43 protein-coding genes and 1 pseudogene (1 of these 44 running past the window's edge) are annotated in these 57,671 nt (G+C 58.5%); 12 read left to right on the top strand and 32 right to left on the bottom strand.

Annotated features, from left to right (window positions below):
• The 5 genes from M3P21_RS11655 to M3P21_RS11635 all read right to left on the bottom strand — a co-directional run.
• Nucleotides 1-231, bottom strand: the beginning of a protein-coding gene (locus M3P21_RS11655; RefSeq protein WP_249710167.1) for a CaiB/BaiF CoA transferase family protein. 999 nt of this gene lie to the left of the window's left edge; only the first 231 of its 1,230 coding nucleotides appear in the window; the start codon lies at nt 229-231; the stop codon falls past the left edge of the window.
• A 22-nt stretch (nt 232-253) separates the two neighbouring features.
• A complete protein-coding gene (locus tag M3P21_RS11650) occupies nt 254-1,261 on the bottom strand; it encodes an ABC transporter ATP-binding protein (protein WP_249710166.1) in 1,008 nt (335 codons plus the stop codon).
• Nucleotides 1,258-2,169, bottom strand: coding sequence for an ABC transporter ATP-binding protein (locus tag M3P21_RS11645; protein ID WP_249710239.1), 912 nt, complete (start codon nt 2,167-2,169; stop codon nt 1,258-1,260). The genes M3P21_RS11650 and M3P21_RS11645 overlap by 4 nt, the downstream gene beginning before the upstream one ends.
• Before the next feature lie 84 nt (nt 2,170-2,253).
• A complete protein-coding gene (locus tag M3P21_RS11640) occupies nt 2,254-3,099 on the bottom strand; it encodes an ABC transporter permease (protein WP_249710165.1) in 846 nt (281 codons plus the stop codon).
• Nucleotides 3,100-3,103: 4 nt separating this feature from the next.
• Entirely contained in the window at nt 3,104-4,159 is a 1,056-nt protein-coding gene (locus M3P21_RS11635; protein ID WP_283780939.1) for an ABC transporter permease, read from the bottom strand.
• Nucleotides 4,160-4,320: 161 nt separating this feature from the next.
• On the opposite strand from M3P21_RS11635, the gene M3P21_RS11630 reads away from it, so the two are divergent.
• The 6 genes from M3P21_RS11630 to M3P21_RS11605 all read left to right on the top strand — a co-directional run bounded on the left by M3P21_RS11630 (nt 4,321) and on the right by M3P21_RS11605 (nt 11,653).
• Nucleotides 4,321-5,133: an IclR family transcriptional regulator gene (locus M3P21_RS11630; protein ID WP_249710162.1), complete on the top strand. Its 813-nt coding sequence runs from the start codon at nt 4,321-4,323 to the stop codon at nt 5,131-5,133.
• Nucleotides 5,134-5,196: 63 nt separating this feature from the next.
• Nucleotides 5,197-6,513 carry an acetoin dehydrogenase dihydrolipoyllysine-residue acetyltransferase subunit gene (locus M3P21_RS11625; protein WP_249710161.1) on the top strand — a complete coding sequence of 439 codons (1,317 nt, stop codon included), beginning with the start codon at nt 5,197-5,199 and terminating at the stop codon, nt 6,511-6,513.
• Nucleotides 6,514-6,970: 457 nt separating this feature from the next.
• Nucleotides 6,971-7,747, top strand: a complete 777-nt coding sequence (locus tag M3P21_RS11620) for a GntR family transcriptional regulator (protein WP_249710160.1) — start codon at nt 6,971-6,973, stop codon at nt 7,745-7,747.
• A 216-nt stretch (nt 7,748-7,963) separates the two neighbouring features.
• A complete protein-coding gene (locus M3P21_RS11615; protein ID WP_249710159.1) occupies nt 7,964-8,908 on the top strand; it encodes an aminotransferase class IV in 945 nt (314 codons plus the stop codon).
• 2 nt (nt 8,909-8,910) lie between these two features.
• Nucleotides 8,911-11,106 carry an alpha-ketoacid dehydrogenase subunit alpha/beta gene (locus M3P21_RS11610; RefSeq protein WP_249710158.1) on the top strand — a complete coding sequence of 732 codons (2,196 nt, stop codon included), beginning with the start codon at nt 8,911-8,913 and terminating at the stop codon, nt 11,104-11,106.
• 10 nt (nt 11,107-11,116) lie between these two features.
• Entirely contained in the window at nt 11,117-11,653 is a 537-nt protein-coding gene (locus M3P21_RS11605; protein ID WP_249710157.1) for a VOC family protein, read from the top strand.
• Between the two features lie 296 nt (nt 11,654-11,949).
• Here the strand turns inward: M3P21_RS11605 and M3P21_RS11600 are convergent, their stop codons facing one another.
• Entirely contained in the window at nt 11,950-13,410 is a 1,461-nt protein-coding gene (locus M3P21_RS11600; protein WP_249710156.1) for a metallophosphoesterase family protein, read from the bottom strand.
• Between the two features lie 170 nt (nt 13,411-13,580).
• Between M3P21_RS11600 and M3P21_RS11595 the strand changes: the two genes are divergently transcribed.
• Together M3P21_RS11595 and M3P21_RS11590 are read left to right on the top strand one after the other, a co-directional pair.
• The gene (locus M3P21_RS11595) at nt 13,581-16,718 is read left to right on the top strand and encodes an ATP-binding protein (RefSeq protein ID WP_249710154.1); all 3,138 of its coding nucleotides are present in this window, start codon (nt 13,581-13,583) and stop codon (nt 16,716-16,718) included.
• Nucleotides 16,715-17,419 (top strand): TIR domain-containing protein, encoded by a 705-nt coding sequence (locus M3P21_RS11590; RefSeq protein ID WP_249710153.1) that lies wholly within the window; start codon nt 16,715-16,717, stop codon nt 17,417-17,419. Before M3P21_RS11595 ends, M3P21_RS11590 begins: the two co-directional genes overlap by 4 nt.
• Before the next feature lie 82 nt (nt 17,420-17,501).
• Here the strand turns inward: M3P21_RS11590 and M3P21_RS11585 are convergent, their stop codons facing one another.
• The 11 genes from M3P21_RS11585 to torT form a co-directional block, all read right to left on the bottom strand.
• Nucleotides 17,502-18,593: an ABC transporter ATP-binding protein gene (locus tag M3P21_RS11585; RefSeq protein ID WP_249710152.1), complete on the bottom strand. Its 1,092-nt coding sequence runs from the start codon at nt 18,591-18,593 to the stop codon at nt 17,502-17,504.
• Nucleotides 18,594-18,610: 17 nt separating this feature from the next.
• Entirely contained in the window at nt 18,611-19,429 is an 819-nt protein-coding gene (locus tag M3P21_RS11580; protein ID WP_249710151.1) for an ABC transporter permease, read from the bottom strand.
• Entirely contained in the window at nt 19,422-20,567 is a 1,146-nt protein-coding gene (locus M3P21_RS11575; protein WP_249710150.1) for an ABC transporter permease, read from the bottom strand. The genes M3P21_RS11580 and M3P21_RS11575 overlap by 8 nt, the downstream gene beginning before the upstream one ends.
• 186 nt (nt 20,568-20,753) lie before the next feature.
• Entirely contained in the window at nt 20,754-21,806 is a 1,053-nt protein-coding gene (locus tag M3P21_RS11570; RefSeq protein WP_249710149.1) for an ABC transporter substrate-binding protein, read from the bottom strand.
• A gap of 197 nt (nt 21,807-22,003) precedes the next feature.
• Complete coding sequence (locus M3P21_RS11565; RefSeq protein WP_249710148.1) at nt 22,004-22,933, bottom strand: aminotransferase class IV; 930 nt, start codon at nt 22,931-22,933, stop codon at nt 22,004-22,006.
• Complete coding sequence (locus M3P21_RS11560) at nt 22,930-24,744, bottom strand: hydantoinase B/oxoprolinase family protein (RefSeq protein WP_249710147.1); 1,815 nt, start codon at nt 24,742-24,744, stop codon at nt 22,930-22,932. Before M3P21_RS11560 ends, M3P21_RS11565 begins: the two co-directional genes overlap by 4 nt.
• Nucleotides 24,741-26,828 carry a hydantoinase/oxoprolinase family protein gene (locus M3P21_RS11555; RefSeq protein ID WP_249710146.1) on the bottom strand — a complete coding sequence of 696 codons (2,088 nt, stop codon included), beginning with the start codon at nt 26,826-26,828 and terminating at the stop codon, nt 24,741-24,743. The genes M3P21_RS11560 and M3P21_RS11555 overlap by 4 nt, the downstream gene beginning before the upstream one ends.
• 27 nt (nt 26,829-26,855) lie before the next feature.
• Entirely contained in the window at nt 26,856-27,863 is a 1,008-nt protein-coding gene (locus tag M3P21_RS11550; protein WP_249710143.1) for an ABC transporter permease, read from the bottom strand.
• On the bottom strand, nt 27,860-28,792 hold the full coding sequence (locus tag M3P21_RS11545; RefSeq protein ID WP_249710141.1) for an ABC transporter permease: 933 nt from the start codon (nt 28,790-28,792) through the stop codon (nt 27,860-27,862). Before M3P21_RS11545 ends, M3P21_RS11550 begins: the two co-directional genes overlap by 4 nt.
• A 65-nt stretch (nt 28,793-28,857) precedes the next feature.
• A complete protein-coding gene (locus M3P21_RS11540) occupies nt 28,858-30,399 on the bottom strand; it encodes a sugar ABC transporter ATP-binding protein (RefSeq protein ID WP_249710140.1) in 1,542 nt (513 codons plus the stop codon).
• Nucleotides 30,400-30,499: 100 nt separating this feature from the next.
• On the bottom strand, nt 30,500-31,555 hold the full coding sequence (gene torT / locus M3P21_RS11535) for a TMAO reductase system periplasmic protein TorT (RefSeq protein WP_249710138.1): 1,056 nt from the start codon (nt 31,553-31,555) through the stop codon (nt 30,500-30,502).
• Nucleotides 31,556-31,689: 134 nt separating this feature from the next.
• Here torT and M3P21_RS11530 point away from each other — a divergent pair, with 134 nt between their 5' ends.
• Nucleotides 31,690-33,441: a basic amino acid/polyamine antiporter gene (locus M3P21_RS11530; protein ID WP_308445949.1), complete on the top strand. Its 1,752-nt coding sequence runs from the start codon at nt 31,690-31,692 to the stop codon at nt 33,439-33,441.
• A gap of 22 nt (nt 33,442-33,463) precedes the next feature.
• Here the strand turns inward: M3P21_RS11530 and M3P21_RS11525 are convergent, their stop codons facing one another.
• The 4 genes from M3P21_RS11525 to M3P21_RS11510 all read right to left on the bottom strand — a co-directional run bounded on the left by M3P21_RS11525 (nt 33,464) and on the right by M3P21_RS11510 (nt 39,239).
• On the bottom strand, nt 33,464-34,738 hold the full coding sequence (locus tag M3P21_RS11525) for a phosphatidylserine decarboxylase family protein (protein WP_249710136.1): 1,275 nt from the start codon (nt 34,736-34,738) through the stop codon (nt 33,464-33,466).
• A 289-nt stretch (nt 34,739-35,027) separates the two neighbouring features.
• Entirely contained in the window at nt 35,028-36,884 is a 1,857-nt protein-coding gene (locus tag M3P21_RS11520) for a CHASE2 domain-containing protein (RefSeq protein WP_249710135.1), read from the bottom strand.
• Entirely contained in the window at nt 36,878-37,339 is a 462-nt protein-coding gene (locus M3P21_RS11515) for a FecR domain-containing protein (protein ID WP_249710134.1), read from the bottom strand. Before M3P21_RS11515 ends, M3P21_RS11520 begins: the two co-directional genes overlap by 7 nt.
• 367 nt (nt 37,340-37,706) lie before the next feature.
• Nucleotides 37,707-39,239, bottom strand: coding sequence for a tetratricopeptide repeat protein (locus tag M3P21_RS11510; protein ID WP_249710133.1), 1,533 nt, complete (start codon nt 39,237-39,239; stop codon nt 37,707-37,709).
• A gap of 378 nt (nt 39,240-39,617) precedes the next feature.
• On the opposite strand from M3P21_RS11510, the gene M3P21_RS11505 reads away from it, so the two are divergent.
• The gene (locus tag M3P21_RS11505; RefSeq protein WP_283780943.1) at nt 39,618-40,223 is read left to right on the top strand and encodes an adenylate/guanylate cyclase domain-containing protein; all 606 of its coding nucleotides are present in this window, start codon (nt 39,618-39,620) and stop codon (nt 40,221-40,223) included.
• 82 nt (nt 40,224-40,305) lie between these two features.
• On the opposite strand, the gene M3P21_RS11500 is transcribed toward M3P21_RS11505, so the two are convergent.
• A complete protein-coding gene (locus M3P21_RS11500) occupies nt 40,306-41,811 on the bottom strand; it encodes a trimethylamine methyltransferase family protein (RefSeq protein WP_249710131.1) in 1,506 nt (501 codons plus the stop codon).
• 9 nt (nt 41,812-41,820) lie between these two features.
• The gene (locus M3P21_RS11495) at nt 41,821-44,262 is read right to left on the bottom strand and encodes a GcvT family protein (protein ID WP_249710130.1); all 2,442 of its coding nucleotides are present in this window, start codon (nt 44,260-44,262) and stop codon (nt 41,821-41,823) included.
• Nucleotides 44,263-44,392: 130 nt separating this feature from the next.
• On the opposite strand from M3P21_RS11495, the gene M3P21_RS11490 reads away from it, so the two are divergent.
• Nucleotides 44,393-45,289 carry a LysR substrate-binding domain-containing protein gene (locus M3P21_RS11490; RefSeq protein ID WP_249710128.1) on the top strand — a complete coding sequence of 299 codons (897 nt, stop codon included), beginning with the start codon at nt 44,393-44,395 and terminating at the stop codon, nt 45,287-45,289.
• A 619-nt stretch (nt 45,290-45,908) separates the two neighbouring features.
• Here the strand turns inward: M3P21_RS11490 and M3P21_RS11485 are convergent.
• The 4 genes from M3P21_RS11485 to M3P21_RS11470 all read right to left on the bottom strand — a co-directional run bounded on the left by M3P21_RS11485 (nt 45,909) and on the right by M3P21_RS11470 (nt 51,222).
• A complete protein-coding gene (locus M3P21_RS11485; RefSeq protein WP_249710127.1) occupies nt 45,909-46,628 on the bottom strand; it encodes an aspartate/glutamate racemase family protein in 720 nt (239 codons plus the stop codon).
• Nucleotides 46,621-47,895, bottom strand: coding sequence for an NAD(P)/FAD-dependent oxidoreductase (locus M3P21_RS11480; RefSeq protein ID WP_249710126.1), 1,275 nt, complete (start codon nt 47,893-47,895; stop codon nt 46,621-46,623). Before M3P21_RS11480 ends, M3P21_RS11485 begins: the two co-directional genes overlap by 8 nt.
• Before the next feature lie 5 nt (nt 47,896-47,900).
• A complete protein-coding gene (locus M3P21_RS11475) occupies nt 47,901-50,114 on the bottom strand; it encodes a TRAP transporter permease (RefSeq protein WP_249710125.1) in 2,214 nt (737 codons plus the stop codon).
• A 97-nt stretch (nt 50,115-50,211) separates the two neighbouring features.
• Nucleotides 50,212-51,222: a TAXI family TRAP transporter solute-binding subunit gene (locus M3P21_RS11470; RefSeq protein ID WP_373319997.1), complete on the bottom strand. Its 1,011-nt coding sequence runs from the start codon at nt 51,220-51,222 to the stop codon at nt 50,212-50,214.
• A gap of 127 nt (nt 51,223-51,349) precedes the next feature.
• Here M3P21_RS11470 and M3P21_RS11465 point away from each other — a divergent pair, with 127 nt between their 5' ends.
• Nucleotides 51,350-52,312: a LysR family transcriptional regulator gene (locus tag M3P21_RS11465; protein WP_283780936.1), complete on the top strand. Its 963-nt coding sequence runs from the start codon at nt 51,350-51,352 to the stop codon at nt 52,310-52,312.
• A 3-nt stretch (nt 52,313-52,315) separates the two neighbouring features.
• Here M3P21_RS11465 and M3P21_RS11460 read toward each other — a convergent pair whose 3' ends face one another.
• The 5 genes and pseudogenes from M3P21_RS11460 to M3P21_RS11440 form a co-directional block, all read right to left on the bottom strand.
• A complete protein-coding gene (locus tag M3P21_RS11460; protein WP_249710123.1) occupies nt 52,316-53,323 on the bottom strand; it encodes a D-cysteine desulfhydrase family protein in 1,008 nt (335 codons plus the stop codon).
• A gap of 78 nt (nt 53,324-53,401) precedes the next feature.
• Nucleotides 53,402-54,462 (bottom strand): annotated as a pseudogene (locus tag M3P21_RS11455) (transposase family protein).
• Nucleotides 54,463-54,554: 92 nt separating this feature from the next.
• Nucleotides 54,555-54,962 (bottom strand): GtrA family protein, encoded by a 408-nt coding sequence (locus M3P21_RS11450; protein ID WP_249710122.1) that lies wholly within the window; start codon nt 54,960-54,962, stop codon nt 54,555-54,557.
• Complete coding sequence (locus tag M3P21_RS11445) at nt 54,934-55,944, bottom strand: glycosyltransferase family 2 protein (protein WP_249710121.1); 1,011 nt, start codon at nt 55,942-55,944, stop codon at nt 54,934-54,936. The genes M3P21_RS11450 and M3P21_RS11445 overlap by 29 nt, the downstream gene beginning before the upstream one ends.
• Nucleotides 55,931-57,595, bottom strand: coding sequence for a glycosyltransferase family protein (locus M3P21_RS11440; protein ID WP_249710120.1), 1,665 nt, complete (start codon nt 57,593-57,595; stop codon nt 55,931-55,933). The genes M3P21_RS11445 and M3P21_RS11440 overlap by 14 nt, the downstream gene beginning before the upstream one ends.
• Nucleotides 57,596-57,671 lie beyond the last annotated feature (76 nt).

Here is a 57,671-nt window from a genome sequence, read left to right as displayed (position 1 = left end):
CAGATCGACGGCCAGACTGTGCTTGCCGCGATTGGCGCACAGGTAGTAGGTCGATACGCCTTTGTAGTTGGGCACCGACCAGGCTCTGGTGTCGTCCCCGCCTTTGACATTCTCTATCTTCCAGACATGCGCGCCAAGATCGGCGAGGCTCATGGTGGCCCATGGTCCTGCCAGTACCCGGGTCAGATCCAGAACTTTGATGCCGTCCAGTGGCAGGTCTTTATTGCACATGATTTGCTCCAACGCCGCTTGGTCAGACGGCCAGTAATCCGGTTTCCATTTCAGACGGGAAGTGACAGGCGACGGAATGGCCCTTTTGGGTTTCATCCAGCCTGGGTGGGTCCGAGGCGCAAATCTCGCGTGCCTTCGGGCAGCGGGTTCGGAACGGGCATCCAGAGGGCGGGTTCAATGGGCTAGGCACATCTCCGGTCAGCACGATATGCTTGCGCGCGCGTTCCAGTTTGGGGTCGGCCAGCGGAACCGCGGACATCAGCGCCTGGGTATAGGGGTGCGCCGGGGCGCTGTAGAGCTTCTTTTTGTCCGCTATCTCAACGATTTTCCCCAGGTACATCACGGCCACGCGATCGCTGATGTGTTGCACCACGGACAGATCATGCGCGATGAAAACATAAGCCGTCCCGATCTCTCGCTGGAGGTCCTTGAGCAGATTGAGCACGCCCGCCTGAACCGACACATCCAGTGCCGAGACGGGCTCATCCAGCACCAGCAACTCGGGCCGCAGCGCCAGTGCGCGGGCAATCACCACCCGTTGGCGCTGGCCTCCGGACAATTCGTGGGGATACCGGTCGCCGTGTTCGCGCGTCAGCTGAACAAGGTCGATCATTTCGGCGACACGCGCCTTGCGCTCGGATTTCGACAAATCGCTGATCCGCAACGGCTCGGCAATGTTCTGAGCGATGCTCATCCGGGGATGCAGCGAGGCATAGGGGTCCTGAAAGACCAATTGCACCTTGCGCCGCATGGCCCGCATCTCGGTCGCGCTGATCTGGTTTATGTCCGTACCATTGAAAAGTGTCTGACCGCCCGTGGCGTCGATCAAACGCAAGATGCAGCGGCCGAGGGTGGACTTGCCGCAGCCCGATTCACCAACAAGCCCAAGGGTTTCCCCGCGCCGGACATCAAAGGACACACCTGCCACCGCCTTGATCTGCCCGATCTCATGCTCGATCAGAAGGCCGCCCTTGACCGGGAATGACTTGCTCAGATTGCGGACGGACAGGACTATATCCGGGGTGCTCATGCGCAGGCTCCCTCTTTGTCGTCGGCAAAGTGGCACGCCACACTATGCGCGCCGTCTGTGGTGGTTTGCGGGTCAAGATTGCGGCAGACGTCCTGCGCCATCGTGCAACGCGGGTTGAAGGCGCAGCCGGACGGCAACCGCCCAAGCGGCGGTGGGGCGCCTTCAATCGAAAAGAGCCGCTCTTTTTCTTCCGAAATGTTCGGGATCGAGGCGATCAACCCACGTGTGTAGGGGTGTTTGGGATTGGCAAAGAGGTCGTCGATCGAGGCCTGCTCCACGACCTGACCGGCATAGACAACCGCGACGCGGTCCGCATGACCGGCCAGCACGCCAAGATCATGGGTGATCAGGATCAATCCCAGATTCAGCCGTTTTTGCAGAGTGGCGAGGACCTCCATGATCTGGGCCTGCACCGTCACATCCAGCGCGGTTGTCGGTTCATCCGCAATGAGCAGGTCGGGATCGTTCGCCACCGCCATCGCAATCATGACGCGCTGCCGCATCCCTCCGGAAAATTCATGTGGATACTGATGCACCCGGCGATTAGGTTCGGGTATAGCGACCAGTTCCAGCAGTTCGATCGCTCTCTCCATCGCGTCGCGTTTGGAGATTTTGCGATCGTGCAGCCGGATCGCCTCGACAATCTGGGTGCCCACTTTCGTTACCGGATTGAGAGATGACAGCGGGTCCTGAAAGATCATGGCAATGCGCGATCCGCGCAACTTCTGAAGCGAACGGCGGTCCAGACCCACCAGTTCCTGCCCCTGAAACCGGGCCGAACCCGTGACATAGGCCGAAGGCGGCAAAAGGCTGACAGAGCCAAGCATGCCAACGGATTTGCCCGACCCGGATTCTCCGACGATACCCAGAACTTCGCCGTGATCGACATGCAGATCAATGCCACGCACAGCCTCCAAAGGGAGGCTCCGGCTTAAGAAGCCAACGCGAAGGTCACGTACGGAAAAGAGCGGAGTATTCATGTTCTAACTCACTTATTCCGACCGTGGATCAAGATAATCATGCAGACCGTCACCAATGAAGTTGAACCCAAGGACGACTGTCAGGATGGCAACGCCGGGGCCAAACGCGACCCACCACGAATAAAATTGCTGCGCCCCGTCCGAGATCATCGATCCCCACTCCGGGGTTGGTGGCGTTGCCCCCAGCCCGATGAAAGACAGCGAGGCCGCCAGCAGGATGACCTGACCCAGATCCATGGTGGCGCTGATCAATATGGGGGTCCAGCAGAGTGGCAGAATGTGTTTGAACAGGATGCGCGGGCGGCTTGCACCAGCGGCGATGGCGGCCTCGACATGTTCGCGTTCGCGCACTTCCAGCACCTGCGCGCGCATCAGCCGGGCATAGACGGGCCACCAGACGATGACCATCGCAATCGCGGCATTTTCCAGCCCCGGCCCCAACGACGCCGCCACAGCCATGGCCAGCAGCATCGGCGGAAACGACAGGGTGACATCCACCAGCCGCATGATGGCGGACCCAAAGAGGCCTCCGATGTAGCCAGACAAAGCGCCCAACAGAGCCCCGAAGGACACCGCCAGGACCACCACGATCACCGCGATTGGAATGGAATGCAGCGCTCCAAAAAGTGTCCGGCTCAGAACATCGCGCCCCAGCGCATCTGTTCCCAGCCAATGCTGCCAACTGGGAGGTTGCAGCCGACGCCCCACCAGTTCCAGCGGGTCATAGGGGGCCACAACGGGTGCGAGCACCACCATCAGCAACCAAAACAGGACGATGGCCAGACCGATGGCCATCGGCAAAGTCAGCCAATACGGCACGAGCAAGCGGCGAGCGAGAGGAAGGGATTGATCGGTCATGTGGTTACCCCAGACGAACGCGCGGGTTGGCGATGACATACGCAATATCGGTGATCAGATTGGTCAGAAGGAATATGATACCCCCCACCAACGTCACCCCGATGATGGCAGGAAAATCCAATGCGCGGGCGGCGCCCACAGCATAAGATCCCAGACCCGGCCAGGAAAAGATGGTCTCGGTCAGAACGGCGCCCGTCAGCAGGTAGGCAAAGGAATAGCTGATCACCGTCAGGGTCGGCACCAGCGTGTTGCGAAGCGCATGCCGGATGACCACGCGCAGCTCGCCTGCCCCCTTGGCGCGCGCCGTCAGGATGAACTCGCGCCCCAGCACTTCCAGCATATTGGCCCGCACCAGCCTTGAGATCGTCCCGGAAACCGCCCAGCCAAGCACAAACGCGGGCAAAAGTAGATGCCACAATGCGTTTGCAAACAGCTTGAACTCACCTGCAAGCAACGTATCGATTGTCATGAAGCCGGTGACGGTTGGCGGCAGGCTGGCTCGGGGATCAAGACGCCCGGGACCGGGAACAACCCCCAGTTTCACCGAGAGCACATAGAGCAGCGCAAGCCCCATCCAGAAAACCGGAACCGATGATCCGACCAACGCAAACAGCCGCGCGAGGTGGTCGATCCAGGAATTCTTGAAATAGGCGGCCAGCACGCCAAGCGAAATTCCGATTGTTGAGCCAATGACCATTGCCGCACCAACCAGCTCAAGCGTGGCCGGCAACCTGAAGAGAACATCCGTTAGAACAGGTCGCCGCGTCACAAATGATGTGCCCAGATCGCCGCTCAGCAGATTGCGAACATAGATGAAGTAGCGCTCTGGCAAGCTCCGGTCCAAGCCCCATCGCGCCATTGCCGCCTTGACAGCTTCGGGGTCGTTAAGCTGCCGATCCGACAAAATGGCGGTGAGCGGGTCGCCCTTTGTTACCGTGGTGAGCAAAAACGCCAACGTCACGATGCCAAGTACAAGAAAAGGCATGGCAAATAACCGTTTGAGAATAAAGCGCGTCAAGGGCTGCCCTTTTTCTAGCTTGGCCCCTTCGCAAGGGTGCATGGAACCAAAGATCGAAGTTTGACCGGATGAAACGGTGCGATGATTATTGACAAACACCCAACCCGAAGTCAACATTATTGAAATTTAATTCCAGTTTTGAGACTCACATGCCTGACGCCGGCTCCGACAGACCTCGTGACGCTGGAATAGGAGAGCAAAGAATGCGCAAGAGAACGAACCCCGTTGACCATATTCGGGACGATCAGCCGATAAAAACCGCCACATCGTTGCAGCGCGGGCTGGAGATATTGCGTGTATTCACCGCAGACGATCAGACTCTTGGGAATCAGGATCTGCTGGACCGGACCGGCCTACCCAAGGCCACTGTCTCAAGGCTCACACAGACGTTGGTTATTCTGGGCTACCTCCACTACGACGAAACCCTTGGTCGGTATTCCATCGGACCTGCGACGGTTTCCCTGGGCTACTCCGCCTTGTCGTCCAGTGCAGTTGTTCGTATGGCGGTTCCATTGATGCAGGAGATGGCAGATAAAACCGGAGCCGCTGTTGCACTTGGGACCCGGGATGGATCGGACATGGTCTACCTTGCGAATAGCAGGTCGATGAATCCGGTCTCTCTGCAGCTATATGTCGGCTCCCGGCTGCCGATCTGGCGGACCTCCATGGGCTTGGCCTATCTGGCCGATCTGGAACCGGAACAAAGGGGGCAGGTTCTAGAACAGATGATATCCGCCGACCCCGATCAGGAGGCCGCGATCCGGGAGGCTGTCTTACAGGGCGTTGACAGCGTGAAGTCCCATGGTTTCGTCAGTTCTTTTGGGCAGTGGTACAGCTATATCAACGCGGTTGGCGTCGCCTTTCGCCCGACAGACGGATCGCCGTTGGTTGCGCTGACCTGCGGTGGAATCGTCGACATCGTCCCGCAGGAAAAATGCCTTTCCGAGATTGGCCCTGATCTGGTCGATTTGGTCCACGACCTCAGGAAGCGTCTGAACGGAGCGTCAGACGACTGATCGGCTGACGCTCCGAACCGCCTTCCCGACAGCTATAGAATGATCAAGATGTAAGGAACGACGATGCCAACAAATGTAGCGTATCCCAAGGCCAGCATGGAGGTGTCCAGTGGCAGCATTTCACGATGGCTGGTTGCAGATGGCGAAGAGGTGTCCGAGGGGCAGATCATATTCGAAGTCGAGAATGACAAAGCCGTGATCGAAATAGAGGCAAGCGCAAATGGCATTATTCGAGAACTCGTTCCCGAGGGCGTAGAGGTCGAAGTGGGTGACAAGGTCGCCGCGATCTTCGCCGAAGACGACGTATCCGCGTCGGCAAAAACTCCCGAGATGGCCGTGTCCACGGGTACCGCCGCTCAGGAACCCGCGCCCCCAAAACCCGTCGTTGAAAAGCCTGCACTGTCCCGGCCACGCCGTGGGCCGAACCCAACTCCGCTGGCCCGCAGGCTTGCCTCGATCGAGGGGCTGGTCCTGGACGGCGTTCAGGGGACCGGGCCACGCGGTCGGGTGCAAAAGGTTGATGTGTTGTCAATGATTGCCAAACAAACGGCACCAGCGATCAGGCCAAGCCCCCCGGCCCAGAGCATCGTGGAGCAGGCGAAACCCACCACCCCTGCGGCTGAGTTGCACGCAAGATGGCTGCACCGTGGCGACGGCTGTCCCGTTGTCCTTCTGCACGGCTTCTCTGGGGATCTGGGAAATTGGCGCGGTTTCCTGGCCGGTACCCGGCAACGCTGGCCCGTTCTCGCCCTGGATTTACCCGGCCACGGAAAATCGCCCCTCGTGTCCCCACCCACGCTGGATGCAATTGCCGCAATGGTTGAAGAAACGCTCTATGCCAATGGCGTCGATGATTGTGTTCTGGCCGGGCACTCCTTTGGCGCGGCAGTGGCGGCCCGGATGGCCGCACGCAGACAAGTTGGTGTTCGCGGTTTGTGCCTTTTTGCCCCTGCAGGCCTGACACCCACGGTCAATTCCAGTTTCACGCAAGGCATTCTGCAGGCGCGCAGCGCATCAAGCCTCCGGCCCTGGCTTGAAACCCTGGTTCATGATGCATCGAAGATCTCGGAGACTTTCGTGCGGGTTACCGAAGAACAGCGCCAGAATCAGGCGCTTACGCAGTCGATGCAAGCGATCGGTGAGACGTTCTTTGCGGATGGTACTCAATGCTTCTCGATCCGTCAGGATCTTGCGGATGTCAGGCACCCTATACGCGTTGTCTTTGGCCGGCAGGATGAGGTGCTGCCCTTTTCATCGACCATAGCGCTCCCGGGCCATGCGGCGCTGCACGCGTTGGACCGATGCGGACATATGCCCCATCTCGAACACCCAGATCTGTCGTTCCGCATTCTCGACGAGCTTTGGCATTCGGTACGGTAAGAATTGCAAAACCCAACGGGACGGTTGGGCAAACTTCGACTTCCACAATTTTAAGTCTTGCACTGCCCGCCGTCCCCGCAAAGCGATGTTACGGTCGCGCCAAAAACTCGCAAAACTTCGGCTCAAGACATTGTCCTTGCCGGTCCGACAAAGTCGCGCTTGAGCAACTGAATCTCAATACAGGAACAGCTAAAGTTGTCGATGGAGGATGGTATTGCGGTTGCGACGTCGGACAACCCAACGGCAAACGCCCTGTCCTTCGGGGTACGAAGCGGGGTGCTGGCCTGTCAACGGGACACGCTGAGCCGCGAACAAAACGAGATGATGGCACGCGCTTTACGATTGTTACTGTAAAAGCCGAACAGGTCAGTATGGTAATTTACAAATTATGAATTATACTCCAATTGGGTAGATTGCCTTTGCCATTCTGAACGCGTGCTGAAAATTGCTCTCGTTTATGTCGGGCATCGGCCCCAATCACGACAAGCAGTTCGGACATTCAATGCAAAAAACCAATTTGGATCAATCTTCAGTATTTGGCGTTCCAGAGCAAGATGCTGCTGCGCCGTTCGGTAGGGTTTCCAAGGGCAGTCTTTCCCTGCGAACATATCGGGTTATTCGTGACGGGCTGGCTGCGGGTTCCTTCGAACCCGAGCAAAGGCTGATCCTTCAGGAAATAGCGGACCAGATCGGAACGTCGATCACCCCCGTCCGCGAAGCCTGTCTCCGCCTCGTAAGTGAGGGCGCGTTGGAATACCGGTCCGGTCGATTTGCGCAAGTGCCCGCGTTTACCAAGGAAAGATACCTCTCCGTAAGGCTGGTCCGGATGCCACTCGAAGGGTTGGCCGCGAAGCTGGCAGCGGAAAGGGCCACAGTGGATGAGTTGCAAAGGATCAAGGAAATACAGGAAGCCTATCGGTCTCTGCATCTCCCGGAAGACCGTCTTTTGGCGCGTCAGAAGAACATTGAATTTCATTTCATGGTCTACCGTGCGTCGCGTGAGGACGTTCTCGTTTCACATATCGAACGGCTGTGGGTCATGATGGGGCCAATGCTTGGTCGCTATTTCCAGGACGCGATCCAGTCGTATCGGGGGGATGACGCGCATGACAACGTCATTGACGCCATCGCCGATCGAAATGGGAAGAATGCCGAAAAAGCCATAGTTTCCGACCTCATGCGCGGTGGGGACGAGCTTCTGCGGTTGCTGGATGCTCAGGAATCCACACATTGAACCTGTAAGCAAGGGCTTCAGCGGGACTGCGCGGGATGTCTTTTGTTTTGCTCATAGGTATTTTATAAGATGTAATATATGAGTTGATATGTGGATCTCCGCCAGAGAGTCGATTCGGTAGGTGAAGAAAGGTTCGCGCATGAAGCAGGGCATCATTGTTAGCGTCAGGCGAGGCATCGCTTTGCGAATATCTTCCATTATTGAAGGGGTTCTGTGATGATGTTGCCGGCAGCACGATTGTCTGCGCCTGAAAGCCCCGAAGCTACGGGTGTCGCTTATGACGGTCGGGAGTTTGTGGCCCTGAACCGCGCGACCGTTTCGATGCTGGACCGGGGATTTGTCCGATCCGACGCGACCTATGACGTTGTCCATGTCTGGAATGGCAGCTTCTTTCGCCTCGACGACTATGTCACCCGCTTCTTCGTGTCGATGGGGGCACTCGGGATGGGCATCGACGAGAGCCCGGAGCAGGTCAAGGATGTCTTGCACCAATGCGTCGTCCGGAGCGGGCTGCGCAATGCCTATGTCCAGATGACCTGCACCCGCGGCGTTCCGCCAAAGGGCTCGCGCAATCCCAGGGAGTGCAAGAACCTGTTCACCTCATTTGCGCAGCCCTTTGTCTGGATCGCGACGCCTGAGCAACAGGAAACCGGTGTTCACATGATCGTGGCGTCAAACGAACGGATTTCGTCCAAAGCCATCGACCTCCGGATCAAGAACTTTCACTGGCTGGACCTCACCACCGGCATTTTTGAGGCCTATGAACGCGGGGCGTCAATTGCGGTGCATCCGGGACCCGACGGGAAGCTCACGGAAGGGGCCGGTTTCAACCTGTTCGTGGCAAAGGGCAACACGCTGGCGACACCCGACACCAATGTCTTTGAGGGCATGACCCGCCGGACCGTGCTTGAAGCGGTGGGCCGATTGCAGTTGAAAACGGAAGTGCGCCCGATTGATCCCCAGGAGTTGTCCGCCGCTGACGAAGTGTTCGTGACCAGCACAGCGGGTGGCATCATACCCGTGACGCAGATCGACGGGCAAGATGTAGGCTCGGGTTCGCCCGGGCAGCTGACCCGCGCAGTGAGGGATCTCTACTGGTCTCTGCACGAGGCACCGGACTTCGCCACAGCGGTCAATTATTCTTCTGATCCGGAAAACTGAAAATGCCAAGAACGCAGAAACTTGAGCCCATGGCCGAATGGCAGGACATCTTTGTCACCGAGGCCGATTGGGCAAAGCTCGGAAGAGATGAAGCAGTGAAGATGCACAACCATCTGCATCTGGTCCGCGCCTTTGAGGAAATGGTGCTGGAGATGGATGGACAGGGCCTGATCCACGGGCCTGCGCACAGCTCGATCGGCCAAGAGGGCGGCGCCATCGGGTCGATCGCCCCCCTGAAGCCGGGGGATCAGGTCACCGGCTCGCATCGTGGTCACCATCAGTTCATTGCCAAAGCCCTGACATATCTGGATCACAGCCACGCCGACCCCCTTACAACCCAATTGTCCGGTGACATCCTGACATTGCTACAGAAATCACTGGCAGAGATCATGGGGCTCGCGCAGGGCTATTGCAAAGGCCGTGGCGGGTCGATGCATCTGCGATGGGCCGAAGCCGGGGCGCTTGGCACCAACGCCATCGTTGGTGGCGGTGTGCCCTTTGCAACCGGGGCGGCGTGGTCCAAGAAACGCTCGGGAACCGATGAGGCGGTGTTTTCCTACTTCGGTGAAGGGGCCGCCCATATCGGGTCTGTGCCCGAAGCGATGAATCTGGCGGCCCTCTGGGACCTGCCGGTGTGCTTTTTCATAGAAAACAACGGCTTCGCGGTGTCGACAAGTGTCGAGGAAGAGACCCGCGAAACCCGGGTGTCCTCGCGCGGGTTGGCGTTTGGCATCCCGTCGTTCCGGGTGGACGGAATGGACCCGGTCGCGGTGCGGGCCACAACCGAGCGGGCGCTCGAAATCATGCGCTCGGGCAAGGGGCCAGCGGTGATCGAAGCCGTGCTTTACCGGTTCTTCCATCACGGCGGTGGCATGTCCGCCAGCGCCTTCGGCTACCGCAATAAGGAAGACGAGATAAAATGGCGCGAACGCGATCCGCTGATCGTGATGCTGGACGGCCTGAAACAGCAGGGCTGGCTGGATGACGATGGCGACGCGGCACTGGCGGCCAGAGCGCGTGTAGCCATGCAGCAGGCGGCATCCGCTTTGACCATAGATGATGGCAACAAGCGGACCATAATCGACAGCCACTGGCCTGACCCGGCGCAGCGCGATGCGGGCCTGCGCGGGCAATTGTCCGAACTCAACGGCAAGCGGTTCGAAGAGCAGGAGACCTTCTCTGGCGCCCAGACCGAGATGAGATACGTCGAGGCAGCAGCAGAGGTGATGAACCGGCGCATGGCGGATGATGCGCGTATTTTCTGCATGGGAGAAGACATTCACCGTCTGAAAGGCGGCACCAATGGGGTCACCAAGGGTCTGGCCGAGAAATACCCCGACCGGATCATTCCCACGCCTATCGCAGAGGCCGGGTTCAGTGGATTGGCGGGGGGCGTTGCCATGTCTGGCACCTATCGCCCGGTGGTGGAGCTGATGTATCCCGACTTTTCTCTGGTAGCTGCGGATCAGCTGTTCAACCAGATTGGCAAGGCCCGGCTCATGTTTGGTGGCGATGCGGCAATGCCCCTGGTGTTTCGCACCAAGATCGCTATCGGCGCTGGCTATGGGTCGCAGCATTCGATGGACCCGGCGGGGCTGTTTGCGCAATGGCCCGGCTGGCGCATTGTCGCGCCTTCGACCGCGTTTGACTATGTCGGGCTGATGAATGCGGCGTTGACGTGCGAGGATCCGGTTCTGGTGATCGAACATGTCGATCTCTACACGCGCAAGATGCAGGGCCCGGAAACGGATTACGACTACTTTATTCCTTTGGGTAAGGCGAAAGTCGTGAAGGAGGGTATCGCGCTGACCATCCTGACCTATTCGGCCATGGTCACGCAATCGTGCCAGGCGGCGGCGTCACTGGGGCTGGACGCCGAAATCATCGACCTGCGCTCGCTCGACCGGGCGGGCCTGGACTGGGAGACAATCGGCGACAGCATCAAGAAAACCAACAATGTTGTGGTGGTCGAACAAGGCCCTCTGACGGTCTCTTATGGTGCGATGCTGACGGACGAGATCCAGCGCCGCTATTTTGATTATCTCGACCAGCCGGTGCAGCGTGTGCATGGCGGGGAAAGTTCGCCGTCGGTGTCGAAAGTGCTGGAACGCGCGGCCTTTGCCATGGCACCCGAGATTGAGGCGCAACTGCGTCAGATGATGATCGATACCGGCCGGGGCGACCTGATTGTGATGTGAGGAGATCAATGTGGAAAAAAAAGGAATGCCCGGGCTGCGGGGGGTCGAGCATATCGGCTTTACCGTGCCCGATCTGGAGGAAGCGACACGCTTCTTTGTTGATGTTCTGGGGTGCGAGCAATTCTACGATATCGGTCCGTTCCAGGTCGAAGGTGACTGGATGGCGCGCCAGCTGAATGTTCATCACCAAACAGAGATGAAGAAGCTTCGGTTCTTCCGCTGCGGCCATGGGTCGAATTTTGAAGTGTTCGAATATGACGCCCCTGATCAACGCGCCGATCTGCTGAAGAACAGCGATATCGGCGGGCATCACCTGGCGTTTTATACCGACGATTTCGACGATGCGGTAGCTTGGCTGCGGTCGCATGGGGTCGAGATCCTGGGCGACCCGGTGTCGCGCAATACGGGACCCTCTGCTGGACAGAGCTGGGTCTACTTCCTTGCGCCATGGGGCATGCAACTGGAACTGGTCAGCTATCCGGAAGGCAAAGGCTATGAGCAATTCACTGACCGCCGCCTATGGAATCCGACCGCGCCCTCAGAGTAAGCAAAGCAGCATATCTGTTGAATTCACCATGCCCGCGCTTTTGCCAACTATAGAAGACGCCAGCCGAAGTGTTCCGGGAAAAGATGATGGCTGAGATGGACCATCGCCCCTACCCTGATCGCCAATAGGAGCCGAAGATCAGATATCGATCGCACGTAAAAAGATATCTGGTCGGTTAAAGTCACACCGGCAGGCGCAGAGAATTCTTTCTTCGCCCGACCCTTTCAACCTGATCTCCCACCAACACACGTTCCACCACAAAAAGACAACAACTTGGCAAAACCCTTGAGTAGTATTCAGCGCTCAGCCGCGACGGTGGACGCGGCCTTGCTGCCGGAGCCGGGCGGGGCGTGCTGTGCCAGAAACGCCTTCAGCCGATCATTATGGGTTTTTACCGCCAAACACGCCACTTCCGAGAACTGCGCCCAGGGCCATTGATCGGCGGTCACGAGCGGCGACAACCGGTCGAAGAGAGGGTTATCGGCCTCTGCCGGGCCCGCTTTGTGCAGGGCCACGCGATAATCGCCCGGCGCATCGGCCTCGTTATACATACGCAGCGACGCGAGGTTCAAATCCGCATCCATCAGAACCGCCGCCCCGCCGATCAGCGGCTGCGGCGCAGGGCTGTCCACCACCCAGCCTCCGCTGTTAACCGCAGTAAAGCGTGGCGTTGGAAAGTCGCTGATCTCCATCACCTTCTCGAAAGGCTTGTGGGTATGGCCAAAGACGACTGCAATGTCGTTTGGTACCGGCCTGTCGCTATAACCTGCCCGAATCTGTCCCTGCACCGGGACTTGCATAAACCGGCGCAGGCCGGCGCCTCCGTCGTTGAGCAGATGTTGCGGCGCGCCCCGCTCAAAGGCCTTGCCCACCACATCACTCACCAGCTCTCCAGCCCCGACACCCAGCGATTTGCCAACCGGCCCGGCCTTGGCTTCAAGCAGGCGACGCACCGCCGCCCCGGCCAGCGCCCCAAGTTCCGCAGGGCTGTTGCCGAGGTTGTAGACCACCTCTTCATCGGGGCCGATGCGGCCCGACCGCCCCACCACCGACCAGACGAAGTCGATCCAGGCGAAATTCTGCGCCTCCCATTGTTCCATCGTAACGGGGGGCTTGGTGTCCGGGAACAGACTGTCGGCAAAGCTGCTGGCCAGCAGATAGACATCCTCGATGAAATGCCCATGGGTATAGATCACCAGTTTGTCGTCGGTAGCAAAGGCGAGGTTGGGATAAACCGTCTCGACCGAGAAATCGGACAGCCAGGGCAGTCGCCGTCCGATCGCTTCGAGTAGAAAGTTGGGCAGCGGATCGGGATTCAGAAGCGGAGTGGTATGGGGCACCGGTGGTGCGCGATCCCGCCAGTCCGAGGTTGCGAGCTGGTCGGCAAAGCGGCGTTCGCGGCAGGTCTGCCACAGGTTGTGATCATGATTGCCCGGCAGATAGATCATCCGCGTCGAGAACAGCCGCCCGTCGGGGTCCTCAGGCATCGCAAGCTCCAGAAATTGCTGGAAAGCCATCGCCGAGACCGTCTTGGTGCTGAAGGCCAGGTCCAGAATATCTCCGTTCAGGATCAGGGTGGGCAAGGCGGCATCGTGGTTGGAATTGATCAGATGGCGCAGACAGCCGACCAGTTGCACCAGCAGATCGCTGGGATGGTTCGAGTCCACCGCACCATCGGTCGAGGTCAGGCGCGTCAAGATGCTGTTGTCAGCGCCAAAATGCATATCGGACAGACAGATATAGCGGATATCGCTCATGATCTTCCTCCCTGCTGTGGCACGGTCCTTGCCGGCCTTGCCCAGGACAAGGCCGGCATCGGACGCCCCACTCTCACTTGACGTAAGGGAGCTCATGCGGTCAAGCTGAAAGAATTAAGTATGAATTTACGTAATGCGCCCGAGTTCGGGATATTTCAGGGGGGCGGGATATGGTTCATTCCGGCAACAACCTCTCCGACCGGCACAACGTGGTCGGTGAGCGCCGACAGCTTGTGGTCGTCTTCATAGATCTGGCCGGATCGACCGACCTGAGCAGCCGGATCGACACCGAGGATTACGCCGCGCTGATCCTCGCTTATCAGGAAGCCGGGCGGCGCACCTTCTCTGACTATGGCGGGCGGATTGCGCAATATCTGGGCGATGGCCTGCTGCTGTATTTCGGCTATCCGCAGGCGCGCGAAAACGATGCCGAACGGGCAGTTCGGGCTGCGCTCGACATGCTGGACGCAATGCAGCAGCCCGGGGCCGCCCGCGATGGCAACCGCCTGTTGGCCCGGATCGGGGTGCATGTTGGTGAGGTGGTCGTGGGCGAAAGCCAACAGGGTGGGCGTGATGTGCTCTTTGGCGAAGCGGTCAATATCGCTGCCCGGATCGAGGCACAGGCGCGCCCCGGCACAGTGCTTGTCAGCGAGCCGGTGATGTCCCTGCTCAGGCAGAAATTCGTCGCGCAGGATCTCGGACCCATTGCCCTGAAAGGCGTCGCCCGACCTCTGCAGCTACACCGGATTCTGCGTCCCGCCACGCCCGGCATCCGGTCCGGCGACCTCGCCGGGTCCGCGCCGCTTCTGGGCCGGGCGGCACCTCTGGGTCAGCTGCGGGATCTCTGGCAGCAGGCAACCGCGAAAGGACCGGTCGCGGCCACGGTCAAGGGCGATCCGGGCATCGGCAAGACCAGCCTGCTGCGCGCCTTCCGGGCCGAGTTGGCCGATACGCCTCATATCTGGCTCGAGGTGCAGTGTGAGGCGTTGTCGACGGGTGCGCCGCTTGCCCCGTTCATCGCGCTGATCCGGCAGAGCCTGGGCATCACCCAGGGCATGGGTGAGGAAGAGGCGCTTGCGCGTCTCAGGCAAGGCGTCCTGCAACAGGAAGACGCCCCCGAAGAGGCTGTAGTGATCATCGCGCGACTGCTCGGGATCGATACTGCTGCCACGGTCACGCTGGAGGGCGAAAGCCCCGAAACCCTGCGCCACGAGACTCTGTTGGCACTGGGTCACTGGATTGCCCGCCTCGCGGCAGACCGGCCCGTGGCACTGATCTGCGAAGATTTGCACTGGAGCGACGCCACCAGTCTCGAATTGCTCGAGCTGCTGTTGGACTGGCCGCAGCCGCTCGCCTTGTTCTGCCTGGTGGCGCAGCGCCCGGACGGCAGTGCCGAGCTGCCCGCGAAACAGACCAAAGTGATCGAGTTGGCAGCGTTGACCCCCGACGAGGCACGGCAACTGGCGCAGCAGACCGCCGCCCCTGCCGAGTTACAGGACCCGGTGCTCGAGGACATTCTGACGCGCGCAGGCGGTAACCCGCTTTATGTCGAGGAACTATCCCGGTTCGCCGGCGAAAAGCGGACCAGGCAGCGTCCGGACGTTGGCATCCCCCCAACCCTGAACAGCCTGATCATGGAGCGGCTGGACGTTCTGTCGCCGGGTTCGAAGAAGACAGCGCAGGTCGCCGCCGTATTGGGCGAGGATCTCGACATGTCCGTTCTGTCCATGGTGGCGCGCCGCAACGAGGCCGAGATAGCGGATACGGTGGGCGATCTGTTGCAGGCCGATATTCTGCGCCCGCGCCCCGGCACCAATGACGGCTACATGTTCCGACACGCACTTACGCAGGAGGCGGTCTATGCCACGCTGCTGCGGGCAGAACGCAGTGAACTCCACGCTCGCGCCGCCGCCTGCCTGCAGGAAGACGCCGCCGGGGGCGCAAGTGTCCAGCCCGACATGGTCGCGCATCACCTGCAAGCGTCCCGGCAATTCATTGATGCGGCCATCTGGTACCGTGATGCGGGGCTGCGCGCCGTCAAACAGGCTGCTGTCGAGGACGCTACGGTGCTCTATCGCCGCGCCTTGGCAGCGTTGGAAGAAACCGAAAGCGGACGGCAGCGCGACGAGATCGAACTGTCCGTCCAGATTCTGCTGGAAAATGCCATCATGGGGGTGCGGGGCTTTGCCTCGCCCGAAATCAAGCCGGTCCTTGACCGCGCACTGGAACTGGCCGAACGTCTTGGGGATCACGACGAAACCTCTTCGGTGCTCAACGGGCTTGCGGCGCATCATCTGGACAAGGGCGACAGCGCCAAGGGCATAGAATTCGCCAACCGCATTCTGGACATGCCGCGCTCGGGGACGGACCGGATCGGCAGGTTGCGCGCGCATACCTCACTGGCCTTTCTGCGCTTTAATCTGGGTGAAGGCGCGGCTGCCGTCGAGCACGCCGAAGAGGTGATCCGCCTCTACCGCCCGGAAGACTACGCCAAAGTCACCTATGGGATCGGCACCGATCAGGGGGTTCTGGCCTATGGCGTCGGCGCAATGGCCCATTGGTGGTGCGGCGCACCCGATACCGCGCTGCGCCGCGCCGAAGCAGGACTGGCGCTGGCCGAAAGTTTAAATTCTGCGCTCAGCCTCGCAGCCGCGCGGGCCTTCCTGATTATGGTGCTGCATTTCCGGGGCGAAACGCAGCGGGCCTATGCCCTGGCCACCGAGACCTACGAGACCTGCACGCAGCTCGGCATTCCGCTCTGGGGCGGGCTGGGCCAGTTGTTGCGGGCGGGGCAACCCGTTGATCCGCCGCAACAGCGTTGCCGCGAGGTCGATGCGGCGCTGGCCATGCTCGCCAAAACCGGCAGCCAGTCGGGTTCGGGCCTTGGCTTTGCTATCATGGCCGGGACACGGCTGGCCAATGACGACGCGAATACGGCGCTGGTCATCCTCGATACCGGGTTGAAAATGGCCGGCCTGCTGAACCAGCCGGTCTGGAACCCCGAAATGATGCGGGTCAGGGCGCAGGCGCTGGCCGCGCTGGACCGGTGTGAAGAGGCCGAAACGCAACTGTGCGCGGCGCTCGACGAGGCCGACAACTACGGTGCCGTCTCACTCGCATTGCGCTGTGCACTGTCGCTGGCCGAACTGCTCGTGGACACGGGCCGCGACGCCGAAGTGACGCAGCTTGTCGCCCATTGGGTCAGCCGGATCGAACCCGGTGCCGCGACCGCCGATCTGCGCCGCGCTGCGGCCCTCATTTCAGACCAGTCCAAGGGACGCAATTTTCACAAGGGGACCCCTTCATGACAGACCATATCGTTTTCTGCTCGGGGCCGATGTTCAGCGTCGGCGATCTCTGGGAGCAATACAATATCGCGGCCGTGCTCGAGGCCGGGGGGTTCGGCACCTATCTCGCCCCGCGCGACGGCGTTGAGATCGCCAAGATGATGGGACTGTTGCAGGATCCCGAGGTCTGGTCGCAGCAGGGACAGGAGATGTTGTACATCATTCTGAAGGTCGGCTACGCGCAGGATATTTATCAGCTGCTCGGGCGCTGTTCGAGCCTTGTCTTTAATATGGATGGCCGGGTGCCCGATGGCGGCAGCATCGTTGAGGTAACCACCGCTTATGCGGCGGGATTGCCGCTTGTGATCTACAAGACCACGCCCGTGACCCTGTTTGGCGGCGTCGACAACCCGATGCTTCAGGGGCTTTCGACCACTTGGGAATATGCGCATAACACAGCGACGATCGTTCCCGCCCTGCTCAAGCGGATCGAAGCGCAGTCGCATAACAGCTACACTTATACACCGCCCCCGAATGTGAGCCTGGTGATGGAGGTCGGTGCGATGACTGCAGATGCAGGGTCGGAACTCCGTCGCTACCTGAGCGGTATTTCCAACGCCCCCAATGCCAAGGCGGCGCTCGAAGCGGGGCAAAAACTGATCGAATGGTCAAAGACCAACAAGGCCTATCAGGCTGCGTTCGGAGCCTCCGCCGTCATGTGACCGGACCCGATGTCGCGCCCTCACCACCGCATTCATGATGTCCCAATCGCGTGCTCTGAAGTGATAGGACTGAACCGCTGGGCTACGCCTGGGCCGAGAACATTCGCGCGTCTGCTGGATCAATTGACAAATATATCGCAGAGGCCTGATCCGACAGTTCGGCCATCTCAACTGCCGAGACAATGGTCTTTACCCTCTCCCCATTACCGATGGACAAAACCAGTTTCGAATTCGCACCTGAATAGATCGTTTCAACATGGTGGGCGGCGACCCTTCCAACCCCTTCGGTTTGATGCAACCGAATGCGTTCCGGTCGCACGGACACGGCGACGCGGGCTCCGATGACGACCTCGTCGATGCGCGACGCAGCCATCAAGGCTCCATTGTTCAGCCGCACTTTGGCGACGCCACCCTCTTGCCCCTCAAACGTCCCGGACAGCATGTTTGTCTCACCGACAAACGACGCAACAAATTTGTTTCCGGGTCGCTCGTATAGTTCCGCCGGGTAATCAACCTGTTGAATACGCCCCTGATCGAACACCGCAACTCTGTCTGACATTGTCAGCGCTTCGTCTTGATCATGGGTGACAAACACCACCGTGATCCCGATCTGTTCGTGAATGTGCCTTATCTCAAGCTGCATCTCCTCGCGCAGCTTCTTGTCGAGCGCGCCAAGAGGTTCGTCCATGAGAACCAGCGCCGGGTCGAACACCAGCGATCTGGCAACGGCGACACGCTGCTGCTGGCCCCCCGAAAGTTGGTTGGGATAGCGGCCGCCAAACCCGCTCAGGCGCACCATGTCGAGCATTTTCCGCGACCGGTCGATCACCTCCGTTTTCGGGGCCCCGCGAACACGCAACGGGTAAGCGATGTTTTCCTGAACCGTCAGATGCGGGAAGAGCGCATAGTTCTGAAACACCAACCCGATATTCCTGTGATAGGCCGGCACGGAATTCAGAAGGCGCCCGTCAAGGTGGATGGTGCCTTTTGTCGGCGGTTCAAACCCCGCCAGAAGCATCAGCGCCGTGGTCTTGCCCGACCCCGAAGGCCCCAGCAGCGACACAAACTCACCCTTGAAGATGTCGAGGTTGAGATCCTTGATCACCAGCGTTTTGCCGTCGTAAGACTTCTGCACGTTCTCGAAGCGAACAAACGCGTCTTGAGGTTTCGCCATCTTCCGCTGTTCCCGATCTATGGTTTGAATTTCCTGCGCCTGCGCGCGACGGCAAGACCAGCAATCCCGAGGGCACCAAAGGTGACCAGAACCATCAATGTGGCAACCGCGGCAATCGTGGGGTCAAGATTGTCGCGCACGCCGCTGAACATCTGACGCGGAAGGGTGATCTGCTGGGATCCCGCGACAAACAGGGCGACGATCACCTCGTCAAACGAGGTCACAAAGGCAAACACCGCGCCGGAAACGACGCCCGGCAGGATCTGCGGCAACGTCACGGTCCGAAAGGCGTATATCGGGCGCGCGCCAAGGCTGGAGGCGGCCTTTATCTGGTTCTGGTCGAACCCTTTCAGCGTGGCGGTGACGGTGATCACAACAAAGGGCGCACCAAGTATTGTATGTGCCAGGATCATGCCGGCAAAAGAGTTTGTCAGACCCAGACGGCTGTAAAAGAAGTAAGACGAAATGGCCGTTATGATCACCGGAACGATCATTGGTGTCGTCAGAAAGGCGGTGATCAAAATGGGCCACGGGCAGCTGCGCCGATTGAGCCCGATCGCCGCCAAGGTGCCCAGCACGGTTGCCAGACAGGTGGACCCAACCGCCACGATCAGGCTGTTCTTCAGGGCTCTGGTCCAGGCCGGAGAGTCCATGAGCTCGCGGTACCAGCGCAGGCTCCAATCCGGCATCGGATAGCTCAGCAGGCTATCCGAAGTGAACGACAGGGGGATGATTGCGACGATAGGAAGGACAAGAAAAACGATGACAAGCCCGGAAAACACCCAGGCAGCGGCAACAAAGACCCTCTCGCGGCCCGAAAGCGAATGATCAAACATCATCCCCTCCAAGGCGCAGGCGCTTGTCTCTTATGATGTACTGATAGAGGCTGTAGAGGACCAACGTGACCACCAACAGGTTCAGGGCCAGTGCAGCGGCAAGTCCCCAGTTGATCGTGTTGTTTGTATAGAAGGCGATGAAATAGCTCAACATCTGATCCTTGGGACCGCCAACCAGGGCCGGCGTGATGTAATAGCCGATGGACAGGACAAAGACCAAGATGGCGCCGGCGCTGAGACCGGGAAAGGTCTGCGGAACATAGATCGAAAAGAACGCGCGTACCGGTCGCGCGCCCAGACTTTTGGCAGCGCGCATCAGATCTTTTGGAATGCCGACCATGACGCTGTAGAGCGGAAAGATCAGGAAGGGCAACAGGATGTGGGTTAGCGCGACATAGACGCCGAACCTGTTGAAAACCAGTTGCAGCGGCGCGTCGATCAACCCCAGCGTTTGAAGCGCGTTGTTCACCGGCCCCTCCTTCTGAAGGACAATCACCCAAGCGGCCGTCCGAACCAAAAGCGATGTCCAGAAAGAGAACAGAACGCCCAGCAACAGGATGTTGCGCCACTTTTTACTCGCATTCGCCATCGTCCATGCCACCGGGTATCCCAGCAGGACGCAGATCATCGTGACCGAGAAACTGATCCAGAGCGTGCGCAGGATGACATTCACAAAGATGGCCTGATTTTCAGGACTTTTCTCGAAGCCTCCGGTCTCGCCACGCTTCATGTCCAGCGTCGCCAGCAGATAGAAATCAGTGAATTTGGGGACGGCGCGCCGGATGGCATTCTGATAGTCGGGTTCTCCCCATCGGTCGTCGAGGTCAAGGAACCAGGATTGGTAGCTGGTGATGTCCTCGGGGGCCGATCTCGATGCTCTGACAGCCCGTTTCACCATCGTGATGAACCCTGATTGATCCTGGTTCAACCGTCGCGCGACACGACCGCTGGTTCTGGCCTCGTCGCTGCTGCGTATGTCCAAAAACAGCGTTTCATAAAACCGCTCGTTGAAACTCCCGCTGCTTTGCAGGTGCTCGGTGGAGTTGGGGAAGAAGCTGGCATATTCGGGGCTGTGAACGGCCCTGAACAAAAGGCCGGTGATCGGTGTGGCAAAGAACACGATCGTGAACAGAAGCAACGGCAACAGCAGCAAAAGAGAACCGGTCTTTTGCCGTCGCTCCGCAGCGGCAAAGTCTCGACGAAGACCAGAGATGTTCCCGGAACGTAGCTCCGGTTCGGTACTGTACGTCGAACTTTGCATGTGACTTCTTTTGATCGAACGGCGCGAAACTGTGGTCACTCTACCGTGTTTCGCGCCAAAAGTTTATTGCGACGCCCAATTGTTGAACCGCTGGTTCAACTGCTCGACGTTTTCGATCCAAAACAGCGTGTCGATCGGTAATGCATTTTGCAGGTTGTCCGGGTTGGTCGGCAGTTGACTCTGGACGGCTTCATCTGTCGCCGGGATCGCATCGACATGGGTTGGCCCATAAGGGATCTTGTTTGACAGGTTGGCCTGGTTTTCCGGTTCCGTCGCCAGCTTGATAAAATCATATGCCGCATCGACATTTGGTGAGCCGTTGACAATTGCCCATCCGTCAAGCGCATAAAGCTGCCCGTCCCAAACCGAGGCAAAATTCCTGCCCTCTTCCACTGCCGAGGCAATGCGCCCATTATACGCAGCCGTCACAACCACATCACCCGAAGCCAGCCATTGCGGCGGTTGCGCGCCGGACTCAAACCACTGAATATGATCCTTGATTTCGTCCAGCTTGGCGAAAGCCCGGTCAACGCCCTCTTCGGTGGCCAGAACCTGATAGACCTCATCGGCGGGAACGCCATCCGCCATCAGCGCCGCCTCAAGCGTTAGCTTGGCCGTTTTGCGCAGCGAACGTTTGCCGGGCCATTGTTCCACATTCCAGAAATCCGCCCAGTTCTGCGGTCCGTCCGACCCGAGCCGATCCTCATCATAAGCAATGATGACAGACCAAACGATGGTCCCCACCCCGCAATCGCCCATCACGGCATCGGGTATGACACTGTCCTGCCCGCCAATCCGGCTCCAGTCGATGGGTTCAAGCAAGCCCTCATCGCAGGCGTTTTCCAATTCCGGCGCTTCCATCTGGACGACATCCCAGGTCACATCGCCCACTTCGACCATGGCTTTGATCTTCGCCAGTTCACCATTGTAGGGTTCATCAATCAGGGTCTGCCCCGTTAATTCCTGATAGGGCTGGAAAAAGGCGTCGCGCTGCGCGTCCTGATACGCCCCGCCCCAGCTGATTACGGTCAAGTCCCGTGCGCCTGATGCCGTGGCAGACAAGGCCATCGCAACGGTCGCCGCAGCAATCACAGTGGGCACTTTCAGATGTGTCATTGGTTGTTCTCCCCATTTTGGGTCGGCCAGAGCCGCCAAGTGTTTTGTTTTTGTTCGATTTTAATAATAACTTATAAATTACATTTTGCAAAAGCAAATCTTTCACGTTCTTTGTGGGTGAAATTTGGCCCATCTGCGGGAATCAGTCGCGCAAAGCGGAAGTTCAGGTGGTGTCTGCTGTTGTGCTGTTCAGATGCTTATTTGTAGGCAACCGCCGAACTGTACTGAGAACCCTCATGCAAGGACCAATAGAGATCATGAACCGAATGCGTTACAGGACCAACTGTTCCCGCACCGACATCGTGGCCATCAACTATTGTCACCGGCATTATGCCTCCGGCAGTGCTGGTCACAAAAATCTCGTCCGCGTCCAGAAGTTCCCTCGGATCGACCGCCCGGATCTCGGGTTTTAGTTGCAGCCGGTCCGCCGTTTCCAGCACCGTCCGACGCGTCATGCCTTCGAAGACATTTCCGTCCGGCGTCGCCAGGCGATTGCCTTTGACAACAAACACATTGAACCCCGCGCCTTCGGTCAGGTTGCCATCGAGGCCGGGATGCACGGCGATGCTGGCACCCTTGTCGTAAGCCTCGAGAATGCCGGTGGTCAGGTCCAGCCAATGGAAGTTCTTTATCCTCAGATCGATGGCCTTGGATGATATCCTTTCATTTGAGGCCACGATCATATGGACCCCCTTGGCTTGCTGCTCGGGGGTTGCGATCCAGACAAAAGGCTGGGCGAAGGCAGTGAAGCGATTTTCGCAATCTTTGGGATTTCGAGAGCCAACGGGCGGCACACCGCGCGTGCAGGTCATCTGAACATATGCATCGCGCAACCCGCTTCGGGCGACACATTCCTGCAAGACGGATTTGACTTCATCCCGGCTTTCCCTGATCTCCATGCACAACCCGCGCATCGACGAAAAAAACCGGTTTACATAGTCGTCCAGCCGGAAAAACCGACCTTTCCAGACATGCGTAACGTCATAGGTCGCATCAGACCGGACGAAACCTCGATCGATCATCGAAATGACGGCCGATTCCAGTGGAACAAATGCGTCGCCGTCATAGGCGATCCCTTTGGTTTCGGGCGTGTCCTCGCGCGTGTGCGGATCATCCGGCAAGGTCATGGGCGCGCCTTCTCTGAGGCGGATTTGCGCATGGCGTCGGTGGCGGTCTCATCGACCTGCAATACACCGGGCTCAGCACCATCTTCGAAGGCCACGCCGTAGTCCTGTGTTGCGCGTGCTTGTGACAACCAGCCGCGATTGACCGTGTCCGCGACCCGCTGCGGATCACGCCGCGACGGAGGGCCATAACCGGCCCCCGCGCACGCCGTGAAATACAGCTTGGAACCGTCGGGAATGATCTCTTCGGCAAAGGCGGGCAGGTCCTCGGTCGATCCGTCTGCATCAATGCGCCGTGTCAGGCTTGCCTTGCCATCGCCGCCGCCCAGCACGCCGCGCGGTGGGAAGGTTGTGCCATCAGCCGCATAAGCGATGGTCATGTCATGCCCGATGGGACGGAACAGACCATACATTGCAGGCGCACCTTCGAATTCGCCCGCGCCCTGGCTGTCCTGCAACACGCCGCGCTCTTCGATGAGGATCGGATACATGCTTTCGTCCACCTCGACACTGTCGAGCTGGATCAGACCGGCATTTGCAGCGCCGCAATAGGTCAGCCAGCCATCATGACCATGGTTGGCCCCGCCAGCGGCATACCCGACAAAAACCTGATTGACGTAGGTTTTACCGCCCTTGAACGGATCAGCCCCCGAGATGACCCCCACCCCTGCAGGCAGGTGCGAACCGCTTTCCGCCTGGCCATAGGGGGCGCCCATCTCTGAGAAGACGGCGTTGCCTGCGATCATCAACCTGTCGTTGACGTTGGTCGTCGCGACCGAGGTGCCAACGGGATAGCTGGGCTCGCCGACAACGCAGCCCTTGCGCAGGCGCACCTTCACCCGGGATTTTGCGCCTTCGTTATGAGGAATTGAGGCGTCGAGATTGTTGAACACACCGATCCGGCACGACCCGGTGGCGGTATTCGCGGAAAGGTTCAGCCCACCCTCGACGCAATCGATATTATCGCGCGCATCTACTATGATTTCGCCCGCCTCAGGGTCGACGTGGACAGCCACATTGACCGGTATACCGTCATCGGCAACACCGGGCACCGGATCGTGTTTGATGCTGTAGGAATAGGTGCCTTTCGGCAGCGCCGAAATCGCCGCTGCCGCGCGCCGGGCCCCATAGTCGAACCAGTCTGCGATAAAATCCAGAACCGTTTGCTCGGAATAGCGTGTGCACAGTTCTTCGATCCGCCGTGCCCCGGTACGGCACGCTCCCAACTGGGCATGCACATCACCTAACCAGAGATCCGGCACCCTGTTGCGCATTGTCCCGATCCGCAGGATGTCGTCGCGCACTTCGCCTTTCCGCACTAGGCGGACGCAGGGGAAATGCATCCCCTCTTCGAAAATGTTCTTGGCAAAGGGCAAATAGGTCGACGGCGCGGGCGCGCCGGTATCCGCATGATGGGACAGTGCGACCGCCCAGAACCGGGGGGTGCCTTCGATAAAAACCGGCATCGCCATGATCAGATCGGCATGATGCGTTCCGCCGGTATAGGGGCAATTGTTGATGAAAATGTCACCGTCTTCGATATCGTCGAAATGATCGGTCAGTGGCCGCGTCGCCATATCCATCGACATCACGTGGATGGGCAGGGCATCCTCGACCGTGACAAGCTCATGTTCAAAGGTGAGGATCGCACAGGAAAAGTCGCGGGCATTTTTGATCACCGCCGACCGGCTTGCCCGCATGACGACCAGGCTCATCTCGCGCACAATCGCTTCGAACCTGCTTTTGAGCACCGCGACCATGAACGGGTCAATCCGGCGTTTGGCATCGGGCGAGGCATCGTATTCTCGGGTCATTCCTGCGTCTCCTTTACCAAGTCAGAACCGACAACAACCTGCAGGTTCCCCTGCGAGTCGATCGCACCGTGATGATCAGATTTGAGGTAAGCGGTGAAGGTCTCGTTCTCGACGAGGCACGGCCCGGAAACCGTTGCACTCTCACCCAAGCCCCGCAGGTCATAGACAGCAAGGTTCTGCTTCCCATCCTGAGGACCCAGATAGACCTGCCGCGCGCCCTTGGGCACGACCGGCCCCGATTGTTGGGCAATGCGCTGACTGTTCAGCAGGTCCTGCCCATCTCGCTTGCCCACCGCGCGGGATTTCCAGGCTACAAATTCCACCGTGTCGTTGTCGGATCGGATCGAATAGATCCGCTCATGCATCTGGTGAAACGCCTCGACCAGATCGGGAAGCATATCTGCGGTCACCTGCCCGCCCGGAGCGTCGAACGGAACCTCGATCTCAAACGACTGGAACTCATAGCGCCCGCGGAAGGAAAACTCGAACGAACGGTTTTCCCCGGCAACACCTGCGCCATCAAAGAAGGACGTTCCGCGCTGGGTCAAAAACCCAAGCGTGGCGGTGACCCCCTTGGCATTGAAAGCGGCATCCGATGTCAGAAACACCGCATTATCCTCGCGGCAGATGTCCGAAATCAATCCGCCAAAGGCCGACAGCCCCGCCATGAAACGAGGGATCATGTAGCTTGTCAGCCCAAGGATATCGACCATTTCCGCAATGTGAATCGCCGTCGCACCACCACCGCACACAAAGAAACTCTCGCGGGGGTTCAGACCTTCGCGGACGGTGATTTCCTCGATTGCTGAAACCATGTTGTGGTTGGCAGTGGTATAGATCGACCAGGCCGCTTCCTGAACGCCAATGCCAAGAGCGCTGGCAATCTGGCTCACCGCCGCAATGGCGGCATCGGTGTCCAACTTCATCTTGCCGCCCAGAAAATAGTCGGGGTCGACAATCCCGAGGACCACGTTTGCATCGGTAACAGTCGGGGCTAACCCGCCCTGGCCGTAGCAGGCCGGGCCCGGCCGGGCTCCGGCGCTCTGAGGTCCGACATGCAATAACCCACCGATATCGACGCTGGCGATGGACCCTCCGCCCGCGCCCACCGAACGCACATCGACCTTGGGGATGCCAAGGCTATCGTCATGGATCATGCTGTCCGGCGTTATGATCAACTGGTGGCCACGCAAGGCGGACACGTCAAAGGTCGTTCCCCCCATATCCCCGACAATGATGTCCGGCTCATCACTAAGGGCCAGTGCCGCCATCGGCGCAAGCGTTGGACCTGACATCACCGAGTAGATCGGCTTTTGCAGCATTTCAGACAACGGCATCATGCCACCGATGCAGTTGGCCAACAGCAACTCGCCATGAAATCCCCCGCTGGTCAGCGCCGTTTCCAGCCGTTTGATATAGGTCTGAACGATCGGCCGGATCGATGCGTCGATGGCGGCAGCGATGACGCGCTTGTATTCGCGCGGCATCGGGTTGATCTCATGACTCAGTGTGACGGGAATTCCCGGCAATTCTTCAGCAAGGATTTCGGCCACACGCAACTCATGGCTGGGATTGACAACCGACCACAGCAGACCAACGGCAAGGGCTTCTACACCGGATACCTTGAAGTGGTGCGCCGCGGCACGAACGCCCGCCTCATCCAGAGGTGTTATGACTTTGCCACGTGCATCTATGCGCCCCACAACCGTCTGAGTGAGGTTGCGCGGGACGTAAGGCTCGGGATAGTCGAGCTTCCATTCGAATGCGCCTTTGCGCGGCCCTTCGCGCAAGACCAGCATGTCTTGATGCCCGTCATTCAGAAGCAACCCGACTCTAACGGTCTTTTTCTCTACCAGCGCATTGGTGGAAACGGTCGAACCATGCACTATCAATGCGATCTGCTCGATAAAGGCGCGGGGTTGCAGGCCGAAACCTTCGGCGGCGACATTCAGGACATCGATGAAGCCCTTTTCGAATTCTCCGGGCGTTGTGGGGGCCTTGAAGATCGAGATATCGCCATTCTGATCGGCAACCAGGCAATCGGTAAAGGTGCCCCCGATATCTATGCAAACGTCATACGTCACTCTTTTTCTCCAAAGCTCTGTCCAACTTCACCGCTTCCGTAACCGGTCGAGGAAAACACCCGTGATGACGACAACACCCAGAACGATCATCTGGAAATAGCCCTCGACCCGCACCATGTTCATCCCGTTGGAGAGCATGGTGATGAAGATGCCCCCAATCACGCAGTGCAGCACACGCCCCTCACCGCCGCGCAGGGACACACCGCCAATCACTGCCGCGGCGATGGATTGCAGCATCAATCCGCCCCCCATCAGCGGTTCACCCGATCCGGTACGCGCGGTCAGCATCAATGCGGCAATCGCGGTGATGAGCGAGCAGGTCACAAAGGCACCGACAAGTACGCGCTTGGCCGGTATCCCGGCGGTGACCGATGCCCTTGGATTTGACCCCACCAGATAGAGCATCCGTCCAAAAACGGTTCGGTTCAGCACAAAGGCCGCCACCACACAGACCAGGATCGCCGTTGCGACAGGCAGGGGTATACCGAAAATCCTGTTGTGCAGAAAAGCCCGCGCCAGAACATCCGGCACGTCAAATACCGGAAACCCGCCCGAGATGGTCGAGGCAATGCCTTGGCAAATGCCCAACATGCCCAAGGTGGCAACGAAAGGATGCACTTCCAGAACCGCGATATTGAGACCATTGATCAGCCCAGCGGCAACCCCGATAGCTAGCCCTGCCCCAAGACCAACCGCAACGGCCAGAAACGGCGCCTCCGGCATTGTTGAGGCCAGATGCGCCATGACCAGCGCACTTGCGACGCTGACCATCGAGATCAGTTGACCAACGGAAAGATCAAATCCGCGTACGATCAGCGAGAACATCTGTCCGACGGCCAGAACGATCAGAAAACTCGATTGAACCAGAATGTTGCCCAAGTTCTGCCCCGTAAAAAATCGAGGCTCCAGCACTCCGAAAACCACCGACAACCCCAGAATGATCAGCGGCATGATGCAGGCGCCGACGGTGCGCGCCAGTGTCTCGCGGTTGAACCGCTGCGACAGCTGGGTATTGAGGATCAATTCGCGCATCATGCCGCCCGCCGCCCGCGAATTCGTTGCCGCCAGGCATCGACTGCGACAGCAAGGATCAGGACAATCCCGATAACGATGGTTTGTATTTTGCTGTCGACGCGCATCAGGTTCATCGCATTGGTGACGAGCACCAGGATCAGCGCCCCAAGAACGACATTCTCAACGCGACCAACCCCGCCGCGCAGTGACACGCCTCCGATCACTGATGCGGCAATGCTTTCGAGCATCAGAGTGCTGCCAAGGGTCGCCTCACCCGAGCCAATGCGCGCCGTCAGCAACAGGCCGGTCAGGCCGGCGAGCATACCGCAGATGGCGTAACAGGAAATCAGAACCGCCGAAGCCGAGACGCCTGAATTTCGGGCTGCCGCCGGATCGCCCCCGATCGCGTAGACATAGAGCCCGAAGACCGTCTTATTCATCATCAGCCAGAGCACTGCTGCCGCAGCAGCGGCCGTGTAGACGATGATGGGCAGATCCGCAAAACGGTAACGCCCGAAAATGCGCGTAAACTCTTCGGGAAGCCCATAAACCGGGGCCCCGGCCGAAATGTACAACGCCACCCCGGCTGCGATGGACATCGTCCCAAGGGTCACCATGAAGGGAGAAACCTTCAGGTAGGTCACACAGAGGCCGTTGAGCAGCCCAACGACCAAGCCTGCACCAATCCCTGCAGCGAATCCAAACGCGATGATAGTCCAGACGCTCATCGCCCCGTCGGCGCCCAAACCCGCCATCGTCAACGCACTGACCACGCTTGACAATGCCACAACGGCACCAACCGAGAGGTCAAAGCCGCCAACAATCAACACCAGCATTTGACCGCAGGCGATCAGAACCAGAAAACCGGTGCCGCGCAACACATTGATAAGGTTCGCCTGACGCAGAAACCTCGGCTCAACCAAGCTTAGCAGGATCAATGCAAACAACACCAGAAGTGGAAGAAGCCCGACCCGGCCAAGCGCGTTCAGCGCCTTGTGCCAGATGCCGTTCGACGTCATGCGGGCACCTGTGCGTCAGGCTTCATGCGGGTATGGTCATCAAAGATGGCATTCAACACGTTATTCTCGGTCACCTCATCGCCAAGCAATTCGCCCACGATTTCACCAAGGCGCATGACATAAGTCCGATTGCACAGATTGGTTATTTCCGGCAATTCGGACGAAATCAAAAGCACCGCCGCCCCATTTTCCACCAACTCGTTGATAATATGGTAGATTTGAGCCTTCGCACCGACATCGACGCCAACGGTGGGCTCATCAAACAGAAACACCTCGACATCGCGCAGAATGCCGCGCGCAAGCATGACTTTTTGCCGATTGCCACCTGACAGGGCTTCGACCCGACGCTCGATATCAAGAGGGCGCAACGAAAACCTGTCCGCCACCTTATTGGCAGCATCGCGTTCGTTCTTTCTGCGCATTAATCCACGCAGATTGAACTTTTCGGTGTCCAAGGCGGCAATCGTTGCGTTTTCGCGGATCGGCCGATCCATGGCCAGGCCCTCGCCCACCCGATCAGACGGAAGATAGCAGATACCATTGCGCAGCATTTTGCGCGGGGACGGGTTTCGGATCTCGGTTTTTGCAGCAAGAAAAATCGCGCCCGTTGCGATGCTTTCCAACCCAAAGATCAGGCGTGCAATTTCAGATTTTCCACTGCCGACAAGCCCGGCGATGCCCACGATTTCTCCGTGCCGCATTGTCAGAGAGACATTTTTGACTCCCCCGCAAGAGGATGTCAGCTTTTCAACCCGCATAGCTTCTTTGCCAGGTTTCTGCACAACCTTCGGAAACAGCGTGTCAACCTTCCGACCGGTCATCATTTCGATCATGTCTGCGTCGCTGGTATCGGCGCAGGTGACGGTCCCGATTTTCCGCCCATCGCGCAGCACAGTGACACGATCACCAATTTTCCGGATCTCGGCCATGCGATGGGACACATAAATGATGCCACAGCCATCAGTTTTTAGGCGCTCGACCAACTCAAATAGTTTCTCGGCCTCGGAGTCCGTAAGCGAGGCGGTCGGTTCGTCCAGAATAAGCACCTGAACGTCCTGCAAAAGCGCCTTCGCGATCTCCACCATTTGCTGGCGCGCACGTGAAAGCTCGCCGACTTTGATCTCTGTATTGATCTCGAACCCAAGCTCTGAAAGCACTTCTTCGGCTCTGACCTTCATTGCCGCGTTGTCCAAAACCCCCAAACGGCGAATTTCCCGCCCGAGGAACATGTTCTGCATAACGGTCAGCTCAGGTGCCAGCGAGAACTCCTGAAACACCGGGCTGATGCCTGACAGGCGCGCTTTGTGGGGGGTCAGACCCTTTGCGGCAACACCATTGATCAAGTAGCTTCCCGCGTTTGGCGGGAAGCTGCCGGCCAGAATATTGATGAGCGTGGACTTTCCAGCTCCGTTTTCGCCCAAAAGGACATGGGTTTCGCCCTTTTTAAGGTCGAAATCAATGTCTTTGAGAGCAATTACACCGGGGAACTTCTTTGTTACGGCGCGCAGTTCGATGAGTGGCGATTTCTGGTCGGTCATATGAGCGTCCTGGTCAGGCTCCGCCCGAGGCTGCGTCGGGTCCTGGGATAGTCGAACAATGCCGGTATCCTGGAACCGACGAGCCCGGGGAGGACCCGCGTCAATCGACCTTGAAGGTCGGCTGGAAACCGGGGACCGCAAAGGCGCGGGTCAAATCGATATCGCCCACATTCTCGGCGGTGACCGCAAGTGGCACGGGATGAACTTCCTTGGCATGCTCCCGCCCTTCCAGAGCGCGGATCGCCAGATCAACACCGATGCGGCCAATGGCGACAGGGTATTGCGTGACTGTACCCGAGATGGTGCCGTTCTTCACCCCGTCGATCATGCCCTGATTGCTGTACCAGGACACGATCTGGGTATCGTCGGCAAGCCCGGCCTCATCGACGGCGGTGACCGCCACCTCGGCCATGACAGCAACGCCATAAAGCAGGTCGACATCATCATGGGCCTGCAACGCGTCTTCAACCAGTCTGAGCTGCACGCTCTTTCCGGTGTCGCCGTATTTATCCTCGAGAATTTCGATTTCGGACCCTTCGACCGCGCGCCGGAACCCGGCCGCGCTGCTTTCGGCCCACCCTGCACCTTGCGGTCCGGGGAATTGCACGACACGCGCCGGATCTTCGCCGAACATCTCGCGAACCAGTTGCCCGCCGGTGAATCCCATCAGCTCTTGATCGGTAAAGATCTTGCTGGTGACTTTGGCTTCAAAAATCGGGTTGCCGACACCAACGATAACAGTGCCATTGTTTGTGGCTTCTTCGATCTGATTGGCAAGCCCGGCCTCAGAGATCACCGAGACCAGAATGGCGTCTGCTCCAAGGGCGACGCAATCGTCAAACTGCGAAATCTGCTGATTGAGGTTGGTATAGCCACCCGCTTCGAAAATTGTCAGCTCGGCGCCTTGGCGCTGTGCCTCGGAGACTTGGCCGTAATTCACGGCAATCCACCAGCTGTCTTTGATGTGGGGATAGACGGCGCAAAGCTTCCACTTTTTCGTCGGTGTCTCTGTAGGCTCATATTCGATCGGAACCGCCTCGCCGCTTGTCCAATCTTCCGCAGTAAATGGCCACCATGGCGCATCTTGCGCGGACACGCTGCCAGCCGCACATGCTGTGGCAACACAACCGGCCAGAATTTTGATGCTATGCTTCATAATATCTCCTCCCAGTTGCCACCTCCACCCCAGTGTGAAGTAGAGATCGCTGGGTTTCACTATTATATTACATTTTATAACTTGTGAAACAAAAAATTGAACTGGCACTCAGCTGCTTGATGACCGACACCTAGATGTTCAATCCAGGCATCTGGTGGATCGGCTATAGAATGAAACGGTCCGGCTGCCCCAATTCAGTCCTTCGTAGATTGCATGGTACCCGCCGTGGTGGCGCAATCCACATTATCCTGGGTTTGGACTTCCCGCGTCGGTCTGAACTTCATAGAGTGGTGGTGCCCGCCTGCGTCGCCGGGAAGTCGGCACTTCCGGTCCCGGATGCTACGGTCCCGCCTTTAGGACAAAAAAAGATGGCATCAGAGACCACTTCAAACTCCTCACCCGCTAAAGATGAAAGCGCCCAGGCGGCAAGCCCCAAGAAACTGGGGCTTTTTGCAATGACACTATTGGTTGTAAGCGCGATGTTTGGTGGTGGTGTGTTTAACATACCGCAAAACATGGCTCAATCTGCCGCGCTTGGAGCGATCCTGGTCGCTTGGCTGATCTCGGGGCTGGGCATCTTCTTTCTGGCGCGCAGTTTTCAGGTGCTTGCCGACATCCGACCCGAATTAACGTCGGGAATCTACATGTATGCGCGGGCCGGTTTCGGTAAGCTGGCCGGATTTCTCATAGCTTGGGGGTATTGGCTTTCGGTCGCGTTTGGCAATGTCGGCTATGCCGTGCTGCTGATGGATGCGCTGAACTATTTCTTCCCACCCTATTTTGCGGGTGGAAACACGTGGCAGGCGACGCTGGCCTCTTCTGCAATCATCTGGGGGCTGTGTTTTCTGGTGATGCGGGGCGTCAAGGGAGCGTCGGTCCTGAACAATATCGGAACCGTGGCCAAGTTTGTTCCGGTCACTCTGTTCCTGCTTGTGGTGCTCTATTTTTCGTTCAGCCGAGATCTTTTCACCTCTGATTTTTGGGGCAATGTCTCAGATCAGGCGAGACAGGACAAACCACTCGGCGGCGTGATCGATCAGATCAAGGGAACCATGCTGGTCACGCTTTGGATGTATATTGGTATCGAAAGTGCAGTTGTCATGTCCGACCGCGCTGATGCGGCTACGGTGAGCCGGGCCACACTGCTGGGGTATTTCCTGGTGACGGTGTTGTTTGTGCTGGTCTCGATCCTGCCCTTTGGGGTGATGTCACAGGGGGAACTGGCGGCAATGGCACCGCCCTCCACGGCGGCAATCCTGGCCTCGTTGGTGGGGGCGTGGGGCGAAGTGATGATCAATATCGGTGTCATTATCGCCTTGCTCAGTTCCTGGCTGGTCTGGACATTGCTTGTTGCGCAATTGCCGTGGGCCTGCGCAAGGGACGGAACATTCCCCAAGATTTTTGCCAAGACGAACAAAGCGGGCATTGCCTCTTTCTCGCTGGTGATCTCGACCGCCATCATGCAGGCAGCGGTTGTTCTGGTTTATTTCTCCAATGACGCCTGGAACCTGATGCTGTCGATCACCGGTGTTGTGATCTTGCCCGCCTATATCGGATCGGCGGCTTTTCTGTGGAAGGTGATCTGGTCCGGTGACTATCCCGCAGATGCCAAAATCGGCAAGATCTCCGCCTTGAGCATCAGTCTGATCGCAACGGGGTTCGGGCTTTGGCTGGTCTATGCGGCGGGTGTGCAGTTCATGCTGGCTGGCGCGGTAATCTATGCCATTGGGCTGCCGGTGTTCTACTGGGCACGCAGATCTAGCGCAGGCAGTGAGCGCGCGTTCACCGGGGTCGAGGCACTGACGGCGATCGCCCTTTTCCTGCTTGCGGCAGCCGCCGTCTGGATGTTGATCACCGGGCAATTGCCGCAGGTCTATTCCAGTTGATGGCCAGACCTGCTTAGGGCTTTCAGGATGATCTTCGCGGCCCGACAGTGGCGATCTTCTGGTTCACCAGAATATTGGTGCTGTCCAGCCCTGGTGTCTGCCCGTGCAAATCAAAAGTGATATCGACCTCGGGCCGGAACAGCAGGCAATGGGTGGACCCACCGAAATGGAACATGCCGATCTCGTCACCTTTGGTGACATGTTGGCCCTCAAAAACGGTAACATCGCAGGTCGAGACTTCGGCCATGCCGATCGCCACAAAGCACATCAGCCCGATATCGGGATTGCCGGCCTCGATGAAAATCAGCGCGCGTGTCGCAACTTCGGCGATATACCCTTGCGAGGCATTGGGGCCTGACGGATCCAGACCTTCTGCCATGATCTCGGAATAATAAGTGCCCTCGATCACCCGCGTCTTGACGACCCGCCCCGAGACAGGCGCATGCCAGCGGTGATAGCTGAAGGCGCTCAAAAACGCCTGATAGACGGTCCCGCCATCGAACTGATCCGTGTAAGGATCATTGTCGAGCATGAATTGCAGCGCATAAGGCTGCGCCTTGATCCAGAACTGGTCACGCAGTTTCACGCCCTGCGCCACGCGGTAGGGCGCCGACTCACAGGCACTCACAACGATGGCGTCGTTGTCTGGGTCGGCAATGGGTCTTATGCCCTCCCTGAACCGGCGGGTAAAAAAATCATCCCAGGATTTGAACCCGTAATGAGGCAGCGAGGGATCGCAGATGAAGTCCTCGGCGAAGGTCGGCATCGCTTTCCTGGCATCCGCGCCGAACCATCCCGACCTGGGATCATCGCTTAGTACCGACGTGCTTTCGGGCGATTGCAGGAACACGGCCCATTCGTTCAGCATCGCCCGCAGATAGGCATCGACCTTGTCGTCCAAAAACCCGGCCCAGCCGCCGACATTTGCCATCGACCAATCAAGGATCGCATTGAACGGAAAGCCCACAAGCCCGCTTTCATTGAACTCTGGTGCATGGGTCATGATCGTGTTGAAAAGGCGCAACATATGCTCATAGTCGCGCACTTGTGGCCTGCCGGTTGGCGATGTCTTGCGGCTTTCAGGCACATCCTGAAACATCTGCGTAAAGAACATATAGGCTTTCGCGTCCGTTTCGATCAGTGTCTTGAGGTTCTGCACGGCCGGAAGCAACGGGCTGGTATCGGTTTCGGCCTTGGCGGCAATCTTTGCCGTCCAGGAATCCAGTACATCTTGATCCGACGGCAACCACTTGCCGACCTTATAGTGCACATTCACCGAGGTTTCGCGCGAAGACATCAGGTACTCCTTTGTGGCTTGTTTGGGCGGGTCGTTGTCATAAGGCTAGCATAGCGTCGTGGCACTGTCGCAGATTTTGCGCGGCCCAAAACCGACATCCAACTTCGTTAGTCGATGCGGCTCCACGGTCCGTTGGTGCTGCCCTTCACCACTTGCGCGCAGGCGAGCGTGTTTATGCCTTTTGATCGCTGGATATCAGAACGGCCATGAACACGTTGGCAACTGCCGAGAGATTCATCTGCACCGGTGTTCTCGTAAGAGGTTTGCGATTGTTCTGACAGATGCTGGGCTAGAATTGGACAGCGACCGGGGGCGGGCCGGTCCAGATTTCGATTGGCTCGATCCGACCGCGAAGTGTGTGTTGGCCGGCGGGGCGCAACCCCATTTTCTCAGCTCGATCAAGCGTTTCCGGATTTGAGTTCAGTAACGCGCTGGACAAGGCAATAGCTGCGCTTTGAGATTTGGCGAAATCCTGCAGGCGACTGGCTGTATTCACCACATCACCGCTCACCGCGAGTTGTTTGTGACGCTTGCCACCGATGACGCTGGTCTGGACCGGGCCAGCATGTCCACCGACCCTTAGTCCCAGACCGGGCCAGTCCGAACTTGTGCCAACCGTCGCATACAGCGCCTCTATAAAGCGCAGTGCGCGAATTGTGTCGTCCGGGCCGGGCTCTGGCAGGCCGAAGACAACCATGGCACCATCTCCGGCAAAATGTGCGATGATCCCGTTCAAGGGTTCCAGTGACTGTTCGACAAGCCCGTGAAAAAGCCGCAAAAAATCGGCCGTGCCCGCAGGGCCGAGCCTCTCGGAATGTGCCGTGAAATTTGCGACATCGACAAACAAGACAACCGCAGGCCTTGCTAAGGCATCGAAATGTGGATCGGTCGCATCTGCCAACCGCTCGACGAGCAGTGGTGACTGATAGAGCGCAAGATTTGCCGCGCGTCGACGATGCTGCACAAGCCGCAACCCGGCACCGGCACTGGCGCCAAGCAGCAGCGAAAAGATCGCCGTGACCCCGTCCAGCCACCAGCCCGCGACAAACGTGGCTTGCAACACAATCGCCAATGCGATGGACACTGTGGCGGTTGCAAGAGCCCCAAGCCAGGGTCGGTCTACTTTGGCCGCGAAGAACCCGAAGGTGGATGCCGTCAGCGCCAATGCGACATCCCATACCCAAGTAAATGCGCCGCGACGCAGAAAACGCTGTTCGATTACGTTTGCAGCCAATGTAGCATGCAACTCAACTCCGGGAAACGTGGCATCGTAAGAGGTCGCATGCCGGTCTCCGAACCCGGTCGCGGTAGCTCCGACAAATAGGACCTTGCCCTGTAGGTCCGCATCGCCGAGTTCTGCGAAGGAATAGGTCGGGATCGTGCCTGCGGGCCCGTAAAAGTTCAGGGGAATAGCCCCCTGCCCGTCCAAAGCGATCCCTGTTTCCCCGACTGAAAGACGCCCGCTTGTTTGCGATAACCTCAACTGCAAGTCCAGCTTAGCGTCCGACGCCTTCATGGCCGCAAGGGCGAGCGAAGGATACCAGGCGTTTCCATCTTCGGTTGCCAGATATTGCGCCGCGCCAAGTCGACGTGCAGCGCCATCGGAATCATGGCGGAGGTTCACATGACCAAGCGTCGCCACACCGCGCAGGGCTTCAGCCGGTCCCAACGCGGGCAGCGGGTTGTCCATTTCAGGGGCAATCACGACCGCAAAACCGCCACCCTTGAGGTCTTGCAGCGCAGCCTCAGCAGGAGCTTCTGCCACCCCGAGAACTGCGTTGATCCCGGCCAATGCCTTGGCCAGGTCTTTGTCACCCGCACGCGAACCAATCAGCAGAAAATCCAAAGCAACCGCTGTGACGCCAGCGTCCGTTGCCACAGAAAGCACCTCTGCCAGCGCCGATCGAGGTGGCGGAAAAGTCTCGAGCTGTGACATCGCGGCATCGTCAAAGGCAATGATTGCGACACCCTCCGGGGGGGCCAAAGGGCCACGCCAAAGGAACCTGGCGTCAAGCAGTCGACCTTCGACGCCCTGCCAAAAGGTACTGCGGTCTCCGGGATGCCAGATCGCGATCAACAGGCTCAACAGCATCACGATCACCCCGGTGATGCGTCGCTCGCGCCGAAACCCGCCGCCTGCTACCATTCCGCCCCGAGAAGGTCGTCGAATTCCTCGATACGCGCGCGTCCCCAATTCGTGACCGACCCAATCTCGCCTGACGAGGACACATCAATACCTTCGCCCGGACCAAGTTTTACATCGGCGTCATCTCCTGCGACAAACACGGTGCCTTCACGTGTGAAAACAGCGCTCGCGCGGTTCTCGACCCGCATCGCCCATTCGGTAGAGCGGACCGCGGCGACGGCAGACGGTGTTCTGACCTGGACACCGTTCCCGTCTTCCGAGGAAAAAAGGAACCCGGCGATACCGTCGATCAGGCGAAGTCCGAATGGGCGCGTATCCCCATCCAGCAGACCAAGCACGTCGATCTCGCTTTCGGGTCCCACGACCACTTCGAGACCACCAGAGCAGGCCATGGTAACCCGCGCCTCAGCTTCCGTGCGCAGCTTTGCATTCAACCCCAGACCCAAACCAATCACTGCGGATCGGGCCTCTACGCCTCGGGCAGAAACAACAGCCTGCCCTTCCACGCGTTTGACAACACAGGTTCCTTGCGTCTGGGCATCGGCAGGACAGGCCAAACCGATCCAAGAACAGGCAAGAAGGGCAGCAAGCAGGTTCTTATGAATCATTGCGGCCTCGCGGTAGAAGGTATGCCCCAAGAGTGAAGACTATGACGCGAGAGGTCAACCAATGGCGGCCTCAGGGGTTTGTTGCATCGTTGAAGCCGCTCATTTCGATCACTCTCAGCGCTCATCGCGGGCATGGGGGTGAAACTGTAACCTCAAGATTTTGGAGGTATCTGCGCTTGTTTCTGGATAAGCGAGAAAGACTGCAGCAGATCCGTCAGCTTTCTGGCACTCCGGCTTTTCGCATCGCTTCGAGATAGTGGTTGAGGTCCTCTTCATGCTCGAATGGCTCCAACTGCCTGACACGCGCAACCGAGAGGTCCGGTTTGACTTTCAAGACGCGTTCCATGGCCGCGCGCGCCTGGGTGTCATTTCCAAGCATGGCGTGGCTGAGCGCCAGAAGCTCATAGGTTCCTGTGGTCTTGGGATTGCGCTCATTGAGCAGGTCGATTGAATTCTGATAGTTACCAGCAACAAAATGGGCCAGCGCGATGTCCCATAGGTACCATCCCGGATGAAACGGGTTCAGCTCGACTGCCGTCTCCATATAGCCCAACGCCTCATCAGTACGTCCCCGATAGCTGAGCGCCCAACCGAGATAAACCAGGAAATCAGCGCCGTTCGGATTGAGTTCGACCGCACGTTTATATGCCTCGGTCGATAGCTCGTGCTCACGTTGAAAAAGATGGAACGCACCCATAGCCCAATGCGCATAGGGCTCGTTCTGATCGGCAGAGAGCGCCTTGTTGGCGAGCCGGGACGCATCTTGCAGATCCGCGTCCGGGTTTTCTGAACGGCCCTCCCAGACGTCGGTTATAAAGGTCCAGGTCGCCATGGCATAAGCCTTGGCAAAGCCCGGGTCGATCTCGGTCGCACGCAGAAAGGCATCGCGGGCCAGCAGATTGTCCTCGGTCGTGAACTTTTCCCAATGAACCATGCCCTTGAGGAACATGTCATAGGCCTGCAGGTCGCGTGTCGGAAGCCGTGCGACGCGGGCAAGTTCGGCCCTGCGCAACCGACCGTTGGCGGTCTCGACCGGTCCGATCACGCCAACAACATGGGTTGCAAGATCGCTCCGTATGCCCAGTAAATCGGTTGCGTCGGGTGAAAACCGTTCGGCCCAGATTATGCGGTTGGTTTCAGTCTCGAGCAGCTGCATGTTGACCCGCGCCATATGGTCATCCCACGAGATTTCCCCAAAGAGCACATATCTGACCCGTAACGCCTCGCCAATCTGCTGGGGGCTGGCATTCTCGAATTCCGACCGGAAGCTGCTATTGGCTGCGATGACGGCCAGACCGCTGAATTGCGCCAGGTCTGTCACGATGTCACGGGCCAAGGCATCAACAAAGTGGCTCTGTTCTTCGGTTCCATCTCGCAATTCCAATGGAAGCACCGCAACAGAGGGAAGCGCTCTGGCCAAAGGGCCGTTTGCACGCAATCTGGCGGTGGCGACCACAGCGACCGCGATAGCGAGCACCACCGCCACGGCAGCAAGAAAAAGCACCCGTCTGCGCACCGGCTGAGCGACGTGCCCCATCCGTTCGGCGGTTTCCATCTTTCGCAGCAATTCGATCTTCGAGGAAACCCCGGCTTTGCGATAGATGGTGTTGATATGAGTGCGGGCGGTGGATGGTGCGATCCCGAGATCGAGCGCGATTTCCTTGTAACTTTGTCCGGAGGCATAGGCCTTGGCAATCTGACGTTCGCGCAATGTCAGCTCGGCCATCGGATCGGCAACCTGTAACATCTTTTATCCACAATAGGACTAACAATAAGTGCCTATTCTAGCAGAAATACGTCGCGTGCAGTAGCCAAAATACGCTGTTTGCAGGATCGCAAGCCGCCCGAACTTCCTGGAAAATCGAAAGATAATTCGCGCGGGTTGGTGAGGTGATTGAGATGCCAGAGAACAGACAGATCGAGACTTTTGTTGCGCTACATGCTTTGAGCCCGGTCTGGTTCGAGGTTGCGTTCCTCCGGCCTTTCGGGCGGGGCCGGTCTAGGAACCGTATCGCCTGCTTCGCCATAGCTGTGACCACCGCAATCGAGGCGACGATGCCGGCATCAGCCAGCCGTTCTTCGGTCGGATAATATCATTGATGTGTCCTCTTGGGAGGCTTGCCAAATGGATCGGAGACTTGCGGCCATAGTTGCAGCGGATGTGGTTGGCTACGCCCGGTTGGTGAGAGCCGAAGAGGAAGCCACGCTGGCGGCGCTACGCAGGTTGCGCAAGGAATTGATCGAACCGAAGATCGAGCTGCATCACGGTCGCATCGTCAAACTGATGGGCGATGGCATTCTGGCCGAATTCTCCAGCGTCGTCAGCGCTGTGGCGTGCAGCGTGGAGGTTCAACGATTGCTGGCGGCGCGAGATGCCTGCGAAGCGCAGATTGTATTTCGCATTGGCGTCAATGTAGACGATGTGGTGATTGATGGGGATGATATACTGGGAGACGGCGTCAACGTTGCCGCGCGGTTGGAAGCATTGGCCGATCCGGGTGGAATCTGCATATCCGATGTCGTCTATGAGCAGGTTCGCGACCGGTTCGACCTGATCTTCAGGGACATTGGAAAACAAAAAATCAAGAACATCAACCGACCTGTTCAAGCTTGGAAATGGCCTGCTTACATCGCTGTGACCGATCACGAACCCGACGAAATCGGAAACCCCCAGGCCCCTGCCGGCAAACCCTCGTTTGACACCTGGAATGCCGCCACTCGAACCGCTTGATATCAGGGCTTCATGATAACTTCGGGGAGCGGAAGTCAACGTTACAACACCCCATTTCTGTTTCTGTAACTCATTTGAACAATCAGGCCCGGTATAGCTGCCGCCTGCTCTGGGTGAATTCGTTCAAAGCTGCGGCGGTTTCCTCGGGCAACGGCGGCGGCGCGTAGGCTGCCAGCATCCGACGAGCTTCTTCGGCCCCCACCAATTCGGCGGATTTGGCACCATCTTCAAGCCATTGCTCGTAGCTGTCATTGTTCTGAAGCGTATTGACCACAAACGGGTTTTCACGCGTGTGATCGGTGCCAAGAAAATGCCCGCCGGGGCCGACCTCTGCAATGTCTCCCAGCAACGGCTCAAGATCTTCGGATCTGATCCCTTCGAAGAACCGGTAAAACCCTTCCAGTTGATGGGAATCCTGAACCCATTTGGCGTAGGACACGCCAAGGGAGCCCTCGAGAAAGCCCGCCGAATGCATGATGTAATTGCAGCCGCCCAGCAGTACCGGCCACATCGCGTTTGCGCTGTCATAGCCTGCCTGCAGATCCGCCATCTTGGAACCGGACCACATGGTGCAGGACCGCCACGGCACGCCGTAGAACCGTGCCATCTGCCCAACGAGGAGGTTCATCAACCCTGGTTCCGCCGTTCCCAGCATCGGCGCGCCGGTTTTCATCGACACACCCATCAGGGCCACCCCCAAAACCATCGGACAGCCGCGCCGGATCATCTGGGCATACGCCATTCCGGCCAGTGCCTCTGCGAGGAGCTGGGCCACGCCGCCCAAAGGGCTGGCCGGTCCGCTAGCGCCGGCCAGCAGAAAGGGGGTCAGCAAGGCGGGTTGATTGGCAGCGGCGTAGACCCGCAGCGATTGCAGCATGGTCTCGTCCCAAACCAGTGGCGAATTGCAGTTGAGCAGAGCCGTAACGACGACGTTCTGCTCAAGGTGCTCCTCGCCAAACACGATCCGCAGCATGTCGAGGGTGTCGCGCGCGGCGATTTCGGAGGTGACGCTGCCCATGATGGGCTTATCGCTGAGGGTCAGCGCGGAACTGACCAGATCCAGATGCCGCTCTGGCACCGGAATGTCCTGCGGTTCAACCGGCAGCACGCCGGCCACATGCATCGCCGGGCTCATCTGCGCGAGCCGCAGAAAGTTCTGACTGTCCGCCAGTTGCGATGGCCGTCTGATGCCATCGAGATCATAGACGAACGGCGCGCCATAGCAGTTTGCGAAGATCGAATTCGCCCCACCCACATCGACCGAGCGCTCCGGGTTGCGCGCGTGGAATTTGTACCCGTCGGGAATATACCCGATCAGCGCCATGAATAAATCGCGGCCAATACGGACCCGTTCTCCGTCAACTCTGGCACCGGCTTTCCGCCAGTCCTCAAGCGCTGACGCGTCCCGGAACTCCACACCGATATTCTCGACGATGTGCAGAACTGCGGCGTGGATTTTCTCGATCCCCTCTTCGCTCAGCAGATTCACCGGGCCTACATTGCGGTTCAGCGTTGGCTTGTACAGGATCGGGGCGTCGGTCCTGGCCTTGATCCTGGCGGCACGACCGCGGCGTGTTGGTCTTGCCATTGCTCTCTCCTACATCCGCGCCCGGGCGCTGGCCGGGTCATACATGCTGTCCGCAACCACGTCGGCGTCGCGCATTTCATTATGGATATGCACCTGCACCCGGGTGCCTGGCGTGCCCAGTTCCGGCGGCAGCAGCGCCATCGCAATGTCGTGGCCAAAGTGATAGGAATAGCCGCCAGAGGTCACCCGTCCAACCAGAGTTCCCCTCTGATACACCCCTTCATCAGCGATGACCGACGTATCCGCAGCAGGCAGCTTCAGTGTCACAAGACGGCGGGTGAGCCCGGCCTCTTGCTGCGCCCGCAGAGCATCCCGTCCCACAAAGTCGCCCTTGTCCAGCTTCACGAACCGGTCCAGCCCAGCCTCCAGCGGGCTGATATCTGGCGCCAGCTCGCGCCGGATCGCTCGGTAGCTTTTGTCCAACCGCAGCGACTCGATAGCCTCAAGTCCGAACAGCTTCATACCATGCGGTTCACCCGCCTTGATCAGCAGATCCACCAAGTGGCGACCGTAACTTACCGGATGGTGCAATTCCCACCCCAGCTCGCCGGAGTACGACACCCGGATCAGGTGCACATCGCGGGCATATCCGACTTCCCCCATCTGCGCCGACAACCAGGGAAAGGCATCGTTCGACAGGTCGTTGTCCGACAGCGGCTGCAGGATGTCCCGCGCCTTTGGCCCAGACAGCGCCAATACCCCCATTTGTTCAGAGACATTCTGCAGGATCACGCTGCCATCCGGCGGCAGGTAGTGTCCCAGAACATCCCAGTTCAGCGCCTCGCCTGACGGGGTGCTGACCAGATAGAAGTCATTCTCGCCATAGCGGATCACCGTGTATTCGCCGATGATGCCGCCTTGCCGATTGCACATCACCGTCAGGCCGACGCGTCCGATTTTGGGCAGAGTGTTGGCAAAGAGACCATCCAGCCAGGCGGCGGCACCGGGGCCTTTGACCGTGAACTTCGTCATCGGCGCCATGTCGATCAGGCCGGCAGCCTCGCGCACGGCCCGCACTTCGTCCTGGACATATTGCATATGCCGGGTCCGGCGGAAGCTGTGTTCAGGGACTGCCAATTCGGGCGATGGCGCAAACCAGCGCGGGAACTCCCAGCCGTCGAGCACAGTCCAGACCGCACCCTTTGAGGTCAGCAGATCATAGGACGGGGCAGTTTTGGCAGGCCGAGCAGCGGGCCGGTCCTCGCCCGGGACATGCGGCTCCATATGCGTACCCCAGGTCTCATGCACCTTGTCGGCGGTCCAGCGCTTGGAGACGTGGTTGCCGATCCGTCGGGCGTCGATTTCGGACATGTCGATGCCCGGATCGCCGTTTATTATCCAGCGCGCAAGCCGCTCGCCAATGGTGCCGCCCCACAGGATGCCGCCGGGCACGCCTTCGGCCAGCCACAGGTTTTCATGCCCCGGCGCCGGACCGACCAGCGGCAGCTCGTCCGGGGTCATCTGGATCGGACCTCGGGTGTTTGATTTGATGCCGACGGTACCAAGCATCGGCACCCGCTCCAGCGCCTGCTCCCACTGGGTTTCGCAGGCTTCGAAATCTTCCGGCAGCAAATCCATTCCAAAGTTCTTGGGCACGCCGTCCACGCCCCAAAGCTTGAGGTCTTTTTCATGCTCATATGGACCGAACTGCAGCCCGCCCACGTCCTCACGCAGGTAAGCGCCATAATCCTCGTCGCGCAGGATCGGGTATTGCGGCAGCCCCTGCTTGCGGCGCTCCACCAGTTCAGGCAGGGGCTCGGTCGTCCAATATTGGTGCAGGATCGGTACGCAGGGCAGATCCAACCCCACGCGTTTGGCATTTTCGCGGGCATAGTTGCCGGTGGCGAAAATCAGATGCTTGCAGGTGATTTCACCCTTGTTGGTCGTCACCTTCCAGCGGCCATCGGCAAGCTGTTCGTAGCCCTGCGCTTCAGTCTGCTGATAAATGCTTGCGCCCTTGTCGCGCGCCAACTTGGCCAGTGCCATGGTGATGTCGGCCGGATTTACATAGCCATCCTGCGAATGGAAAATACCGCCTTTGATGTTCTCGTTCGGATTCAGAAACGGATGTTTTTCCAGCACTTCCTCGGGTGTCAGAATCTGCGCATCAATGCCAGCCGCCTCGGCAATGCCGATATAGGATAGAAACTCGTCCATCCGCTCGCGGGTATTTGCGACACGCAGCTGGCCGACCTTATGCAGCCCAACCGAAGCGCCCAGCTCTTTCTCCACCCGAGAGTAGATGTCGATCGTTTCCTGGGTCATCCGGCTGATATTGTGGGAGCGCACAAAAGTCACCAGCAGCCCCGCCGCATGCCAGGTGGAACCTGCCGTCATCTGGCTGCGTTCCAGCATAACGACATCTCGGCAGCCATGCTTGGCGAGGCCGTACAGGATAGAAGCGCCGACGCACCCGCCGCCGACCACAACAACTTCCGTTTCGCTTTTCATTGGGTCCCTCATTTTCTTTTGGAAGAAGGGTATCGTTTTGGGCAGGCGTTGTGATCTTGACAGTTTTTCATGCAGCACATAACTAAAAGTTATGCATCTGTTGCGGCGCCGACTCAAGTCACTAAACCACTTGTTCGCGGTCGAGGCCGTCGGACGCCATCTATCCTTTACCGCCGCAGCGGAAGAGTTGGGCATATCCCAACCCGCAGTGAGCAAGGCAGTCCGGGCAACCGAAGACGCGCTGGGGTTTCCGCTGTTCGAAAGAGAACACCGCGGGCTGGGGTTGACCCCGAAAGGGAAGGCCTTTGTCGGCGAAGCGCGGGCATTGCTTCAGCAGATGTCCGATGTGGTGCAGGAACTGGCAGGACAGAAAGAGGCCCCTGTTGTGCGGGCCTGTTTTTCATCAAGCTTTGTCGCGCTTTGGATGCTTCCCCGCGTCTCGGATTTTTCCGGGTTGAACCCGGATGTTGCGTTGCATCTGGAAGAAAGCGATTCAGATATGGTGGATCTCGATGCCCGGGGGGTGGATTTTTCTGCCCGGCTGGGTGACGGGAAATGGGACGATGTACAGAGTTGGTTTTTGCTCCCCGAACGGGTTGGTGCTGTCGCCTCTCCGGACTATGTCGCACGTCACCCCGGGCTTGCCGACCTGAGCGTGCTTACCCAAGCTGATCTAATTCACGTTGATGAACCGAAACGTGTCCGGATCGGATGGCAGGACTGGTTCCGCGCTTTGCGGACCAAGCCTTCTATCGCTAAAGTCGGCCTCACAGTTTCTGACTATCATTCCGCCGTTGATGCAGCCGTTATCGGGCAAGGCGTGGCCTTGGGCTGGGAACATCTGGTCAGGGGAAAAATTGACCAAGGACAATTGGTTTGGATAGGCACACATATGATAGAAACCGGAAATGGGATTTACCTGGTTGAGCCAGCTAGCCGCCAGCAGTCGGAGCACCTTTCCCGGTTCAGAGATTGGTTAATGGGTCAATTTCCTGACATCGGGGTTGTGCCTGAACCCGGAAGTTGAGTGCAACCGCCAGCTATTGCCGCGTTAACGCCCCTCCACGGCTTTCCAAAATCTGTTACTTGGATCTGGCATGATCGAGCTTACACTTACAATGAAAACCAACTTACTGATCTTGTCGTGACTCGTGGCAGACGCAGTGTTCAGATCGCAGCAGTTGAAGCATCAATGGAGAGTAAGAGGGAGGTGCGTACAGCCGACCTCTGGCAGACGGGCGACCACATTTCGGGACGAAGCCAACTTCTGAAGATTCGAGCATTGCTTACGCGGCATTTCTTTGGACCTGCGGCAATTTTGATCAGTCCCAGCATGTGATGATCTACTGTTCTGCGAGCGCAGCCGGTACTGCCTCGATTGGGACTCAGACCGCGCCAAGGATTGACAGATGCCCAAATTCAGGAATCCAGAGAACCGCTCTTTGATAGGTTTTCATCACTTGGAGCAATGCGGGTGAACGGTCTTTATGGGATGCGGCCCCTTGAGTTATTCTTTGTAAGACCGCATGAGACTGTTTCAACACTTAGAGCTGGCACGCCGAAGCAGTTTCGCAAAATGCAAATCAAGCTAGGATATGACGATCCTTGACTTGGTAGCGGTGGAGTTCTTATCTGGCGGTCGGCTCCTAATCGTATGACACCTGCCCGGCAAACGGCCTGCGCGCGACGATCGCATGCACCATCTTGGCCAGGCTCGTCAGATCGGCCACCGGCACGCCGAGGGCACGCTGAAGATGGTGGGCATAGGGTGCAAGATCGGTGCATTCCAATACGATCGATCGCACATCCTGGTTTTGACGCATCAGACTGTCCCCGACCGCCACGAGTTCGGTGGTCAACCGGTTTTCGTCTATCTCGGTCCTCTTGTCATTCAGGATGACATCCGAAAACTCGGGCTGGTCTTGCATCCCTGCGATGGCGACCGGCGTGTCGCCGACTCCAACCGCCGCGAAATGCCGGTCGGTGAGCGCGCGTCGCTTTGCGGTTATGACGCCAACCTTGCCGCGCCCGCCCGCCATCTGATGCATCAGCTGGATTTGAATGAGGCTCGAGGCAAAGACCGGAACCGAAACCGCCTGCGAAAGTTCGTTCTGATAGAGCGCCATGAAACCGCAACTGCCGGTGATCGCGGCGCAGCCCTTGCGTTCAAGATCGCGGGCCGCCTCAAGAAACGGCGCGAAGAAAGCGTCGCTAGGGCGGTCCAGCAATTCAGCAATTGTCGTGCCTTGGACCACCGCTTTCATCGTCGGAAACGGCAGGCTATTGGCGCAGCGGATATGGCCGGGGGGCTTGGCGAATGCGGTGTCGAGGCACAGGATGCCGATGGGAGCAGTTGGATCAGCCATTGTGCGCCTCTGCAAAGGGGACAAGACCGCGCGAAAACCGGCGCGTCGAATAGGCCGCGAGGTCAATGTTTGGTGCACGTGCAGTCAAAAGGTCAGCCAGAAGTTCACCGGTTTTGGGGGCCATCATCAACCCGTAATGGGAGTGGCCAAACCCCGCGAACAGCCCCGGATGCCCCTCGAAACCGCCGATCATCGGCAGGCTGTCAGGGAAAGAGGGACGCCGCCCCATCCAGAATCCTGGATTTGATGCGTTCAGGTCCGGAAGTGCCGCGCGTGCCTGCGCCAGCATGTATCTCTGCTTTCGCGGATCAGGCGGCGCGTCAACGTCACCGAACTCAGCCTGACCCGCGACACGCATCCCGCCTTCCATGCTACTGGCGACAAATTTCGCATCGGTGTCCGTCACCGAATTGGTCAGCTCGATCCCCGGATCAGGAAATTCCAGATGATAGCCGCGCTCCGCGGCCAGCGGCACCGAAATGCCCAGCGGCTGCAGCAGGTCAGCAGACCATGCCCCCATCGCGACAACAACACGCTGTGCCGCAAAGGTCTCGTCACCGCACTCAATCCGCCATCCGGTCGCTTCCCGGCGCAGCGCGCGGATATCACGCCGCAGCACCTCGACGCCAAGACCCCGCGCCTTGTCGGCCAGCACTGTGGCCAGCCGCCCGGGTGCCAGCGCCCGCGCCTGCCCATGGATCAGAACGGCAGCCTTGAAATCATGCGACAGCGCCGGTTCGATCCGACGCAGCTCGTCACTGCCCACAAGCTCCAACCGCCCGCCTTTTTCCCACCGGATTCGGTAGTCGATTGCATCAAGCGAGGCACGACTGCCATCGCGGAAGGCATGGACATAGGCGCAATCGCGAATCAGCGCCTCTTCACCAGTACCACGCAGGTGGCGGCGATAGAGGTCGATAGACGGCGCGCAAAGCACCTCCATCGCATCTGCGGCTTGCTGGACGCGGGTGGGGGTGCCCTGACGCAGAAACGCCATCCCCCATGTCACCATTCGCGGCCAATAGCTGGCGCGCACGCTGAGAGGGCGGTGTTTGCCCAGCATCAACACAGGCAACTGACGCCACAGACCCGGCAGCGACTGTGGCACGAAGGACCAGGGCGAGATCACGCCCGCATTGCCAAAGGTTGTCTCTTGCCCCGGATCGCCCCGGTCGATCAGCCGCACGGTGAGACCGCGCTCGGCCAGCGAGAGGGCGGTGCAGATACCAACAGCCCCAGCACCCAGAATGGTTACCTCCTGTGCCATTCGGGTCAGACCGGTTTGGTCTGCGCGCGCCGCGCGAGGAACTGGCTCAGGACCGCGGGGCAGGCAATCAGCATCGCCACCAGATCGGCCTGCGGCGAGGGCGCAATGAAGACCAGCCCGGCCACCGCCATCAGGATGCGGAACACCACGCCCATCGGCGCCATCCAATAGCCCACCACCGCAACCGACAGCGCCAGCACCCCGGCGATGCAACTGGCTGCGGTATAGGTGAACTCAATCAGGTCGAAACCGGTCGAGGACACGAAGAGCAACACGGGCGCATAGACAAAGGCCATCGGCGCGACCACTTTGCCCAGCCCCAGCGAGAAGGCCGAAATGCCGGTGCGGAAGGGGTTTGAGTTGGCGATGGCGGCAGCGGCGTAGGCTGAGGTGCAGACCGGTGGCGTGATCTCGGCCACGACCCCGTAGTAGAGCACGAACATGTGGCTGGCGATGGGCGGAATGCCCAGCTGCGCCAGCGCGGGCTGCGCCACCGAGACCAGCATGATGTAAAGCGCCGTGGTCGGCACGCCTGCGCCCATCAGGATACAGGCCAGCGCGATGAAGACGAGGCTGATGAACAGCGTCAGATCCTCGACCTGAATCAGCTCGAACCCGCCGATATTGAACAGCGCAAATAGGTCGCTGCCCAGGTTGGAGGCCGCTTGCGTGACCATGAACCCGATGCGGAAACCGACGCCCGTGGTGTTGATCACCCCGATCACAATGCCCACGGCAGCGGCAGCAGCCCCCACGGCCAGTGCGTATTTCACGCCGGTCTCGATGGTGTCGGTCATCTGCGGGATCGTCGTGCGCGCTTGCGGGTTGAAGGTGGCGATCATCGCCCCGGCGATCAGGATCAGGGCCATGGGCAGGTCGAAACTGTCGCCCATGTATTTCCAGATCACGAAACCGATGAAGAAGGCGGGATAGACCCAAGTGATCGGCTGCCTGAAGCGGCTCATCCCCGCGACCAGCGCCAACGAGATGCCACAAAAGGCGGACATATAAGGCGTGTAGCCAGAAAACAGCACCACCAGCAGGCCCACAAGCGGCACGATATTGGCCCAGCCATCGCGCCAGACTTCGGTGAATTTGGGCAGCATGTCCTTGGTCATGCCTTCCAGCTTCAGGCGCTTGGCCATCAGGTGGACCACGGCAAACACGCCGGTGTAGTGCAGCAGCGCCGGAAAGATCGCGGCGATCACAATGGTGGTATAGGGCACCTCCAGAAACTCGGCCATGATGAAGGCCGCCGCCCCCATGATGGGTGGGGTGATCTGCCCCCCCGCCGAGGCCGCGGCCTCGACCCCACCGGCGAAATGGCCGGGATAGCCCAACCGCTTCATGTTGGGGATGGTGAGCGCGCCGGTTGAAACGGTATTGGCCACGGACGAGCCCGAGATGGTGCCGAAAAAGGCAGAGGACACGACCGAGACCTTGGCCGGGCCGCCCGTGTAGCGCCCGGCAAGGATGGTGGCGTTGTCGATAAACAGCTGCCCCAGCCCGGTGCGTTGCGCGATCACGCCGAACAGCACGAAGTGAAACACGATGGTCGAAACCACCCAGAGCGTGACGCCAAAGATGCCTTCTTGCGGGAAGTACATCGATGAAACGAAGGTTTTGAACTTGACGCCGGGATGAGTGAGGATGCCCGGAAACAGAGGCCCGAACAGCGCATAGGCCATGAAAATGCAGATGATGAAGGGCAGGATCCAGCCAAGCGTGCGCCGCGCGATATCCAGCACCAGCACGATCAGAATGCCGCCGAACACCAGATCATAAGTGTTTGGGTTGCCCATCCGAAAAGTCTGCTCTTCGATCCCCAAAAGTGGAATGCCGTGCCACGCCACGCCGATGTAAAGCGCCGACATCACCCCCAGCACCATCAGGATCACATCCAGGTAAGGCACGCCGCCAAGACGGAACGCGCCGGTCTTCAAATCGAAGGAGGACTTGGTTTTGATGTGCGGATAGAGCGAATAGATCAGGATAAAGAGGCCCGACAGGTGCCAGCCCATGTGCCAATAGTCCGGTGGCAGACCAAACCCCGCCGTCAGGTAGTGATAGGTCGCGAAGAGCAGCGAGAAATACCGCAGGAACAGGGCGAAGTGATCCGTCACCTTGCGGGTCGCTGCGCCCTCGTCGAATTTCTCCTCGATGGCGGCCAGATCTTCGGCCGATAGCTCGGGAGTGTTCTGATCTGGCGCGTTGCTCATGGCCCGCCCTCTCGCAAGAATTGTCGTGAAGGATCAGTCGGGCGGCGGGCAGGTTGGCCTGCCGCCCGTCGATCATTAAAGCCGGGGAGATGTGGCTTTACTGCAGAAGCCCTGCGTCCTTGTAGAACTTCTCGGCACCCGGATGCAGCGGTACGCCAAGTGCCGCGATACCATCAAGCGCAGTGTCGGGCGTGATCTGCTTGCCCTTGGCATGGCCATTGTCCAGCAGCTTGCGGGTGTTGTCGTTCCACATCGCTTCGGTGATGCCATAGACCAATTCGTCCGACAGGTCCGAGGAGACGACCAGCAATGCCGAGACCGCCGGGGTCTTCACCTCGTAATCGACGCCCTCATAGACGCCCGCTGGAATCGCTGAGGGGATATAGGCCGGGATGATCTCGTTGATCTTGGCCAAATCCTCATCGCTGAAGCTGTGCAATTCCATGCCTTTGGTGGTGGCCAGTTGCACCATGGCCGAGACCGGCCAGCCAGCGGCATAGAAATAGGCGTCAATCTGACCGTCGGCCAGACGTTCGGCGGACTGACTGTTGTTCAATTCCGCCTCATCCATGTTGTCGCGAGTGACACCCCAGGCGTCCAGCATCTGCAACACGGCGACCTGCGTGCCCGACCCGGCCTGCGCGATGCCGACGCGCTTGTCCTTGAGGTCGCCCAATCCACCGATCGACGACCCTTTGGGCAGCACCAGATGCAGATCCTCGGGGAAGAGGTTGGCAACAACGCGCAGTTTCGGATGCGGTTTGCCTTCGAACTTTCCCTCGCCCAGATACATGGACCGGGTCACGTCAGCAGCGGCCAGGCCGGCCTCAAGCTCGCCATTTTCGACAGCGGTGTTGTTGAACACCGACGCGGTTGTGGATTGCGCGATCGCGATCAAGCCCGGCACGCCGCATTGACCGCCCTCATCGCAGGGGCGCGAGCCCGGAGGGGCGGAAATGCCGTTGGCGATGGTGCCACCGATGGGGAAATAGGTGCCCCCGGCGCTGCCGGTGCCGATGCGGAAAAAGGTCGGGTCCTGCGCATAGGCGGTGCCCGTGGTCAGCGCGGCGGCAACCAGCGCACCGCTGAACGTCTTCATCAAGGTCATTCTTGTCTCCCTCTGGTTTGATCCGGGCTTTGCTGGCCCGGTTGTCATTCATCCACGATGCGGGAAGTTTTTGATAAAAACAAATTTGAATACTTTAGCACAATCAAAGTTTTGCTTATGAAAGGCTATGAACCTGTCCCAAATTACCGCTTTTAGGGCGGTTATGAATTCTTCCTCGCTGTCAGAGGCCGCCAAAAAGCTGGGCCGCACCCAACCGGCCGTCAGCCTCGCGATTCGCTCGCTGGAGGACACACTGGGCCTGAAGCTCTTTGAGCGGCGCGGCCGGCAGCTGGTGCCGGTGCCTGAGGCCTATTACCTGCTGGCTGAAGCCAGCGACATCCTCGACCGCCTGTCGGCGGTCGCGGGCACCATGAAAGGCCTGATCAGCGGCCAGAGCGGTCAACTCAACATCGCGTCGATGCCTGGCCCCTCAACCTTTCTGCTGCCGCGCTATATCAGCCGCGCCATACATGACAATCCAGACATCCGGGTATCGCTGTCGTCCCGGACGTCGTTGCAGATCCGAGAACTGGCGGCGACACAAAGCTTCGACTTCGGCTTTGCCGATCTGGTCGAAGGTCCCAGTGCATCAAAGACCTATCAGCAGGAGCTTATCACCGCCGATTGCTATTGCGCCTTGCCCCATGATCATCCGCTCGCCGCGCGTGACGCGGTCCTGTGCAGCGATCTTGATGGCGTGCCGCTGGGCTCGCTTCAAAGCACGCATGTGATGCATAAGCGGACGGTGCATGCCTTGAGGCAAGCGGGGGTGGGCGCCAAAATCGTTCTGGATAGCCAATATTTCCTGCCGCTGATGCAATTCGTCAGTGCTGGCAGATGTCTGTCGATTGTCGATCCCCTGACCATGGTCACCGAAACCGAAATGAACTCGACCGCTGGCCGGGTGGTGTTCCGCCCCGTTCAGGGCCTATTTCGCTATGAATATGTGCTGCTGTCGCCGCTCTACCGACCGCTCTCGCAGCTCGCCAGTCGGATCAAGGACGGATGGCGCGATGAGGTCATTGCCTTGCTAGATGGTGTCAACGCCAGCCCGAGGATCGAGTTGATCGGCTCAGAGGGGCTGGGTTGAGGGTCAAAACGCCGCCTCAAGGTCGGTTTGATAGCCAAAAAGCGCGGCAAGCCCGCCGGTATGGACAAAAAGTACCCGGCTGCCTTGTTCGATCCTGCCCTCCTCGACCAGCGCGGGGATCGCGGCAAACGCCTTGGCGGTATAGACCGGGTCAAGCAGGATGCCCTCTTGCCGCGCCATGAGTTCCATTGCGCGCAGCGCAACCGGCCCGATGCGCCCGTAGCCGGGGGCCAGCGCCCCATCCCAGACCGCGATATCCGCCTCTTTGACCGAACCCGCGGCGTCGGTCAGATCGCGAAGCCGCCTGAGAACTTCGGCAACTCGAGTCTTTTGTGCCGCTGCCGCGCGGCGCACGCAGCTGCCTATGACCATTGCGGCACTGCCAGCGTTGCGCAGCCCTGCCAGCAACCCGGCATGGGTCGCCCCGCTGCCAGAGGCAACGATTACATAATCAAAGGCAGCTTCTTCACACGCGATCTGCTGCCCGGAGCGCAGGTATCCCAAGGCACCAAGAGGCGGGTTATCGACGGCCAGAGGGATCACGTAAGGTTTCCGTCCAGCATGGCGCAACGCGTCGGCGCGGGCGCGCAAGGCGGCATCGGCGCCTGCCTCATCCTCGCCTGTGGGATAGTGCATGATCTCCGCCCCCAGGATACGCAGTAGCAGAACGTTTCCTGAGCGGCGATAATTCTCATCCATCTCCGGCACGCGGTCCTCAAGCTGTACGACCGCCTGCATTCCGAGGGCCGCCGCAGCAGCGGCGGCGGTCCGCACGAAATTCGATTGCACGGCACCGGTGATCAGGATCGTGTCAGCGCGCTGAGCTTGCGCTGCGCCCAGATAATGTTCCAACTGCCGGGTCTTGTTCCCTCCGAACGGCGCGCCGCACAGATCGTCCCGTTTGATATGCAATTCAATGCCGAGCGATTTCGATAGCGTGTGCAACGGATCCAGCGGCGTTTCCTCGTGAACAAGGGAAGCGCGGCAAGCGAGGGAAGCTGATCTGCTCATTCCGGGTCCAGACTATATTGGGGCGTTGTAAGGGATCAAACATCATGTGGTACGGTGCTGCCAAGAGCCACCCGCCGTTTATGCGGTCGCTTGTTCGGTGTTCAGTCCCGGCATCTGGTGGATCGGATTGAGGATGAAACGATCTGGTTCTGATGTCCAGATTTTGCAGATGTATTCGTAAGGTGTGAGCCCGCTCAGTGTCTTCAGACGTCGTGCGAATTTGCAAGCATCGAGGAAATCTGAGAGATGGTTATGCAACTGGTCGTGGTGGTCATAGCGATACCGTTTCACGGTTACCTCTTTGATCGTCCGGTTCCTGCGCTCCACCTACCCATTGGTGCAAGGGTGGTTGGGTTTGGTTAACCGATGCTCAATGCCGCTCGACCATTGTTCTTGAACCAATGGCGCACAAGGTCTCGCCCTCACAGATAATGCCAAAGCGCATCGGCCAAGCGTATGCTGTGTTCCGGTTGTGGGGTTGTTCAGCGAACTGGATGCCCTTGTCGGTGAGGATGGTGTGGATGTGATACGGCACAGCTTTCAGCAGAGGCTTCAGAAACTCCCACACTGTCTTTCGGTCAGCCCTCTCGACCAACTGCGTGACCGCGAACTTACTGGTCCGGTCAATGGCCACAAAGAGAAAGAGCTTGCCCTCAGCGGTTCGGAGTTCGGCGCTGTCGAGAGGAAAAAGCCGATTGGGTATCGCTTGAACCTCTGTCTCTTCGGCTTGTCCACTGCCCGACAGGGCATTGCAACGCAATGTCCCGAAAGGGGCCATCCATGTCGGGCAGCGATGAGATATCATGACGTTGGAGACAACGATGCAGAGAAGAGCGGGTCAGATGCGGGATCGTCGGTTGCAAGGCATAGAGACAGTCATCCAGAGGCAGAAATGTATGCCGTCGAAACGCAACGATCATTGCTTCCTCTGCTTCACTGAGAACAGTCGAATGTGGCTCCTTGGGGCCGGTCTTCAGGTCTTTAACTGACTGCCGCTTTCGCCATTTCGCAACCGTCTTGGGATTGATCCCCAGTTCCCTGTTCAGCACCGAGACCGAAGCTTGTCCCTCTCGGGACATTGCTGCGCAATGCCCTGCCGGGCGGCGGTACGTGGCGCTCCCGTGATGCATCTGTCCCATAGTGCTTCCTTCCATTCCATCGAATGGATCGCACCATCAAACCATGGAATCAAACAGCTAGATCCATGCAACACAATCATCCTGATCACAGCTTATGGTGTCGGTGCCAGGAAACCCCAGAACCGACTGGCAAGAAATGTGCCCATGGGAATGACAATTATCGCAATAGCCAGCGCGACTTTTTCGCCGAGAAGACCATTGGCCACCAAGCTGAACAGAACAATATTGTTGACCAAAAAGCCGATCATAGCGATTACACCATACCGGCAAAAGGCTTGCCTGATCGGAGCTGCTCTAGAAAAAGTAAGGAAATAATGACCCAAGAATCCAGCCGGAAATGCGAGGGCGAAACCCGCCAAGTTTGCCATGGGCAAAGACAACACACCCATCGCGAACAGCCCCTGCGCCACGGCTAGGTGAATCAGCGTGGCACAGAGTCCAACAATCGCAAACCGTAGGGCACGCAAGAACTCATTGAGACTTTTCCGCGCGCTCGTCATGCTTGCCTTCCCGATAGATTCCCCGCAACAGATACAACGGCCGCTGCTTGCTTTCCAGAAACAGCCGCGAAAGATATTCACCGATCACGCCAAGCGAAATGAGTTGAATCCCACCGAGGAACAGTATGGCTGTCATGGTTGACGCATAGCCGGGAACATCCCGACCGAACACAAGCGTGCGCACTACGATCACCAAGGCAAATACGACCGAAGCCAGCGCAACGCTCATGCCTGCATAGGTCCAGATTCTAAGCGGTACGGTTGAAAAGCTTACGACGCCTTCGAGAGCGAAATTCCAAAGCTGCCAATAGCTGAACTTGGTGGTTCCGGCGGATCGCTCGGCGCGAACGTATTCCACGCCTACAGACGGAAACCCGACCCATGCAAAAATTCCTTTCATGAAACGTGTCCGTTCCGGCAGCTTTTTGACAGCATCGACAACGACCCGGTCCATAAGGCGGAAATCCCCGACATTCGGAGGGATTTGCGTCTGCGCAAGGTTGTTGAAGAACCGGTAAAATAGCCCTGCTGTGACTCGTTTTCCGCGGGTATCGCTGTGGCGGTCACTGCGGATGCCAAAAACAACATCATACCCTTCGCGCCACCGTTTCAGAAACTTAAGAATGACCTCGGGCGGATCCTGCAAATCTGCATCCATCGGCACAACAACGTCACCCGATGCCACGTCAATACCGGCGGTCATGGCAACCTCTTTGCCAAAGTTTCGGCTCAGATCAACAATGACGACGTGCGGGTCACGTATGCTGAGCGCCAGAAGTTTGGCGAGCGTATCATCGGGGCTCCCGTCGTTGACAAACACAAACTCAAGCCGCTGCCCCGGAAGGCTGGCATATGTCGCTGATACGAACAGTTCGACGGTGTCACTCTCGGCGAAACACGGTATCACAAGAGATATAAGAGGATCATCACGCCGTGTTTCGCGTGGAGGTAAAGGTGATGCCTCAATGTTAACCTGTCCCATCCATCCTTACCCATTTTGCATAGAACCGGCCACCTTGCGGCGCAGGTGGTGCCTGCACACGCTTGAACCCTGCGTCTTCCAAAACACTTACGATCGGACTGTAAAGCTGCGCTTTGTCCGATCCCATTGCACCGCGTTCGATCGTATATACAAGGACAACCATGGACCGATCAATGATATCGGAACGGATGCTGGTGGCTGCTGCTGGCCATGTGCGGGTGTCTGGATCTAGCAGAAATGCGGTTGTCGCTGTCGGTAAGGCATATACAGATGCAAACAACGTTCCGCGACCATACCCGACATCTATGATGGCGAGGCTGTTTTGTTCGCCATTCGCCCTGATCTGATTTGCAATCGAATTGTAGTACCCTCCGCCCCGGTTTCTGTTGGTTTCCCAACCAAAGTTGGCCATTGAAAACAGCGCAACGCACACCAGAACCCCCGGAAGTAAGTGCAAGATGACGGGTCCTTTTGTCATTCGGGCCAGCGCGTTCCCCACAACCATAGTGCCGCGCCCGGAAAGATAAGCCAGAAACGGCGCAAAAAAAATGAAATAGCGCAACGTGTCAAACCAGCGGTCCAGCACGAGCGAAGCGGCAAGAAAAAGAAACACGCCGGCTGCTGGTATCCAGAGAGCCAGCCACCCAATCCGTTGGCGGGTTCGCTCCTGTCCGCTACGAAAGAGTATGTCGAACGCAGCGACCAGCATCAGCAACAATATTACGCTACGGCCGACTTTCTGAACAGAAGCTGGCACCGCCCAATGCGTTGCGGAAAAAACCTGTGCAGGGATTAACTGCAGGGTTCGTTTGGCCCAGGCGGCAATCCCGGGAAATCCCGTCATCTGATCCGGCCGCGCACCAAGATGGTCCAGCATGACAGGCAGCCATGGTGCAAAGACCGCCGCGCAGACAATGGGGCCCACCAGACCGGCAGCGTTGCGATAGCGCATCGATTCGATCACCCGCCACCCCAATAACGGCACTATGGCAAAAAGGGCAAAATAGTGCGTCAGCATCAGACAACCGCACAGCAAGCCCAAGAGTATCTCGAAACGCAAAGGTGTTCCACGTTCCGCCAGAATTGGCGCCTGTGCCATGGTGCGCCACGCGCCGACAACCAGAAGCACAATCAGAGCATAACCACGTGCGTCTTGCGCTGTTGTCAGTACGGCAAAGGATAGCGCGTATATTGCCAGACAAATCCAGAGGCCAGGTTCCGCGATGCGTTGCAACGTACGGCCATACAAAAAGACCGACATCACCACCAGAATCAGCGACACCGCTCGTACGACCTCAAGCTGGGTTCCAAAAATCAAAGTCCCCGCGTGGGCCATGAGGTAATAAAGAGGGGGATGCACATCAGTTACGACATACCACCAAACCACATCCTGTGTTGTCGTAACACCATCAAAATGCTTGTTAAAAAAAGACATTTCGGTGAACCCGAAAATGGGCTCACCGAATCGAATGTTCGTCAACGATTGAAGCGAGTAAGCCTCATCGAACCAAATTGAACGGCTGAATACACCTATTGAATAGATCGCAGCAGCCCCCATACAGAAGGTCAATATCGCAATGGCTGATCTGGACGGCGTCATGTTGGCAGTATAAATTTCCTCAAAATGTGTGTTATAGTAGTTGTAGCTCAAAATTTTGTTCAAATTTTAGCGAATTTTTCCCATCGCAAAGCAATAACTGCCAATGTCAACAAGATTTCGGATTTCC

It is taken from the genome of Ruegeria spongiae (assembly GCF_023502395.1).
GTDB lineage: Bacteria > Pseudomonadota > Alphaproteobacteria > Rhodobacterales > Rhodobacteraceae > Ruegeria_C > Ruegeria_C spongiae.
This window is presented reverse-complemented; position numbering and strand designations above follow the sequence as displayed.

Excerpts from the sequence above, each read along its gene's own strand:
- M3P21_RS11650 (WP_249710166.1), bottom strand. The coding sequence starts at position 1,261 with ATGAGCACCCCGGATATAGTCCTGTCCGTCCGCAATCTGAGCAAGTCA.
- M3P21_RS11640 (WP_249710165.1), bottom strand. The coding sequence starts at position 3,099 with ATGACCGATCAATCCCTTCCTCTCGCTCGCCGCTTGCTCGTGCCGTAT.
- M3P21_RS11635 (WP_283780939.1), bottom strand. The coding sequence starts at position 4,159 with ATGCACCCTTGCGAAGGGGCCAAGCTAGAAAAAGGGCAGCCCTTGACG.
- M3P21_RS11630 (WP_249710162.1), top strand. The coding sequence starts at position 4,321 with ATGCGCAAGAGAACGAACCCCGTTGACCATATTCGGGACGATCAGCCG.
- M3P21_RS11625 (WP_249710161.1), top strand. The coding sequence starts at position 5,197 with ATGCCAACAAATGTAGCGTATCCCAAGGCCAGCATGGAGGTGTCCAGT.
- M3P21_RS11620 (WP_249710160.1), top strand. The coding sequence starts at position 6,971 with ATGTCGGGCATCGGCCCCAATCACGACAAGCAGTTCGGACATTCAATG.
- M3P21_RS11615 (WP_249710159.1), top strand. The coding sequence starts at position 7,964 with ATGATGTTGCCGGCAGCACGATTGTCTGCGCCTGAAAGCCCCGAAGCT.
- M3P21_RS11610 (WP_249710158.1), top strand. The coding sequence starts at position 8,911 with ATGCCAAGAACGCAGAAACTTGAGCCCATGGCCGAATGGCAGGACATC.
- M3P21_RS11600 (WP_249710156.1), bottom strand. The coding sequence starts at position 13,410 with ATGAGCGATATCCGCTATATCTGTCTGTCCGATATGCATTTTGGCGCT.
- M3P21_RS11595 (WP_249710154.1), top strand. The coding sequence starts at position 13,581 with ATGGTTCATTCCGGCAACAACCTCTCCGACCGGCACAACGTGGTCGGT.
- M3P21_RS11590 (WP_249710153.1), top strand. The coding sequence starts at position 16,715 with ATGACAGACCATATCGTTTTCTGCTCGGGGCCGATGTTCAGCGTCGGC.
- M3P21_RS11585 (WP_249710152.1), bottom strand. The coding sequence starts at position 18,593 with ATGGCGAAACCTCAAGACGCGTTTGTTCGCTTCGAGAACGTGCAGAAG.
- M3P21_RS11580 (WP_249710151.1), bottom strand. The coding sequence starts at position 19,429 with ATGTTTGATCATTCGCTTTCGGGCCGCGAGAGGGTCTTTGTTGCCGCT.
- M3P21_RS11570 (WP_249710149.1), bottom strand. The coding sequence starts at position 21,806 with ATGACACATCTGAAAGTGCCCACTGTGATTGCTGCGGCGACCGTTGCG.
- M3P21_RS11565 (WP_249710148.1), bottom strand. The coding sequence starts at position 22,933 with ATGACCTTGCCGGATGATCCGCACACGCGCGAGGACACGCCCGAAACC.
- M3P21_RS11560 (WP_249710147.1), bottom strand. The coding sequence starts at position 24,744 with ATGACCCGAGAATACGATGCCTCGCCCGATGCCAAACGCCGGATTGAC.
- M3P21_RS11550 (WP_249710143.1), bottom strand. The coding sequence starts at position 27,863 with ATGATGCGCGAATTGATCCTCAATACCCAGCTGTCGCAGCGGTTCAAC.
- M3P21_RS11540 (WP_249710140.1), bottom strand. The coding sequence starts at position 30,399 with ATGACCGACCAGAAATCGCCACTCATCGAACTGCGCGCCGTAACAAAG.
- torT (WP_249710138.1), bottom strand. The coding sequence starts at position 31,555 with ATGAAGCATAGCATCAAAATTCTGGCCGGTTGTGTTGCCACAGCATGT.
- M3P21_RS11530 (WP_308445949.1), top strand. The coding sequence starts at position 31,690 with ATGTTCAATCCAGGCATCTGGTGGATCGGCTATAGAATGAAACGGTCC.
- M3P21_RS11525 (WP_249710136.1), bottom strand. The coding sequence starts at position 34,738 with ATGTCTTCGCGCGAAACCTCGGTGAATGTGCACTATAAGGTCGGCAAG.
- M3P21_RS11520 (WP_249710135.1), bottom strand. The coding sequence starts at position 36,884 with ATGGTAGCAGGCGGCGGGTTTCGGCGCGAGCGACGCATCACCGGGGTG.
- M3P21_RS11510 (WP_249710133.1), bottom strand. The coding sequence starts at position 39,239 with ATGTTACAGGTTGCCGATCCGATGGCCGAGCTGACATTGCGCGAACGT.
- M3P21_RS11505 (WP_283780943.1), top strand. The coding sequence starts at position 39,618 with ATGGATCGGAGACTTGCGGCCATAGTTGCAGCGGATGTGGTTGGCTAC.
- M3P21_RS11500 (WP_249710131.1), bottom strand. The coding sequence starts at position 41,811 with ATGGCAAGACCAACACGCCGCGGTCGTGCCGCCAGGATCAAGGCCAGG.
- M3P21_RS11495 (WP_249710130.1), bottom strand. The coding sequence starts at position 44,262 with ATGAAAAGCGAAACGGAAGTTGTTGTGGTCGGCGGCGGGTGCGTCGGC.
- M3P21_RS11485 (WP_249710127.1), bottom strand. The coding sequence starts at position 46,628 with ATGGCTGATCCAACTGCTCCCATCGGCATCCTGTGCCTCGACACCGCA.
- M3P21_RS11480 (WP_249710126.1), bottom strand. The coding sequence starts at position 47,895 with ATGGCACAGGAGGTAACCATTCTGGGTGCTGGGGCTGTTGGTATCTGC.
- M3P21_RS11475 (WP_249710125.1), bottom strand. The coding sequence starts at position 50,114 with ATGAGCAACGCGCCAGATCAGAACACTCCCGAGCTATCGGCCGAAGAT.
- M3P21_RS11470 (WP_373319997.1), bottom strand. The coding sequence starts at position 51,222 with ATGACCTTGATGAAGACGTTCAGCGGTGCGCTGGTTGCCGCCGCGCTG.
- M3P21_RS11465 (WP_283780936.1), top strand. The coding sequence starts at position 51,350 with ATGAACCTGTCCCAAATTACCGCTTTTAGGGCGGTTATGAATTCTTCC.
- M3P21_RS11460 (WP_249710123.1), bottom strand. The coding sequence starts at position 53,323 with ATGAGCAGATCAGCTTCCCTCGCTTGCCGCGCTTCCCTTGTTCACGAG.
- M3P21_RS11450 (WP_249710122.1), bottom strand. The coding sequence starts at position 54,962 with ATGACGAGCGCGCGGAAAAGTCTCAATGAGTTCTTGCGTGCCCTACGG.
- M3P21_RS11445 (WP_249710121.1), bottom strand. The coding sequence starts at position 55,944 with ATGGGACAGGTTAACATTGAGGCATCACCTTTACCTCCACGCGAAACA.